The organism is Streptomyces sp. URMC 123 (genome assembly GCF_051386515.1).
In the GTDB taxonomy this organism is placed as follows: Bacteria; Actinomycetota; Actinomycetes; order Streptomycetales; family Streptomycetaceae; genus Streptomyces.
The window spans coordinates 1-42729 of record NZ_JBPQTV010000016.1; the positions used below are offsets into that span (position 1 = coordinate 1).

The window sequence follows — 42729 nt, forward strand, 5'->3', positions numbered from 1 at the left end:
CCCCCCCCCCCCCCCCCCCCCCCCCCCCCCGCTGTCGTTTCCGGCCGGGTACGCTGCCCGGCCCGCCGCCGGGCCGGCCCCGCTGTTCTTCGCCGCTCTTCGGCCGGGGCCGAGGCGGGTGCCGAGGCCGGCGGACCCGGCAGGCCCCGTCAGGAGAGCGCGGGCTCCTCGCGGGCGATGTCCTCCGCCAGCCGCTCCAGCAGCGGCCCCGCCTGCGCCACGCACCGCCGTACGTCCGGCTCCAGCGAGGTCAGCGCGTACACCCGGGCGAACCCGGCCGCCCGCAGCGCCTCCCGCGTCAGCGCGACCCTGCCGCACACCGCGACGACCTCCACCCCGCGGGCCCGCGCCGCCCGCGCCACGCCCGCCGGCGCCTTGCCCCGCAGGGTCTGCTCGTCCAGCGAGCCCTCCCCCGTGATCACCAGGGTGGCCCGGTCCAGCGCCGCCGCGAAGCCGAGCACCTCCAGGAGCACCTCGATGCCGGGCCGGAACGCGGCGCCCAGGGCGGCGAGGGCCGCGTAGCCGACGCCGCCGGCCGCTCCCGCGCCGGGTGCCCGGGCCGCCTCGCCCGCGGCCGGCCCGAGCGCCTTCTCCAGGGCGGTGGCCCAGTGGCCGAGCCCGGCGTCCAGCAGGGCCACGTCCCGCTCCGTGGCGCCCTTCTGCGGCCCGTACACCGCGGCGGCGCCGTCCGGCCCGGTGAGCGGATTGTCGACGTCGCAGGCGAGCACGATCCGGGTTTGCCCCAGCCGCGCGTCCAGCCCGGACAGGTCGGCCGTCCCGAGGGCGCGCAGCGCGCCGCCGCCGGGGCCGAGGGGGCGGCCCTCGCCGTCGAGCAGCCGGGCGCCAAGCGCGCTCAGCATGCCGGCGCCACCGTCCGTGGTGGCGCTGCCGCCGACGCCGAGGACGATCGTGTGCGCCCCCGCGTCCAGCGCGGCGCGCAGCAGCTCCCCGGTGCCGCGGGTGGTCGCCGTGAGCGGCGCGAGGGTGCCGGCGGGCAGCCGCTGGAGCCCGGATGCCTCGGCCATCTCGACGACGGCGGTGCCGGCGCGCAGCGCGTACGAGGCGTCCACGGGGTCGCCCAGCGGTCCCGCGACCCGTACGGTCCTCCGTTCGAAGCCGGCGGCGACCGCCGCGTCCACGGTGCCGTCGCCGCCGTCGGCGACCGGCAGCGCCTCGACCTCCAGCCCGGGCAGGGCGCGCCGCAGCCCCGCCGTCAGGTGCTCGGCGACCCGCACGGCCGTGAGGGAGCCCTTGAACTTGTCCGCGGCGATCAGCACCCGGGGCGCCGCGCCCGACCCCGTGCCTCGTATCGCTTCGTCCGCCACCAATGCCACCCCTTGTCGAAAGAACAAGCAGTCGCGCCGCTGCGACCCTATCCGGCGCCGGGCCGCCCTGCCCATGGCCGACCGGCGCCCGTCCCCCGCGTTCCCGGCGCGCCAGGCCCACATACCCCGCCATTTCGCTCCATAGTGGGGCGGCATGAGCACGGATGCGACTGCCGACGCCCCTCCGCCGGCCCCCGTGGGCCACGGCCCCGACGAGCCCCCCGACCGGGCCGTGGTCGCCATCGGCATGGCGGCGGTGCTCGGTGTCGTCGCCTGGGCGGCCTTGGCCAAGGATTCCTTCTCGGATATCTCGAAAAGCGCCCTGCGCTGGGTGCTGTCGAATTTCGGCTGGCTGTTCGTGGTGGCCGCCGACGCCTTTCTGGTGCTCTGCGTGGTCATCGCGCTGAGCCGGTTCGGGCGCATTCGACTGGGCCGGGACGACGCCGAACCCGAATTCGGAAATCTCGCCTGGATCGCCATGATGTTCAGCGCGGGCATGGGAATCGGGTTGATGTTCTACGGGGTCGGGGAGCCCCTGCAGCACTATCTCTCCCCGCCGCCCGCCTCCGGTGTCGAACCGCTCACCGGCGCGGCGGCCCGTACGGCGCTGGAGTACTCCTTCTTCCACTGGACGCTCCAGCCGTGGGCGATCTACGGCATGGCCGGGCTCGCCCTGGCCTACTCCGTCTTCCGCAAGGGGCGCGGCAATCGGCTCAGTTCGGTGTTCGTCCCGCTGCTGGGCGCCCGCCGGGCCGACGGCTGGCAGGGCCGCGGCATCGATCTGCTGTCCGTCTTCGCGACCGTGTTCGGCACGGCGACGAGCCTGGGGCTGGGCGCGCTGCAGGTGGCCGAGGGGCTCGACCTCACGGCCGGGGTCGAGAACACCCGCACGGTGCAGCTGATCGTGATCATCTCGCTCTCCGCCGCGTTCGTGGGCTCCGCGTTCTCCGGGCTGCACAAGGGGGTGAAGTGGCTCAGCACGCTCAACATCGTGCTGGCGGCCGTGCTCATGGTCTTCGTCTTCGTGGTGGGTCCGACCGTCCACGTCCTGGACACCATTCCGGCGAGCCTCGGCGGCTATCTGCACGATCTGCTGCCCATGGCGTCGCGCACGGGGGCCTTCACCGACCAGGCGTGGCTGGGCGCCTGGACGATCTTCTACTGGGCGTGGTGGCTGTCGTGGGCGCCCTTCGTCGGCACCTTCATCGCCCGGATCTCGCACGGCCGGACGATCCGGGAGTTCCTCGTCGGGGTGCTGCTGGTGCCCAGCGGCGCGACCATGCTCTGGTTCTGTGTGCTGGGCGGCAGCGCGCTGCGGCTGGACGCCACGGGCGCCGCAGACCTGGCGGAGACGGCCACGACCGGCGCGGAGGCCGCGCTGTTCGCGATGCTCGACGCGCTGCCGCTGTCCACGGTCACCAGCTGGGTGGCGATGCTGCTCGTGATGACGTACTTCGTGACGAGCGCGGACTCCGCCTCGCTGGTCATGGGGTCGCTCACCAGCCGGGGCGCGCTGCACCCGCGCACCTGGCTGGTCGTGCTGTGGGGCGTGCTGATGGCGGCGGTGGCGGCGGTGCTGCTGGTCGCCGGCGGGCTGAACTCCCTCCAGACGGCGACGATCCTGGTCGCGCTGCCGTTCGCGCTGGTGATGCTGGCCCTGTGCTGGTCGCTGCTGCGGGAGCTGAGCACCGACCCGGGCGCGGGGCCGGCCCGCCACCACGCCCTGCACGGGCTGCGGGACGCGGTGCGGACCATGGTCGGCGAGGCCATCACCGAGCAGGGGCCCGTCCGGCACCGGCGGCTGCGCCGGGCGGCCGAGACCCGTCTCGACCGCGACGACGACACGGGCGGGGGCGCGGGGCCCGGCGCCTGACCGCCCGGCGCGGCGCTACGCTGCCGCCCGTGAGCACCATGGACTACGCCGCGTACATCGCCGGGCTGCCGAGGATTCTCTCCGGGGCGGCCGCCCTCTTCCAGGACAGCGCAGGGCGGGTGCTCCTCGTGGAGCCCAACTACCGCGCGGACAAACGGTGGCTGCTGCCCGGCGGGACGGTCGAGTCGGCCGGGGGCGAGACCCCGCGCCAGGCCGCCCGCCGGGAGACGGCGGAGGAGATCGGCCTGGATGTCGCGATGGGCCCGCTGCTCGCGGTCGACTGGGTGCCGGGCACGCGCGAGCGCCCGCCGCAGGCGGCGTATCTGTACGACGGCGGGGTGCTGGCCGCCGAGCGGCTCGCCGAGATCCGGCTGCAGGACTCCGAGTTGCTCTCCTGGCGCATGGTGGCCCTGGAGGACGCGGCGGAGCTGCTGGTGCCGGGGGTGTTCCGGCGGGTGAGCCGGGCGCTGGCCGCCCGCGCGGCGGGCACGGGGCCGGTGGAGCTGGAGGACGGCCACCCGCCGGTGTGAGGCGCGCCGGTGGCCCGGGTGGGGCCGGTCGGAGCGGCGCGCCGGGGCTCCCGGTCGGTGAGACACGCCGGGGGCTTCCGGTCGGGGCGGCGCGCCCGGCGTCTCGCGTCAGAACAGTGCCTGCGCGGCGAAGCCGCCGCTCGGTGCCTTCTCGAAGTCCAGGAGCCGCCGCTTGCGGTCGAGCCCGCCGCCGTAGCCGGTGAGCCCGCCGCCCGCGCCGACGACCCGGTGGCAGGGGACGATGATGCCGATCGGGTTCCTGCCGTTGGCCAGGCCCACCGCCCGGGAGGCGCCGGGGCTGCCGAGGCGCTCGGCCAGCGCGCCGTACGAGACGGTCTCGCCGTACGGGATGTCGCACAGCGCGGCCCACACCCGGCGCTGGAAGTCCGTGCCGACGAGCCGCAGCGGCAGGTCGAACACGGTCAGCTCCCCGGCGAAGTAGGCCGTGAGCTGCCGGACGGCCTCGCGGAAGACGGGGTCGGCGTCGTCGCGCACGCCGAAGCTCTCCCGCGGCGGGCGGTGGCGCTGGTCGGTCATGTAGAGGCCGCGGAGGGCGGCGTCCTCGGCCACGAGGGTGAGGTCGCCGACGGGACTGGCCATGACGGTATGGGTTCTCATGGGCGGGGTGCCTTCGGTTCGATGGGGTGGAGGTCGGCGAGGAGGCGCGGGTGACCGTACGCGCGCCGGTCGTGCGCGTACCGGCTGTGCGCCCGCCCGCCGTGGACGCGCCCGTCGTACGCGACGCCGGTCGTACGCGTCGTACGCGCGCCGGTCGTGCGCCTCGGGGCGTCAGACCGGCAGCGCATTGATCGGGTGGTCGTCGGTCGCCCAGAGGTACTGGACCGCGTACGCGCGCCACGGGCGCCAGGCCGCGGCCCGCGCGGTGAGCGCGGCCGGTGCGGCGGGCAGCCCCAGCCCGGCCGCGGCGCGCCGCACCCCGAGGTCGGTGGGGAGGAACGCGTCCGGGTCGCCGAGCGCGCGCATCGCCGTCACCTCGACGGTCCACGGCCCGATGCCGGGCAGCGCCGCCAGCCGCTCCCGGGCCGCTCCCCAGTCGCTGCCCGCGTCCAGCGGGATCTCGCCCGCCGCCAGCGCCGCGACCAGGGTGGTCAGGGTGGCGCGGCGGGTGCGGGGCAGGGCGAGCCGCTCCGGGTCGAGGGCCGCCAGGGCGGCCGGCTCGGGGAAGAGGTGGGTGAGGCCGCCCTCCGGGTCGGCCACGCTCTCGCCGTGCGCGAGGACGAGCCGGCCGGCGTGGGTGCGGGCGGCGGCCGTGGAGACCTGCTGGCCGAGCACGGCCCGTACGGCGAACTCCGCCCCGTCGACCGTGCGCGGCACCCTGCGGCCGGGCGCGGCCGCCACCAGGGGCGCCAGCGCGGGGTCGCGGCCCAGCAGCTCGTCGACCGCGGCCGGGTCGGCGTCCAGGTCCAGCAGCCGCCGGCAGCGGCTGATGGCGATGGTCAGATCGCGTGGATCGGTGAGGGAGAGCCGGCAGGAGATGTGGTCGGGCCGCGGGCTCAGGGCCACCACGCCGTGGCCGTACGGCAGCCGCAGGGTCCGCCGGTACGCGCCGTCGCGCCACTCCTCCACGCCGGGCACGGCGGTGGCGGCGAGGTGCCCGAAGAGGTTGGACGGTTCGAGCGGGGCACGGAAGGGCAGCCGCAGCGTCAGGGCGCCGAGGGCCGCGGGGGCCGCCGCAGCCGGCTCGCCGGGGAGCGGTCCGGTGGAGCCGGACGGTCCGCCGGCGCCGGGCGCGGCGGCACGGGCGCGGGCCGCGCGGGCCCGCAGCTCGGTCGGGGAGAGCGCGAAGACCTCGCGCACGGTGTCGTTGAAGGTGCGGACGCTGGCGAAGCCGGCGGCGAAGGCGATGTCGGCCATGGGCAGCTCGCTGGTCTCGATCAGCAGCCGGGCGGTCTGGGCGCGCTGGGCGCGGGCGAGGGCGAGCGGGCCGGCACCGAGCTCGGCGTACAGCTGCCGCTCGACCTGGCGGCTGCTGTAGCCCAGCCGCCGGGCGAGGCCGGGCACGCCCTCGCGGTCGACGACGCCGTCGGCGATCAGCCGCATGGCGCGGGCGACCAGGTCCGCCCGCTCGTTCCACCGCGGGGAGCCGGGGACGGCGTCGGGGCGGCACCGCTTGCAGGCCCGGAAGCCGGCCTGCTGGGCGGCCGCGGCGCTCGGGTAGAACGACATGTTCCGGGGCTTCGGCGGCATCGCGGGACAGCTGGGCCGGCAGTAGATCCGGGTGGTCAGCACGGCGGTGAAGAACCAGCCGTCGAACCGGGCGTCCTTGGAGAGCACGGCCCGGACGCACCGTTCGGTGTCGGTATGCATGCGTCCAGCTTGGCGCGCGGCCCGGCGCGGGGCTGGCGGAAATCCGACATCACCCTCGCCCCACGTGGGCCGACGGATTTCACCGTTCACGGGCCGGGCCGGGAGGGGGCCTCAGCGACCGCCGGTCTCCCGGATGCGCCGCCAGGCCGCCCGGGCCGCGTGGTGGCCGGACATGCCGTGGACGCCGGGGCCCGGCGGGGTGGCCGAGGAGCAGAGGAAGACGGCAGGGTGCGCGGTGGCGTACGGGACCCGGGCGAGGCGGGGGCGGATCAGCGTCTGGAGCCCCGCGAACGCGCCGGTGCCGATGTCGCCGCCGACGTAGTTGGCGTTGCGGGCGGCGAGTTGGGGCGGGCCCGCGGCGGCGCGGGCGAGCACCACGTCCCGAAAGCCGGGCGCGAAGCGCTCGATCTGTCGTTCGATCGCCTCGGTGGCGTCGCCCTGCCAGCCGCTGGGCACATGGCCGTACACCCAGAAGGTGTGCTTGCCCTCGGGCGCCCGCGTCGGGTCGACGATGCTCGGCTGCGCGGTGATCAGGAACGGCACGGAGGGGTCGCGGCCGTCGACGGCGGCGTGCAGGGCCGCGTCGATCTCCCCGAGGGTGGGCCCGATATGGACCGTGCCGGCCCGGCGGGCGTCCGGCGAGGTCCAGGGGACGGGCTCGGAGAGCGCGTAGTCGAGCTTGAAGACGGAGGGGCCGTAGCGATAGTGGCGGTACGCCTCGCCGAGCCCCGCGATCCGGGCGAGCGCGGTGGGCGAGGTGTCGAAGACATAGGCGCGGGCCGGCGGCAGGTCGTCCAGGCGCTTGACCTCGACCCCTGTGTGGACGGTGCCGCCCAGCTCCCGCAGATGGGCGGCGAGCGCGTCGGAGATGGCCTGGGAGCCGCCGCGCGGCACCGGCCAGCCGCCGGCGTGCGCGGCCAGCGCGAAGATCAGGGCGATGCCGCCGGTGGCGAAGCCGCTCACGGGCGCGATGGCGTGCCCGGCGAGCCCGGCGAGCAGACCGCGGGCCTTCTCGCCGCGGAAGCGGCGGGCGAGCAGGGTGGCGGGCCGGGCGGCGAGCAGCCCGAACCGGGCGAAGGCGACCGGGTCGCGCGGCAGCCCGTCCCACTGGGTGCGCAGGAAGTCCCGGGCGATGGCGTCCCACTTGCCGTGGAAGGGGGCGACGAGCCTGCGGTACGCCCCCGCGTCCTCGGCGCCCAGCGACATCGCGGTCTCGCCGACCGAGCGGGACAGCAGCGCGGCCGTGCCGTCCGGGAAGGGGTGCGCCATCGGCAGCTCGGGGTGCACCCACTCCAGGCCGTGGCGGTCCAGCGGCAGGGCCTTGAAGGCGGGCGAGCCGAAGCCCAGCGGGTGCACGGCGGAGCAGGGGTCGTGCCGGAAGCCGGGCAGGGTGAGCTCCTCGGTGCTCGCGCCCCCGCCGACGGAGTCCCGGGCCTCGAACACGGCGACCGAGCAGCCGCGGCGGGCCAGTTCGACGGCGGCCGTCAGCCCGTTGGGGCCGGCTCCGACCACGACCGCATCGAGCATCGACGGCACGTTGGGCTCCTTCGTCGGCGGCGTCGCCGCGGGGGTGGGACCGCGGCGGCGGGGGCTGCGGCCAGGATATGCCCGGCCGCCGGGCGGGCCGGAGCGGGGTTTCACGCCCCGTGCGACAGCCTCGGCGCGCCGCCGTCGCCCATCGCGCCCACCGGGGGTGTGATGGCCTCGACGACATCGAGGCATCGACGGCCACCGTCCGGAGGAGGAGTGGAGCCATGTTCACCGACACCAAGGCATTCAGCGGGTTCTCCGTGAACGATCTGGAGAAGGCGAAGGAGTTCTACGGCGAGGTGCTCGGCCTGCGGGTGACGGAGGAGTACGGCATGCTGACGCTGCGGCTCGCCGGCGGCACGGACGTCCTCGTCTACCCCAAGGACGACCACACCCCGGCGTCGTTCACGATCCTCAACTTCCCCGTGGACGACATCGACCGGGCCGTCGACGCGCTGGTGGAGCGCGGGGTCGCCATGGAGCGGTACGAGGGGTTCCCGCAGGACGAGAAGGGCGTCTTCCGGGAGGAGGGCCCGTACATCGCCTGGTTCAAGGACCCGGCCGGCAACGTGCTCTCGGTGCTCCAGGAGCGCTAGTCGGTCCCGCGCGAGCCCCCGGAGGGCACCGGGCCGCCGCGGTGGTCAGGCGGCGGCCGTGTCGCCCTCCGGCCCGCGGAGCAGCTCCAGCAGTCGGCGGACGGTCTCCCCGTCGCGGGCCGCGGTGAACGGCAGGGCGTTGCCGCCCTGGACGCGGAACGGCTCGCCGGAGAGCGTGGCGCTCGCGCCGCCGGCCTCCGCGACGAGCAGCAGCCCGGCCGCGTGATCCCACGGGTTCTCCCAGCCGAAGGCGATGGCGTCGAGCTCCCCCTGCGCGACGTGCAGATACTCCAGGCCCGCCGAGCCGCACGGGCGGGGCGCGACGCCGTCGACGACCAGCCGGGCGAAGGCGCGGTCCTCCTCCGGCGAGGTGAAGTCGGGGTGCGAGGTGGCCACCCTGAGGTCCGCGCCCGGCACGGGGACGCCGCAGGTCAGCGGCCGTCCGCCGAGGGTGGCGCCGCGGCCCCGCACGGCGACCGCCATCCGGTCGGTGGCGGGGGCGTACGTCCAGGAGGCGAGCAGCTCGCCGTCGCGCGCCAGGGTGACGAGCGTGCAGAAGCCGTGGTCGCCGTGGACGAACTGACGGGTGCCGTCGACCGGGTCGACGATCCACACCGGCCGGTCGGAGCGCAGTGACATCAGCACGCGCGGATCGGCGTGCACCGCCTCCTCCCCCACCACCGCGGAGCCGGGCAGCAGCGCGGTGAGCGAGGCGGTCAGGTGCTCCTCGGCGAGCCGGTCGGCGACCGTCACCAGGTCCTGCGGCCCGGTCTTCTCGCTGATCTCATGCGCGGCGAGCGACCGGAAGCGGGGCATCACCTCGGCGGCGGCCGCCTGCCGCACGGCCTCGCCCACGGCTGCCGTGAGCTTGTCCCAGTCCTCCGCGCTCACCACTCCACAGTCCTCGATCATGTCTCCATCGAACCATGGGCCACCGACAGCCGGCCCCCGTACGGTGACGGGCCCGCGCCCTGGTCCGTACGACTCACCCACCGGGGACGGTGGTCATCCGGACGGCCGGGGGTCCTCGAGTTCCGGAATCACCCGCTCACCGTAGGCGTCGATGGTCCGCTCCTTCGCGTCGTGCATGGCGTACAGCGCGAACTGGTCGACGCCCAGGTCCCGCAGGGCCCTGAGCTTCTCCACATGCGCCTCGACCGGGCCGAGGAGGCAGAAGCGGTCGACGATCTCGTCGGGGACGAAGTCCGCCGAGGGGTTCCCGGCGCGGCCGTGGTGGCGGTAGTCGTAGCCCTCCCGGGCCTTGATGTACGAGGTGAGGGCCTCGGGCACCAGTCCGGAGTGCTCCCCGTAGCGGGAGACGAGATCGGCGACGTGGTTGCCGACCATGCCGCCGAACCAGCGGCACTGGTCGCGGGCGTGCGCCGGGTCGTCGCCGACGTACGCGGGCGCGGCCACGCAGATGGTCACCGAGGACGGGTCACGGCCCGCTTCCTCGGCCGCCTTCCGCACCGCCTTCACCATCCACTCGGTCAGGAACGGGTCGGCCAACTGCAGGATGAAGCCGTCGGCCCGCTCCCCGGTCAGGGCGAGCGCCTTCGGGCCGTACGCCGCCGTCCACACGGGCAGCCGGCCGTCGCGCACCCACGGGATGCGCAGGGTCCGGCCGTCGACCTCGGCCTCCCGGCCCTCGGCGAGGTCGCGGATGGCGGTGATGGCCTCGCCGAGCCGGGCGAGGGTGGTGGGTCTGCGGCCCGCCACCCGCTGGGCGGAGTCGCCGCGCCCGATGCCGCAGACGGTGCGGTTGCCGTACATGTCGTTGAGGGTGGCGAAGGTGGAGGCGGTGACCTCCCAGGTGCGGGTGGCGGCGTTGGTCACCATGGGGCCCACGATCAGCCGCTCGGTGTGGTCCAGGACGCGGCTGAGGATGACGAACGGCTCCTGCCAGAGCACGGCGGAGTCGAAGGTCCAGCCGTAGCGGAAGCCGGCGCCCTCCGCGCGGCGCATCAGGTCGACGACCCGGGAGGCGGGCGGGTCGGTCTGCAGGACGAGCCCGAAGTCCATGGCGGCTCCTAACGGTCGAGGTACTGGCAGGTGCCGCGCGGGGTGTACTGGCCGTGCCCGGCCCGGCCGGTGAACCGGCCGGCGTCGATGACGACGTCGCCGCGCGAGAGCACGGTCTCCACCCGGCCGGTGATCTCCTTGCCCTCGTAGGCCGAGTAGTCGACGTTCATGTGGTGCGTGGCGGCCGAGATCACCTGGCGCGCGTGCGGGTCGTAGATGACGACATCGGCGTCCGCGCCGGGCGCCAGGGTGCCCTTGCGGGGGTGGAGGCCGAACATCCGGGCCGGCGCGGCACAGGCGATCTCGATCCAGCGGCGGCGGGAGATGTGCCCGTCCACCACGGCCTGGTGCAGCAGGTCCATCCGGTGCTCCACCCCCGGCAGCCCATTGGGGATCTTGGAGAAGTCGCCCCGGCCGAGCTCCTTCTGGCCGGCGAAGCAGAACGGGCAGTGGTCGGTGGACACCACCTGGAGGTCGTCCGTGCGCAGCCCGCGCCACAGCGCCGCCTGGTGCTCGCGCGGGCGCAGCGGTGTGCTGCACACGTACTTGGCGCCCTCGAAGTCCGGCTCGGCGAGGTTGTCGGCGGACAGGAACAGATACTGCGGGCACGTCTCCCCGAACACCGGCAGGCCCTTGTCCCGGGCCGCCGCCAGTTCGGCGACCGCCTCCTCGGCGGAGACGTGCACCACGTACAGCGGCGCGCCCGCCACCCGGGCGAGCTGGATCGCCCGGTGCGTGGCCTCCGCCTCCAGCAGCACCTTGCGCACCTCGCCGTGGTGGCGGGGGTCGGTCCTGCCCTCGGCGAGGGCCTGTTCGACGAGGACGTCGATGGCGATGCCGTTCTCCGCGTGCATCATGATCAGCCCACCGTTGTCGGCGGCACGCTGCATGGCCCGCAGGATCTGCCCGTCGTCGCTGTAGAACACGCCGGGGTAGGCCATGAACAGCTTGAACGAGCTCACGCCCTCCTCCACGAGGCGGTCCATCTCCTTGAGGGAGTCCTCGTGGACATCGGAGAGGATCATGTGGAAGGCGTAGTCGACGGCGCACTTCCCGTCGGCCTTGGCGTACCAGGCGTCGAGCCCCTCGCGCAGCGAGCTGCCCTTGGTCTGGACCGCGAAGTCGACAATGGTGGTGGTGCCGCCCCAGGCGGCGGCGCGGGTGCCGGTCTCGAAGGTGTCGCTGGCGAAGGTGCCGCCGAAGGGGAGCTCCATATGGGTGTGGGCGTCGACCCCGCCCGGGATGACGTACTTGCCGGTGGCGTCGATGACGCGGTCGGCGGTCCAGCCCCGGGCGACGGTGCTGCCGTGCGCGGTGAGGGCCGCGATGCGGCCGTCCTCGATCAGGACGTCGGCGTGGGTCTCCTCGGCGTCGGTGATGACGAGTCCGCCGCGGATGAGGGTACGGGGGATGGTCATGGCCGGTCCTTCCGCTCGGGTCCGCCCGCGGCGAGGTCCTGCTGGGTCCGGCGCAGGGCCGCTTCCAGGGCGGCGGCGCCCTCCTCGGCCTCGGTGACGGCGAGCGACAGCGGCGGCGCGATGCGCAGGGTGTTGCCCGCGCGGCCGCCCTTGCCGATGAGCAGCCCCTGCTCCCGGGCGTGTTCGAGGGTGAGGGCGGCGGCCCGCGGCGAGGGGGCGCCGTCGGCGTCCACCAGCTCGATGCCGATCATCAGCCCCCGGCCGCGCACCTCGTGGACGATCGGCAGCCCGGCGGCGGCCGCCCGCAGCCGCTCGATGAGCAGCCCGCCGACCCGCCGCGCGTTGCCCTGGAGGTCGTGTTCGAGGAGGTACGTGAGGTTGGCGAGGCCGGCGGCCATGGTGACGGGGCTGCCGCCGAAGGTGGAGATGGAGTTGGCGCCGAGGCTGTTCATCACCTCGGCCCGGGCGACCACACCGCCGATGGACATGCCGTTGCCGATGCCCTTGGCGAAGGTGAGCACATCGGGCGGGCCGGCCGCGGCATGGGCCTGCCAGCCCCAGAAGTGCTCGCCCGTGCGGCCCCAGCCGGTCTGCACCTCGTCGCTGATCCAGAGGATGCCGTGCCGGTCGAGCACCTCGCGGAAGGCGGCGAACAGCCCGTCGGGGGGCGAGGTGAACCCGCCGACGCCCTGGACCGGTTCGGCGATCAGCGCGGCCACGGTGCCCTGGGCCTGGCCGAGCACGTCCTCCAGGTCGGCGACGCAGGCGGCGATGAACCCGGCGTCGGACAGCGCCGCGTACGGGCCGTGGCCGCGGACGCCGCCGTGCACATAGAGGGTCTGGAACGGCGAGAGGCTGGTGGGCGACCAGGCGGTGTTGCCGGTGACGGCGACGGTGGAGAAGGACCGGCCGTGGTAGCTGTTGCGCAGCGCGAGGATCTGGTTGCTGCGGCGGTGGGCGGTCGCCAGCAGCAGGGCCGCGTCATTGGCCTCGGTGCCGGAGGTGGTGAAGAAGACCCGGGCGTCGGGGATGCCGGAGAGGGTCGCGATCCGCTCGGCGAGCTCCACCATCGGGCGGGAGAGGTAGAGGGTCGAGGTGTGCACGATCCGCCCGGCCTGCTCGGCGACGGCCTTGGTCACCTCGGGCAGGGCGTGGGCGGTCATGGTGGTGAGGATGCCGCCGAAGAAGTCGAGGTAGCGGTTGCCCTCGGCGTCCCACACATGGCGGCCCTCGCCGTGGGTGAGCTCGATGGGCTCGTCGTAGGAGAGGGACAGCCAGTCGGGCATCACGGCCCGGTGCCGGGCGTGCAGGGCGCGGTGCCGGTCGGTCATGGGCGCACCAGCCCCTCGTACGCGTCGGGCCTGCGGTCGCGGTAGAAGGCCCACTGCTGCCGGACCTCCTCGATCAGGTCGAAGTCCAGGTCGCGTACGACGAGTTCCTCCTCCTTGTCACTGGCGACCTCGCCCACGAACTGCCCCCGGGGGTCGACGAAGTAGCTGGTGCCGTAGAAGTCGTTGTCGCCCAGCTCCTCGCGGCCGACCCGGTTGATCGCGGCGACGAAGTACTCGTTGGCGACGGCAGCGGCCGGCTGTTCGAGCTGCCAGAGGTGGGCGGACAGGCCGCGGGAGGTGGCGGAGGGGTTGTAGACGAGCTGGGCCCCGGCCAGGCCGAGGGCCCGCCAGCCCTCGGGGAAGTGGCGGTCGTAGCAGATGTACACGCCGACCCGGCCCACGGCGGTGTCGAAGACGGGCCAGCCGAGGTTGCCGGGCCGGAAGTAGTACTTCTCCCAGAACCCCTTGACCTGGGGGATGTGGTGCTTGCGGTACTTGCCCAGGACGGTGCCGTCGGCGTCGATGACGGCGGCGGTGTTGTAGTAGAAGCCGGAGCCGTCGATCTCGAACACCGGGACGACGATCACCATGCCGGTCTCCCGGGCGAGGTCGCGCATGCGGCGCACGGTCGGCCCGTCCGGCACGGGTTCGGCCCAGCGGTAGTGCTCCGGCTCCTGGACCTGGCAGAAGTAGGGGGCGTTGAAGACTTCCTGGAAGCCGATGATCCGCGCCCCCTGGGCCGCCGCCGCGCGGGCGTGCTCCTCGTGCTTGGCGATCATCGATTCGGTGTCGCCGGTCCAACCGGCCTGGACGAGCGCGGCACGGACGACCTGGGCCATGTGCTGCTCCTTTACTGCGTTGCACGGGAGAATCACTCCCGCTCCCCCGCTGATGTCAGAGAGCCACCGCGCTCCGCGGCCACGCCGTGCCTCTACGCACGTAGACGCGGAACGTAGATGGAGAACGTAAGCCGCGCTCCGGGCCGTGGCAAGACCGTCGCGCCGTCGCTCAGGGGCGGCCGTGGGGGTGGACCACCATCGCCGCGCCGCCGCCGCGCCGCGTCTTCTCCGCCGCCGCCAGCCAGCGCCCGTCCGGCAGCAGCTGAATCCCCGTCGCGGCGCCGATCTCGGGGTTCTCCTTGAAGACGTGGCCCAGCGCCTCCAGCCGGTCGCGCACCGGGCTCGCCCACAGCCCCGGCTCCAGGTCCGTGACGGCCGTGTTGCGCTGGCTGGCCCGCGGCGCGGCGATCGCCTCGACCAGTGGCAGCCCCCGGTCCAGATGGCCGACGAGGGTCTGGAGCACGGTGGTGATGATCGTGGAGCCGCCGGGCGAGCCGAGCGCCACCACCGGGCGGCCGCCGTCGAGCACGATGGTCGGCGACATCGAGGAGCGCGGCCGCTTCCCCGGCCCCGGCAGGTTGGGGTCGTGGACGGCCGGGTTCGCGGGCGCGAAGGAGAAGTCGGTCAGCTCGTTGTTGAGGAGGAAGCCCCGGCCGGGCACGGTGATGCCGCTGCCGCCGGTCTGTTCGATGGTGAGGGTGTAGGCGACGACGTTGCCCCACCGGTCCGCGGTGGTCAGATGGGTGGTGTTCTCGCCCTCGTACGGGGTGGGGGCGGCCGTGCCGCCGCTCCGGCAGCCGTCGGGCCGGCGCGGGTCACCGGCCGGCACGGGGCTGGTCAGCACCGCGTCGTCGCTGATCAGGCAGGCGCGGCTGTCGGCGAACCGCTGGGAGAGCAGCCCCTTGGTCGGCACGTCCTCGAAGGCGGGGTCGCCGACCCAGCGCCCCCGGTCGGCGAAGGCGACCCGGCTCGCCTCGATCAGCCGGTGGAGATAGCGGGCCTGGCCCAGCTTCCCCACGTCGGTGCGCTCCAGGATGTTCAGGGCCTCGGCCACGGTGGTGCCGCCCCCGGAGGACGGCGCCATGCCGTAGACATCGAGCCCGCGGTACGAGCTCTTGGTGGGGGCCTGCCGCACGGGCGCGTAAGACCGCAGGTCGGCGGTGGTCAGATCGCCGGGCCTGACCACCCGCTGGGACTTGGGGTCCACCGGCGGCCGGCGCACGGTGCGGACGATGTCCTCGGCCAGCCGCCCCCGGTAGAAGGCGCCGACGCCCTTCTCGGCGAGCTCCGCGTAGGTTCGCGCCAGATCGGGGTTGGTGAAGGTGGAGCCGACCCGGGGCGGCGCGCCGCCGGGCAGGAAGAGCCGGGCGCTGGCGGGGAAGTCGGCGAACCGCGCCTGGTTGTCGGCGGTCTGCTTGCGGAAGGTCTCGTCGACGGTGAAGCCCTCGCGGGCGAGCCGCTCGGCGGGGCGCAGCGCCTGGCGCAGGGAGACGGTGCCCCAGGTGTCGAGGGCCGTGGCCCAGGTGGCGGGCGTGCCGGGGGTGCCGACGCCGAGGCCGCTGGTGACGGCCTGGTCGAACGGGATCGGCCTGCCGTTCTCCAGGAAGAGGTCCTCGCCGGCGCTGCGCGGGGCCTTCTCGCGCCCGTCGAGGGTGCGCACGGTGCGGGTGCGGGCGTCGTAGTACACGAGATAGCCGCCCCCGCCGACGCCGGCGGAGTACGGCTCGGTCACCCCGAGCGCGGCGGCGGTCGCCACGGCCGCGTCCACGGCGTTGCCGCCGCGCCGGAGGATCTCGATCCCGGCCGCCGAGGCGTCGGGGTCCACGCTGGCGACGGCGCCGCCGTACCCCACGGCCACCGGCGACTTGGGCGGCAGGGGGGCGTCGGCGGACGCCGGGGCGGCGGCCGGCGCTCTCGTCGCCGCGTCCGCCGCGGCGCCCCCCGGCCCCGGTGGCGCGGCGGCCAGGGACATCACGGCGGCGCCGGCGACCGCGATCAGCAGGGACGGCTTCCGGACGGCGGAACGGCGCATGCGTACCTCCACTCGACGGCGGTGGCGGCAGCCTAATGGCGCGTCAGCGGCGAGCGCAGTCCCCCGGCACCAGCGCGCCGCGGCCGTGGGAGGGGCACGACGATCCGACCGTCCGTCAAGATTGTTACCTACGCGTAACGCGTCCGACCATTACCGAGGGTAAGACGCAGAGGTTACCGTCGGGTCACTTCGCATCCATCGGCCGTGCCGCCCCCCGTTTCCGCTTCGCCGGCACCGACCCCCGAGGAGCCGACCCATGGCCAACCCCCGAATACCCCTGCGCACTTGTACCCTGGGCGCCGTCTCGGCGGCGCTGGTCGCCGGCGTCTGTCTGGGCGCCGCACCGGCCGCGCAGGCGGCGCCCCTCGCCCCACCGGCCCCGGCCACCGCCCCGTACAGCTCCGCCACCCCGTACACCACGGCCGGCGCCACCGCCGGCGTGACCGAGCGCTTTGTCGACATCGCGGGCGAGGGCGGCACGGTGCTCAAGGCCCATGTGGCCGTCCCCGCCGGCGACGGCTCCCGGCGCCACCCCGTGATCGTGCTCCCGACCAGCTGGGGCATGCCCCGGATCGAGTACGTCGCCCAGGCGAAGCGGCTCGCCGCCGACGGCTATGTGGTGGTGGGCTACAACGCCCGCGGCTTCTGGGAGTCCGGCGGCACCATCGAGGTCGCCGGGCCCAGCGACATCGCCGACGCCTCCAAGGTCATCGACTGGGCGCTGGCCAACACCCCGGCGGACCCGGAGCGGATCGGCATGGCCGGGGTGTCCTACGGCGCCGGGATCAGCCTGATCGCCTCCGCCTTCGACCCGCGCGTCAAGGCGGTGGCGGCGCTGAGCGGCTGGGCGGACCTGGTGGGCTCCATCTACAGCGGCCGCACCCAGCACCTCCAGGCCGCCGGGATGCTCAGCGGCCTCGGCAAGGTCACCGGACGCCCCAGCGAGGAGTTCCGGACCGTCATGGACGCCTTCCTCTCCGGCGATGTCTCGCACGAGAAGGAGCTGGTCGCCTGGGGCAAGAAGCGCTCCCCCGCCACCTATGTCGACCGCATCAACGCCCATGGCACGGCCGTCATGCTCGGCAACGCCTGGGGCGACAGCGTCTTCCCGCCCAACTCGTACGCGGACTTCTACGAGAAGCTGACCGGCCCCAAGCGGCTGGAGCTGCGCCCCGGCGACCACGCCACCGCCGAGGGGCTCGGGCTGCTGGGGCTGCCCAACGACACCTGGACCAGCGCCCACCGCTGGTTCGACCGCCATCTGCGGGGCCGGGACAACGGCGTCGACCGCGAGCGCCCGGTCCAGCTCATGCCCCGCACCGGCGGCTCGTACGAGGGCTATCCGAGCTGGGCCGCCGTGCCCGCCGAGACCCGCGGCATCCCCCTGCGGGAGGAGCGGACGATCCGGGCGAACCACGACTCCGGCGCCAACGGCGGCACGGTCATGCTCTCCAACACCCTCGAACAGTTCCTGCGCATTCCGCCGCTCGCCTCGATCCCGCTGCTGCCCCGCGCGTACGCGGCCGTGTGGCAGACCGAGCGCTACGAGCAGGCGCAGTCGATCCGCGGCACCGTGAAGCTGCACACCACCGTCACCCCCACCGCCTCCAGCGGCACCGCGGTCGCCTACCTCTACGACGTGGGCGCCCTCGGCGTCGGCAAGCTGATCACCACCGCGCCCCTCACCTTCCACGACGCCACCCCGGGCCGGCCGTTCCCCGTCGACCTGGACCTGTACTCCACCGCGTACGACGTCCCGGCCGGGCACCGGCTGGCGCTGGTCGTCGACACCGTGGACCCGCTGTACGCCGAGCACAACCCGGACGGCGCGCGGCTGACGTTCTCCTCCCCCGCGCACGACCCGTCCCGGCTCGACGTGCCGCTACGGGGCGCCGGTTCCCGGTCCTGAGGCCCCCGGGCCCGTATCCGCGCCCGGCCCGGCGCCGTGCCCCGGCCCCGTACCCGGTCCCAGCCCCGGGCCGGGTCCGGGGCCCGGGCCGTGGCCGGGCAGCACGGTGGCCGCGTTCGCGTCCGCCACCTCGACCGCCTCCGTCTTGAGGCTGCGCCGCTGCCGCTTGGCCACCCAGAACGCGAACCACGACAGCAACATGCACATCCCGATGTAGATCGGTGAGATCACCATGACCACCGGGATGAAGGGGAGGTCGTAGTCGAGGTTGGTGGCGATCAGCTTGCCGGCGTGCAGGAACTCCTCATAGGTGATCAGAAAGCCCAGGGAGGTGTCCTTCAGCGCCACCACCAGCTGGCTGATGATCGCCGGCAGCATCGCCCGCACGCCCTGCGGCACCAGCACGTACGACATCACCTGCGTCTTGCGCATGCCGAGGGAGTACGCGGCCTCCCGCTGGCCGCGCTCCACCGAGTTCACCCCGGTGCGGAACACCTCGGCCAGCACCGAGCCGTTGTACAGCGTCAGCCCGGTGACCAGCGCCGGCAGCGGCTGCACCTTCAGCGCCACGAAGACGAAGAAGATCATCACCAGCACCGGCATGGCCCGGAAGAACTCCACGAAGAGGGTGGCCACCCAGCGCACGGGCCGGTGGTCGGAGAGCCGGCCGCAGGCCAGGACGGCGCCCAGGACGAGCGAGAGCACCGAGGCGTAGGCGAACGCCTTGAGGGTGTTGCCGAGCCCCTTGAGCAGCAGCTCCTGGATGCCCTGGTACGCGAACGGCCGCCACTTCTCCGCGGCGAACTGCCCCGTGTCGACCAGCAGGTACACCACCCAGCCGAGCAGGGCCGCGATGGCGGCCGTGGCGGCGAGGCCGTAGAGCCGGTGCCGGGCCCGGGTGTGCGGCCCGGGGACGTCGTAGAGCGCGGTGGTGGTCATCGGACGATCCCCCAGCGGCGCTCCAGCACATTGAAGACGAGGCTGATGGTCAGGGTCACGATGAGATAGCCGACGGCGATCCAGACGAACGACCACACGATGCTGTACCCCAGCTCATTGAGGGTCTTGTAGGTGCCCAGCAGCTCCACGACGCTGAAGGAGCCGGCGATGGCGGAGTTCTTGGCGAGGGCGATCAGCGTCGAGCCGATCGGCGGGATCACGGAGCGGAACGCCTGCGGCAGCACCACGTCCCCCAGCGACTGGCCGAAGGTCATGCCGAGGCTGCGGGCGGCCTCCCCCTGGCCGACCGGCACCGTGTTGATGCCGGCCCGGACCGCCTCGCAGATGAAGGCCGAGGTGTAGCAGCCGAGGGCCAGGATCGCGAAGGTCTGGAACGGCAGCACCAGGCCGAAGCGGGGCAGGCCCAGCAGCACCGCGAAGAACAGCAGGGTCAGCGGGGTGTTGCGGAGCACGGTGACCCACACCGTGCCGAACGCCCGCAGCGAGGCGACCGGCGCGACCCGGAAGGCCGCCATGATCACGCCCAGGACGAGGGCGAGCAGCGAGGCCAACAGGGTGAGCTGCACGGTCCCCCACAGGCCCTCGCCGTAGAGCGACCAGTTGTCGAGAAGAACGTCCACGGGCTGTCTTCCTCGGCTACGCGGCGGGGTAGCGGTCGATCGCGGGCGGGCGGGGGGCGGGCACTCCGGAGAGCCCGAGGGTGGCGTCGTACGCCTTGGTCCAGTCGCCGTTGCGCTGATGGGCCTCGAGGGCGTCGTCGAGGGCGAGGCGCAGGGCGTTGTCGGAGCGCGGCACGCCGATGCCGTAGGGCTCCTGGGAGAACGGGGTGCCGACGACCTTGAGCTCCTCGGGCACCTTGGCCGCGTAGCCCATCAGGATCGTGTCGTCGGTGGTGACGGCATCCACCTGGTAGGCGAGCAGGTTGTCGACGCAGACGGAGTAGCTGTCATAGGCGACCGCGCGGGCCCGCGGGTACTCCCGCTGGATGCGCTGCAGCGGGGTGGAGCCGGCCGCCGAGCAGACCTTCCTGCCGTCCAGGTCCCGGGGGCCGTTGATGTCCTTCTCGTCGGCGCGGACCAGCAGCGACTGGCCGGCCATGTAGTACGGGCCGGCGAAGCCGACGAGCCGCTTGCGCATGTCGTTGATGGTGTAGGTGCCGACGTAGTAGTCGATCTGGCCGTTCTGGAGGGCGGTCTCGCGGTTGGCGGAGGCGATGGTCCGGAACTCGATGCCGGCCGGGTCGAAGCCGAGGGAGGCCGCGAGCATCCGGGCGATCTCGATGTCGAAGCCGGAGTAGGCGCCGGAGGCCGGGTCCTTCTCGCCCAGATAGGGCTGGTCCTCCTTGGCGCCGACCACGAGGCGGCCACGGGCCGTGGCCTTGCGCCAGGTGGGCGAGTCGGGCAGCCGGAAGTCCCGCGCCACCTCGTACCTGGGGAGCCGGTCGGGCTGCGGGCCCTTCACCGGCGGGCTGCCGGGCCTGCCGCAGGCCGCGGCGGCGCACAGGCCCAGGGCGAGCACGGCGAGCCACAGGGCGAGGAGCGGGCGGGGGGCGGGACGCGTCATCGGCTCACCCCTCAGTGCTTGAGGATCTTGGACAGGAAGTCCTTGGCACGGTCGCTCTCCGGCGCGGTGAAGAACTGCTCGGGCGCGCGGTCCTCCACGATCCGGCCGTCGGCCATGAAGACCACCCGGTTGGCGGCGGAGCGGGCGAACCCCATCTCATGGGTGACGACCACCATGGTCATGCCGTCCCGGGCGAGCTGTTGCATGACGTCCAGCACCTCGCTGATCATCTCGGGGTCGAGGGCGGAGGTCGGCTCGTCGAAGAGCATCAGCTTCGGGTCCATGGCCAGCGCGCGGGCGATGGCCACCCGCTGCTGCTGGCCGCCGGAGAGCTGGGCCGGGTACTTCTCGGCGTGCGCGGCGAGGCCGACCCGCTCCAGCAGCTCCCGCGAGCGCCGGTCGGCGTCCTCCCGCTTCCGCCCGCGCACCTTCACCTGCGCCAGCGACACATTGGCGAGCACGGTCTTGTGCGCGAAGAGGTTGAACGACTGGAAGACCATGCCGACCTCGGCCCGGAGCTTGGCGAGCGCCCGCCCCTCGGCCGGCAGCGGCCGGCCGTCGAGGAGGATCGTGCCGCTCTCGATCGGCTCCAGCCGGTTGATGGTCCGGCAGAGGGTCGACTTCCCGGAGCCGGAGGGGCCGATCACGACCACCACCTCCCCGCGGCCGATGGTCAGGTCGATGTCCTGGAGGACATGCAGCTTTCCGTAGTGCTTGTTGACACCGCGCAGCTCGACCAAGGAATCGGCTGCGGGGACGGTGTCGGTGACGGCTCCGTCAACGGCCATGCCAGCTCTGCCCACTCTCAGGTATGTGGCGGTCGGAGCAAACTATCCCCGCGAACCGCCGCAAACCTCCCGACACGCACCCACTCGGCAATAACCGTATTGTGCGCCGATCGGCGCTTCGACCCCTGCGCCGATTGGGGCGGTCGTGCCGCAGGTAGACCTAGGTACGCAGAGTCGGCCTGCGTACCTAGCCTGTTGGGCGAGTTGTCAGAAAGGAGACCGATATGGGCGATGCCATGCCGGTGTACCAGCGAATCGCTGACGATCTACGGCGGCAGATCGACGAGGGGGCCCTCGCGGTCGGCGAGCGCATCCCCTCCCGCTCCGAGCTCAAGCTCGCCTACGAGGCGAGCGACCAGACCGTGGACCGCGCGGTGCGGGTGCTCAAGGCCGCCGGGTACGCCGAAGGGCAGTTCGGGCGGGGCGTCTTCGTCGCGGACCGGGCGCCGCTGGGCACCCTGCTGCGCTCCACCGGCGCCGTCGACTCCCCCTTCGCCGCCCGCATCACCGCCGACGGCACCGCGCTGACCTGGGAGGCGACCTCCACCACGACCACGGCCACGCGCCGGGTCGCCGAACGGCTCGGCATCGACCCCGGCGACCGGGTGATGTGCACGCACTACGAGTACCTGGCCAACCGTCAGCCGGTGCAGCTCGCCACCAGCTGGGAGCCGCTCGCGATCACGGAGGGCACGGATGTCGCCTTCCCCGAGCGCGGACCGTACGCCCGCCGGGGGGTGCGCGGCCGGTTCGCCGCCATCGGCATCCGCGTGGTGCGCGCCGACGAGCTGGTCGGCTCGCGGCCGGCCACCAGCCCCGAGGCGGAGACGCTGGGCTGCTCGCCCGGCCAGTGCGTGACGGTGGTCGAACGCACGCACTACGACGCGGAGGACCGGGCGGTGGAGACGTCGGAGGTCGTGGTGCGGGCGGACCGCTGGCGGCTGGAGTACGGGCTGACGTTCACCTCATGAGGGGCGATCGGCTCTCGCTCGTCGGGGCTCGGGCTCAGGCTCGGGCACGGCGGCCGCGGTCGGCCCCGGCTCATCGGGGCTCAGGCCTCGCTCGCCTCGGCGTGGACGTGGGAGAGCTGGGGCGCGCCGCCGACCGCCCAGTCCAGGCCGGCCGCCACCACATCGATCTCCCGGCCGGAGGGGAGCGTGACCACCGGCTGCCCGTTGGGCCACAGGCACCAGCTCGCCCCCGGCACGGTGCGGACGATGACGGTGCCCAGATACAGCCCGGCGTCGTTCCCCAGCCAGGGCAGCTCTTCCGGGTCCTCGTCCCGCCACCGGGGCAGCAGCTGGTCCAGCGCGGCCAGCGACTCCGGGGAGTCGTCCAGCCGCAGGCCGGCGCGCGCCGCCTGGACCCGGAGCAGCTCGCACTCCGCGAGCAGCTCGGCGATCCCCTCCGGGTCGCTCGGGCCGGCGGTCATCACCGCGACGCCACGCGCCATCTGATGCCGCTTGCGCCAGTCACCCAGGAAAGGGATGTTCATACCGCACAGCGTCGCATCCCCCGGGGCGTCCGCACCACCGGGCGCATGGCGCGCGACGGGGGCTCGGGGCCTTTCCCCTGGCCCTCGGGGAGGACTGGCCCTCGGGCGCGACGTCGAGATCAGCTCTCGGACGCGACGTCGAGGTCGACGACCACCGGGGCGTGGTCCGAGGCGCCCTTGCCCTTGCGCTCCTCGCGGTCGACATAGGCGTCCGAGACCGCCTTGGCGAACGGCTGATTGCCGTACACCAGGTCGATCCGCATGCCGTTGTTCTTGGGGAAGGCCAGCTGGCGGTAGTCCCAGTAGGTGTACGGCCGGTCGTACTTCAGCGGGCGGGGCACCACGTCGGACAGCCCGCGCTCGCGCAGCGCGCCCAGGGCGGCCCGCTCGGCGGGGGTGACGTGGGTGCTGCCCTCGAAGAGGGAGGGGTCCCAGACGTCCTCGTCGGTGGGCGCCACGTTGTAGTCCCCCAGGACGGCGAAGGGGCGCTGCCCCGCGGCGTCCTCCCCTACGGCGGTGGCCAGCGCCTCGAACCAGCGCAGCTTGTAGTCGTAGTGGTCGTGGCCGACCTCGCGGCCGTTCGGCACGTACACCGACCAGACCCGGGCCGGGCCGCAGGTGGCGGCGATCGCCCGCGGCTCCTGGACGCCGTCGAAGTCCGGGCCGCCGGGCAGCCCCACCGTCACGTCCGCGATCCCCACCCTGGACAGGACCGCGACGCCGTTCCACCGGCCGGTGCAGTTCACGACCGCCTCGTAACCGAGCGCCTGGAGCGCCTCGAACGGGAACTGCTCCTCGGTGCACTTGGTCTCCTGGACGCAGAGCACGTCCGTGCCGCTGCTCTCCAGCCAGGCCAGCAGCCTCGGGAGGCGGGCGGTGATCGAATTGACGTTCCAGGTGGCGATGCGCATGGGTCCGAATGTACCGCCCGCCACTGACAGCCCGGCGGCCGTCGGCCGGGACGGGCCCGCACCCCCCGGCCCGCGCCCCCGGGCCGCCTCCCGCGGCACGCAGTGGACCGGCAGCAGGCTCAGTCCCCATCCCCCCGCCGCGACTGCCGCCTCCAGGGGGCCCGTACGGTCCGGCACGGTCGCGAGCCGCAGTGCGGCCCATCCCCATATCGCCCCCAGCAACAGGGCTGTCACGCCCCCGACCACCCGCCCCGCGGATATCCCCCGGCGTGCTCCGGCGCGTATGCCGCGGGGCGTCCGTCTTGATCTCCGAACGTCGCGCCATGCCATGGCTGCCTCCTCCGGCCGACGCTAGTCGGCGGGGATCGGTCGGTACGAGGGGCGCACGGGGGCGGGCGGCCGCGCTCCGGGAGCGGGCGGGGCGGTACGGGAACACACACGGCGCGCGTCCTCACCGCCGCGCTCTCCCGGCCGCCCATGCGCCCCGCTCCCCGGGGTTCCCACCCCGGATGTCGCCGGCCTCATCCGGTCCCGCCCGCAGGCGGCGCCGGCCTCAGGCGTTCTCGGCCTGGAACATCCAGTGGTGCTTCTCGAGGTCCGCCGTGAGTCCGATGATGATGTCCTGGCTGACCGGGTCCGGCTTCTCGGTGGCCTCGATGCGCTCGCGCATCCGGCCGATCACCGAAGCCAGCGCCGTGACCATCGCCTGCACCGCGTCCGAGTCCTTGATCCAGCCGTCCGTCACGGTGTCGACGCCGCTGGTCTTGGCCACCGTCGCGGAGCGGCCGTCCGGCGAGACACCCAGGGCGGAGGCCCGCTCCGCCACGGTGTCGGCATGCTGCCGGGCGCTCGCCACGACGTCGTCGAGCTGGAGGTGCACGGAGCGGAAGCGCGGGCCCACGACGTTCCAGTGGACCTGCTTGGCCACCAGGGAGAGGTCGACCAGATCCACCAGCGCACCCTGGAGGGCATCGCCCACGATCTTGATGTCCTGGTCGGAAAGCGGGCTCTTGACGACAGACATCCGATTCCTCCTGATTTGTCGTACCGGTCCTGTCAACGATCGCATACCCACCCCGAACAGGTCATGCGCAGCGTTCTGACATAGCAGGACCTGCGCGAAAGCCCCGGCCGGAGATTCCGGCCGGGGCTTCGTCGACAGCCGCCCCGCCCGGGGGCGGTGCGGCTCTTCGAGGGCTTGGCTGAGGCGCGTGATGCGTGAAGGGTCAGGCGGCCACGACGTCGACCGCCTCCGCGGGGGCCTTGATCGTGACCCGCTCCTCCGGCACGCCCGTCACGGACGTCACCGAGACCGAGTTCAGCATCGGCCTCATGGGAGCGGGCACCGGCTCGTCGGCCGCGGCCGAACGGGCCAGCTCGGCGAGCGACAGCTCGTCGCTCACCTCACGCATGACCTCGGACATCCGGACGTCCAGCGCGTCGCAGATCGCCGAGAGCAGCTCGGAGGAGGCCTCCTTCTGCCCTCTTTCGACCTCCGAGAGATAGCCGAGGGAGACCCGCGCCGACGAGGAGACTTCGCGCAGGGTTCGGCCCTGGCGCTGGCGCTGCCGACGCAGCACGTCACCCAGCAGGCGACGGAGCAGAATCATCGGTGGCTCCCTCCTCGGACCTCGGGATCGCATCCTTCTCGCCCCACCGTACCGCCTCGGGCTGCACCCGTGCGGGGAGCGATGTCGTGTTCACTCAGGGCTGCAAACATCAAATCCCCCCGCTCCGTTCCGTATCCTTTGCCCTCGCATTTTCGACCAGTTCCCCCAGAAGAAGCCTCGACGCTTCCTTGACACTCTCCCTACGGATCGACCCCCGGTCCCCGTTCAAACGGAGCGCCGCCCCCCGGCCGGCTCCCCCGGGGCCCGCCACGGCCACATGGACCGTGCCCACGGGCTTGCCGTCCTGCGGTTCGGGCCCGGCCACCCCGGTGGTCGCCAGGCCCCAGTCGGCGCCCAGCAGCCGCCGTACGCCCTCGGCCATCCGCGCCGCGACCTCTGCGTCGACGGCGCCGCGCTCGGCCAGCAGGGGCCCCGGCACCCCCAGCACGCTCTCCTTCACCTCGGTCGCGTACGCCGTCACCGAGCCGCGGAAGGCTCGGGAGGCGCCGGGCACGGCGCTCAGCTCGGCGGCCACCAGGCCGCCGGTGAGGGACTCGGCGACGGCGAGCGTCTCCCCGCGCGCCACCAGCAGCCGAAGGACCCGCGCGGCCACAGCTTCGGAACCCGCGTCCCGCGCCGCCAGGACATCAGGACCCGAGTCCCGCCCCGGCTCACCGCCGGCGCCCGGCTCGGCGGCCGTCACCGTGCGCGGTCCCCGGCCCGGCGCCGCAGCACGACGGCCTGCTTGACGTAGTCGAGGCCGGTCGCCACGGTCAGCACGACGGCCACCGCCATCACCCAGAAGCGCAAGGTCGCGAGCGGCCCGGTGAGCGCCAGGATGTACATGCCGACCCCGATGCCCTGGGTGAGGGTCTTCAGCTTGCCGCCCCGGCTGGCCGGGATCACCCCGATCCTGATCACCCAGAACCGCATCAGGGTGATGCCGATCTCGCGGGCGAGGATCACGCCCGTGACCCACCACGGCAGGTCGTCGAGGATCGAGAGACAGATCAGCGCCGCGCCCATGATCGCCTTGTCGGCGATCGGGTCGGCGATCTTCCCGAAGTCCGTGACCAGGTTGTAGCGGCGGGCCAGCTCCCCGTCGAACAGATCGGTGATCATGGCGACCGCGAACGCCGCCCAGGCGACGGAGCGCCAGGCCGGGTCGTAGCCGCCGTTATGGAGCATCAACAGGACGAACCCGGGCACCAGCAGGAGGCGCACCATGGTGAGGATGTTGGCGATGTTCCACAGTCCGGCCGTCGAGGGCGGGGTGTGCCCCTGGGGAACGGCCGGCTTGCCCAGCGGGCCGCCGCGGGCCGCCGCGCGGCCCGTGCCGCCCGCCGCGGACGCCGAGGCTCCGGTCATCTGGCCGCCTCCTCACCCAGACATTCCGCGCCCGCCGCACCGCCGGCCAGTGGCTCCGCGACGAGATCGACGCCCTCCGTCGCCACCACCTTCGCCAGGACCATGCGTCCGGGGACCAGCCCCTGGGCGCCGGTGAGAACGGTCTGGCCGTCCGTCTCCGGGGCCTGGTGGGCACCCCGGCCGACCGCGCCGTCCTCCTCGTCGACCGACTCGACGAGTACTTCCAGGGTCTCTCCCAGCCGCTCCTCCGCACGCTGGGCGGTGAGCTCCTCGGCGAGCCGGGAGATGTGGGCCAGGCGCTCGTCGATCACATCGGCGGGCAGCTTGTCGCCGTAGGTGGCGGCCTCGGTGCCGTCCTCGTCGGAGTAGCCGAAGACGCCGATCGCGTCCAGCCGGGCGCCGGTGAGGAAGCGCTCCAGCTCCGCCAGGTCACTCTCGCTCTCGCCGGGGAAGCCGACGATGAAGTTGGACCGGACACCGGCCTCCGGCGCCTTGGCGCGGATGCGGTCGAGCAGTTCCAGGAAGCGGTCGGTGTCGCCGAAGCGGCGCATCGAGCGCAGCACGCCGGGGGCGGAGTGCTGGAAGGAGAGGTCGAAGTAGGGGGCGACCTTGGGGGTGGAGGTCAGCACGTCGATCAGCCCGGGCCGCATCTCGGCGGGCTGGAGGTAGCTGACCCTGATCCGCTCCAGGCCGTCGACCGCGGCGAGCTCCGGCAGGAGGGTCTCCAGCAGCCGGATGTCCCCGAGGTCCTTGCCGTACGAGGTGTTGTTCTCGGAGACCAGCATGATCTCCTTGACGCCCTGCTCGGCCAGCCAGCGGGTTTCGTTGAGCACGTCGGAGGGCCGGCGGGAGACGAAGGACCCGCGGAAGGAGGGGATGGCGCAGAACGAGCAGCGCCGGTCGCAGCCGGAGGCGAGCTTGACCGAGGCCACGGGGCTGGAGTCCAGCCGGCGGCGCAGCGGGGCGCGCGGCCCGGAGGCGGGGGCGAGCCCTTCGGGCAGGTCCTCGGGCGCCTCCGTGGCGCCCAGCTCGGGCATGGCGGTCGCGGCGGTCGCGGACCGGTCCCCGTGGCCGGGCAGCGCCACCGAGGCGCTCTGCCGCTCGGCCGGGGTGATCGGCAGCAGCTTGCGGCGGTCGCGGGGGGTGTGGGAGGCGTGGATGCCGCCGGAGAGGATCGTCCGCAGGCGGTCGGAGATGTCGGCGTAGTCGTCGAAGCCGAGGACCCCGTCCGCCTCGGGGAGCGCCTCGGCGAGCTCCTTGCCGTACCGCTCGGCCATGCAGCCGACGGCGACCACGGCCTGGGTGCGGGCCCCGCCCTCGGCCGCGGCGGCCTTGAGGTCGTTGGCCTCGAGGAGGGCGTCGACGGAGTCCTTCTTGGCGGCTTCGACGAAGCCGCAGGTGTTGACGACGGCCACATCGGCGTCGGAGGCGTCCTGGACGAGCTCCCAGCCGTCCGCTGCCAGGCGGCCTGCGAGCTCCTCCGAGTCCACCTCGTTACGGGCGCAGCCAAGAGTGACAAGAGCGACGGTACGGCGTTCGGGCATGGGCTCAGCCTACTTTGTCCCGGCCGCCTCGCTGGTGCCGAGGGTTCCGGGACCTGCCGGGGCGCCGTCCGGCCCGCCCGGGGTCCGGCCTCGGCCCCGTGCCGCCGCCCGCCCGGCTCAGCCCGCCTGGGGGTCTCCCTTGGTGTAGCTCAGCCGCTGCACCTGGCCGACCTCGCCCCGGTCGTTGATCTCCTTGCCGTTGACGAACAGCTTGACGGCCCCGGCGTTGCCCAGCACCACATCGATGCGCTGCTTGTCGGTGAAGGTCTTGGAGTCGCCCTCCTTCAGCACCCCCTCGTGCAGCAGCTGCCCGTTGTGGTCCTTGGCGGAGATCCAGCTCGATCCGTTCTCGGCGGTCATCTTGACCGTGACCTTGTCGGCGGGGGCCGCGGCGATGGCGCTGTCGGACGGCTCCGGCTTGGGGTCGGCGGGCTTGCTCGGGGCGGTGCTCGGGGACGGCTTGACGGGCGCGGTGTCGCGGGCGACCGGCTGCTTGGCGGCTTCCTTGCCGTCGCCGCTGAAGAGGGTGAAGCCCACGAAGCCGACGACCGCGACGATGGCGGCGACCATGGCCGCGGTCCAGTTCGGGCGGCGCGGCTCCGGGCGGATGCGCTCGGCCTCGAACAGGGGTGCGGCGGAGGTGGGCTCGGGGCGCCCGCCGTGTTCGGCGTCGTACCGCTCGACGAGCTCGGCGGGGTCCAGCCCCACCGCGCGGGCCAGCGCGCGGATGTGGCCGCGGGCATAGACATCCCCGCCGCAGCGCGTGAAGTCGTCCTGCTCGATCGCGTGAACGATGGGGATGCGCACCCGTGTCGTCGTACTGACCTCGTCGACGGTCAGTCCGGCGTCGATACGGGCCTGCTGGAGGGCTCGGCCGATGGTGGGCCGGTCGTCTGCGGGTGAGTTGCCGATGGACACGGGGGCGCCTTTCGAGCGTGTAGCCACCTGCTGGATGTTCAGTCTAGGGGTGGTACGAAAGGGTGGGGCAACCGGGAGGGCGGTCTCTGTCCGCCATCAGGATGGCCGCCTGCCCCGATGATGCGGCATGCAACCACCCACTCCCTCAACTTGACGTGCCGCCAGGGGAAACGGTTGCCACGATCGCCCTTACGGGTGAGTCTCCCCTCGGATCACTGCCAGGACTCCGTCCAATTCGTCCGGTTTTATCAGAACGTCCCGGGCTTTGGAACCCTCACTCGGGCCGACTACCCCGCGCGACTCCATCAGATCCATCAAACGCCCGGCCTTGGCGAAGCCGACGCGCAGTTTCCGCTGGAGCATCGAGGTGGAGCCGAACTGGGTCGAGACCACCAGCTCCGCCGCCTGGCACAGCAGGTCGAGGTCGTCGCCGATCTCCTCGTCGATCTCCTTCTTCTTCGCGGAGCCGACGGTCACGTCCTCCCGGAAGACCGGCGCCATCTGCTGCTTGCAGTGCCGGACCACCGCCGCGACCTCGTCCTCGGTCACGAACGCGCCCTGCATGCGGATCGGCTTGTTCGCGCCCATCGGGAGGAAGAGGCCGTCGCCCTTGCCGATCAGCTTCTCGGCGCCCGGCTGGTCGAGGATGACCCGGCTGTCGGCGAGCGAGGAGGTGGCGAAGGCGAGCCGGGAGGGCACGTTCGCCTTGATGAGGCCGGTGACCACGTCCACGCTCGGCCGCTGGGTGGCGAGCACCAGGTGGATGCCGGCGGCGCGGGCCAGCTGGGTGATCCGGACGATCGCGTCCTCGACATCCCGGGGGGCGACCATCATCAGGTCGGCCAGCTCGTCGACGATGACCAGCAGATAGGGGTACGGCGCCAGTTCGCGCTCGCTGCCCGCCGGCGGGGTGACCTTGCCGGCCCGCACCGCCGCGTTGAAGTCGTCGATGTGCCGATAGCCGTACGCCGCGAGGTCGTCGTAGCGCAGGTCCATCTCCCGCACCACCCACTGGAGCGCCTCGGCCGCGCGCTTGGGGTTGGTGATGATCGGGGTGATCAGGTGCGGGATGCCCTCGTACGCCGTGAGCTCCACCCGCTTGGGGTCGACCAGCACCATCCGGACGTCCTCGGGGGTCGCCCTTATCATCACCGAGGTGATCAGGCAGTTGATGCAGGAGGACTTGCCGGACCCCGTGGCGCCGGCCACCAGCACATGCGGCATCTTCGCCAGGTTGGCCATCACATAGCCGCCCTCGACGTCCTTGCCGAGCGCCACCAGCATCGGGTGCTCGTCGCCGGCGGCGTCGGCCAGCCGCAGCACGTCCCCGAGGTTGACCATCTCCCGGTCGGTGTTGGGGATCTCGATGCCGACGGCGGACTTGCCGGGGATCGGCGAGATGATCCGCACGTCCGGGCTGGCCACGGCGTACGCGATGTTCTTGGTGAGCGCCGTGATCCGCTCGACCTTGACGGCCGGGCCGAGCTCCACCTCGTAGCGGGTGACGGTCGGGCCCCGGGTGAAGCCGGTGACGGCCGCGTCGACCTTGAACTCGGCGAACACGGTGGTCAGCGAGGCGACGATCGCGTCGTTGGCCGCGCTGCGCGTCTTGCCGGGGCCACCGCGCTCCAGCAGGTCCAGCGAGGGCAGCGCGTAGGTGATGTCACCGGAGAGCTGGAGCTGCTCGGCCCGCGGCGGCAGCGGCTCCGTGGCCTGCGGGGCGGGCTTGGTCAGATCCGGTACGGCGCCGGTGCGGCCGGCCCGGGAACGGGCGCCGGGCGCCTCACCGGCGGCGGAGCCCGGCGCCTCGGCCGGGGGCAGGAGCGCCGTGCCCTCCGCGGAACGGTCGCCGGACCGCTCCCCGGAGACGCCCTGGCTGAGGTCGGCCACGAGCGGGGACGGCTGGACGCCGTGGAGCACCGCGCCGTCCAGCGCCGCGGCCGCGGCGGCGGCCAGGTTCACCGCCTCCGGGCCGTCGCCGCCGGCTCCGCGGCGCGATCCGCGCCGCCGGGCGAGCGCCGTCTCCTCGGCGTGCCCGGCGTCGTCGCCCAGCGCCCCGGCCCCGGCGCGGGCGGCCCCTCGCCGGGTACGGCGGGCGGCGGGCCGGTCGTCCTCGGCGTACGCGGCGGGGTCCTCCTCCGGGGCCTCCAGCAGGCCGAGGCGCACCCCGAGCAGCCGCAGCCGCTGCGGAATGGCGTTCACCGGGGTGGCGGTGACCACCAGCAGGCCGAAGACGGTGAGCAGCACCAGCAGGGGCACGGCGAGCACCTCGCCGACCGTGAAGATCAGCGGCTTGGAAGCGGCCCAGCCGATCAGCCCGCCGGCGTCCTGGAGGACTTCGGCGCCGGCCGCCCGGCCCGGGGAGCCACAGGCGATGTGGACCTGGCCGAGGACGCCGAGGACCAGGGCGGACAGTCCGATGACGATCCGGCCGTTGGCCTCCGGCCGCTCCGGGTGCCGGATCAGCCGGACGGCGATGACGGTGAGCAGTATCGGCACCAGCAGGTCGAGCCGGCCGAAGGCGCCGGTCACCAGCATCCGGACCAGCTCGCCGACCGGCCCGCGCAGATTCGACCAGGTGCCGGCCGCGACGATCAGCGCCAGGCCGAGCAGCAGCAGGGCCAGGCCGTCCTTGCGGTGTGCGGGGTCGAGGTTCTTGGCGCCGCGGCCTATGCCCCGCAGCAGGGCGCCGACGGCATGGGCGAGGCCCAGCCACAGCGCCTTGATCAGCCGGAAGAGGCCGCTGGTCGCGGACGGTGCCTTGGCGCCGCCCCGCGCCCGGCCGCCCTTGGCCGGGGGGCGCCGCGCCGCCGCCTTCTTGGCGGGCCGCTTGGGCGCCGCCGCCCTTTTGGCGGGAGCGGCCTTGGCGCCGGGCGCGGCGGCGCGCTTGGCGGCGGCCTTCCGCGCCGCGCCGGACCCGGCGCCGGAGTTACGGCCCCCCGCGCGCGGTGTCGAGGTGCCCGCCGTGCTCTGGGAACCCTTGCCGGACGTACGTGAGGCCATGGTGGTGAGATTACCTGCGCCGGGCGCGGGGGACACCCGTGCCCAACCGTTGGCCCGTTCGTGTCGTGGGGGCGGCGGGGCGCCGGTGACGCTCCGTCAAGCGGGACTAACCGCCGGCCGATGTCCCCGGTTCGAGGGCGTCCAGGGCCCTGCGCAGCCCGGTGAGTTTGCGCTCCAGGTGCGCGGCGGTGGCCACCGCCGCCGCGTCCGCCAGCTCGTCGAGCTGTTTGGAGAGGGCCTCGGCCTGCTCCTCGACGGCCGCGAGCCGCGCGGACAGCTCGGCCAGCAGCCCGCCGGAGGGCTCCTTCGCCGCGCCGGGGCCGGCCTGGCTGCCCTCCAACTGGAGCCGCAGCAGCGCCGCCTGCTCCCGGAGCTGGCAGTTCTTCATGTACAGCTCGACGAAGACGGAGACCTTGGCGCGCAGCACCCAGGGGTCGAAGGGCTTGGAGATGTAGTCCACCGCGCCCGCGGCGTAGCCGCGGAAGGTGTGGTGCGGGCCGTGGTTGATGGCCGTGAGGAAGATGATCGGGATGTCCCGGGTGCGCTCGCGCCGCTTGATGTGCGCGGCCGTCTCGAAACCGTCCATCCCCGGCATCTGGACGTCCAGCAGGATGACCGCGAAGTCGTCCGTCAGCAGCGCCTTGAGCGCTTCCTCCCCTGACGATGCCCGGACCAGCGTCTGATCGAGCGCGGAGAGAATGGCCTCCAGCGCCAGCAGATTCTCCGGCCGGTCATCGACCAGGAGGATCTTGGCCTTCTGCACCATGGCCCGTCCTCCTCGCCCCGGCAGTGCACCGGGCGCCGCCCCAGGGGACGACTCCCTAGCGCCGCCCGTCCTTGTGCCGGTCATGGTAGCCGCACCCCGCTGTTCGCCACACCCTGTCACCGCGATGTCACTGTGCACGTAGCAGAAACGCGGTGGGGGACCAGAAGGTTCCCTGAATCCCGCGTTCCCACACGTGTTCGGCCACAGTCAGTCAACGTCTCCGGAGGCATATGGGCCCCCGAGCGCCAGGGCGTACGGCGGCGGGCGCTCGCGCGCGGCGCACACCACGCGCCCGTAAGCCCCGCCGTCCGACCGTCACTCCGCCCGCATCCACTGCCGCATGACCGAGAGCAGATGATCCGTGTCCACCGGCTTCGTCACATAGTCCGAGGCGCCCGACTCGATGCTCTTCTCCCGGTCGCCCTTCATCGCCTTGGCGGTGAGCGCGATGATCGGCAGCCCGGCGAACTGCGGCATCCGCCGGATCGCGGCCGTGGTCGCGTAGCCGTCCATCTCCGGCATCATGATGTCCATCAGCACCACGGCCACGTCGTCGTGCTGCTCCAGGACCTCGATGCCCTCCCGGCCGTTCTCGGCGTAGAGCACCGAGAGGCCGTGCTGCTCCAGCACGCTGGTCAGGGCGAACACATTGCGGATGTCGTCGTCGACGATCAGCACCTTCTCGCCGTGGAACGTGCCCGTGAAGCGCGGCTCGGCCGGCTCCTGGACGCCCTCCTCCGGCCCGTGCTCCCGCTGGCCGCCGCGCGCCGCGTCGTGCCGGCCCGAGGGCAGGGACCGCGCGGAGCGCCGCCGCAGCCGACCGGGGCCGGTGGGCGGTGCGTGCCGGAACGCGGGGCCGCCCGCCCCGGGCGCCTCCCCCGGGTGCTCGACGGCGCCCGGCAGCCCCGGGTGGCCCCCGTCGGCCGGGCCGAGGTCGGCCTCGCCCGGGGCCAGGGCCGCCGGCTGTACGGGCTCGGACTCCTCCGCGAGCTGCGGGAACGCCTGGGGCAGCTCGGCGGGGTTGAGCGGCAGGTAGAGGGTGAAGGTGGAGCCCCGGCCGGGCTCGCTGGCCGCGTGGATCTCGCCGCCCAGCAGCCGGGCGATCTCCCGGCTGATCGACAGGCCCAGGCCCGTACCGCCGTACTTGCGGCTCGTGGTGCCGTCCGCCTGCTTGAACGCCTCGAAGATGACCCGCATCTTGCTGGCGGCGATGCCGATCCCGGTGTCGGTGACCGAGAAGGCGATCATCTCCGCCTCCGGTCCGCGCAGCGAGCCGCTCTCCAGCAGCTGCTCGCGAATGGCCTGGGGCACGTCCGTGCCCGCCGGCCGGATGACCAGTTCCACGGCGCCGCTGTCGGTGAACTTCACCGCGTTGGACAGCAGGTTGCGCAGCACCTGGAGGAGCCGCTGCTCGTCGGTGTGCAGGGTGGCGGGCAGCTCCGGCGAGACCCGTACGGAGAAGTCGAGCCCCTTCTCCGCGGTGAGCGGCCGGAACGTGGCCTCCACGTAGTCGACGAGCTGGACGAGCGCGATCCGGGTCGGGCTGACGTCCATCTTGCCCGCCTCGACCTTCGACAGGTCGAGGATGTCGTTGATCAGCTGGAGCAGGTCGGAGCCGGCGCCGTGGATGGTCTCGGCGAACTCCACCTGCTTCGGCGAGAGATTGCCGTCGGCGTTGTCCGCGAGCAGCTTGGCCAGGATGAGCAGCGAGTTGAGCGGGGTGCGCAGCTCGTGCGACATGTTGGCGAGGAACTCGGACTTGTAGCGCATGGAGACCGCCAGCTGTTCGGCGCGCTCCTCCAGCACCTGCCGGGCCTCCTCGATCTCGGTGTTCTTCACCTCGATGTCGCGGTTCTGGCGGGCCAGCAGCTCGGCCTTCTCCTCCAGTTCCGCGTTGGAGTCCTGGAGCGCCTTCTGCCGGCTCTCCAGCTCCGCGGAGCGGATGCGCAGCTGCTCCGTGAGCTCCTGCGACTGCTTCAGCAGCATCTCCGTCTTGGTGTTGACGCTGATGGTGTTGACGCTGGTCGCGATCATCTCGGCGATCTGGTTGAGGAAGTCCTTCTGGATCTGGGCGAAGGGCTGGAACGAGGCCAGCTCGATCACCCCGAGGACCTTGCCCTCGAAGAGCACCGGCAGCACGATCACATGGGCCGGGGGCGCCTCGCCGAGCCCGGAGGCGATCTTGAGGTAGCCCGGTGGCACGTTCTCCACCAGGATGGGCCGCTTCTCCTGGGCCGCGGTGCCGATGAGCGACTCACCGGGGCGGAAGCAGGTGGGCATGGTGCCCCGGGAGTACCCGTAGCCGCCGATCATGCGCAGCTCGTAGTCCTCCCCGTCCACCGCGCCCACCTCGGAGGTGTCGCCGGCGTCGGTGGGGACGGCGACGAAGAAGGCGCCGTGCTGCGCGGAGACCACCGGGGTCAGCTCGGTCATGATCAGACCCGCGACGTCCTCGAGGTCGCGGCGGCCCTGCATCAGGCCGGAGATCCGCGCGAGGTTGCCCTTGAGCCAGTCCTGCTCCTTGTTGGCCAGGGTGGTGTCGCGCAGGTTGGTGATCATCGTGTTGATGTTGTCCTGGAGCTTCAGGATCTCGCCGGCCGCGTCCACCTCGATCTTGAGGTTGAGGTCGCCGCGGGTCACCGCGGTGGCGACGGCGGCGATCGCCCGCACCTGGCGGGTCAGATTGCCCGCCATCTCGTTCACGGACTCGGTGAGGTCGCGCCAGGTGCCGTCCACGTCGCGCACCCGCGCCTGGCCGCCGAGCTGTCCCTCGGTGCCCACTTCCCGGGCGACCCGGGTGACCTCCTCGGCGAACGAGGAGAGCTGGTCGACCATGGTGTTGATGGTGGTCTTCAGCTCCAGGATCTCGCCCCGGGCATCGATGTCGATCTTCTTGGTGAGGTCGCCCTTGGCGATGGCCGTGGTCACCATGGCGATGTTGCGCACCTGGCCGGTGAGGTTGGACGCCATCGAGTTCACCGACTCGGTGAGGTCCTTCCAGGTCCCCGCCACGCCCGGCACCCGGGCCTGGCCGCCCAGCCGGCCGTCCGTGCCCACCTCGCGGGCCACCCGGGTGACCTCGTCGGCGAACGACGACAGCGTCGTCACCATCGTGTTGACCGTCTCGGCGAGCTGGGCCACCTCGCCGCGCGCCTCCACGGTGACCTTCTTGGTCAGATCACCGTTGGCCACCGCGGCCGCCACCTGGGAGATGTTCCGCACCTGGATCGTCAGGTTGTTCGCCATCAGGTTGACGTTGTCGCTGAGGTCCTTCCAGATGCCGGTGACACCCCGCACCCGGGCCTGGCCGCCGAGGATGCCCTCGGTGCCCACCTCGCGCGCCACCCGCGTCACCTGCTCGGCGAACGACGACAGCTGGTCCACCATCGTGTTCACGGTGGTGACGAGCTCCAGGATCTCGCCCTTGGCATCGACGGTGATCTTCTTCGACAGGTCGCCCTTGGCGACCGCCGTGGTCACCTCGGCGATGTTGCGGACCTGCGAGGTCAGGTTGTTCGCCATGAAGTTGACGGACTGGGTGAGGTCCTTCCAGGTGCCGGAGACGCCCTGGACCTCCGCCTGGCCGCCGAGGATGCCCTCGGTGCCCACCTCCCGCGCCACCCGCGTCACCTGGTCCGCGAACGACGACAGCTGGTCCACCATCGTGTTGAGGGTGTTCTTCAGCTCCAGAATCTCGCCGCGGGCGTCCACATCGATCTTCTGCGAGAGGTCACCCCGCGCCACCGCCGTCGCGACCTGCGCGATGTTGCGGACCTGGGCGGTCAGATTGCCCGCCATGCTGTTCACCGAGTCGGTGAGGTCCCGCCAGACCCCGGCCACGCCCGGCACCTGCGCCTGGCCGCCCAGCCGGCCCTCCGTACCCACCTCGCGGGCCACCCGGGTGACCTGATCGGCGAAGGACGAGAGCTGGTCGACCATCGTGTTGATCGTGTTCTTCAGCTCCAGGATCTCGCCCCGCGCGTCGACCTCGATCTTCTGCGAGAGGTCACCCCGCGCGACCGCCGTCGTCACCTGCGCGATCTGGCGCACCTGCGAGGTCAGATTGCCGGCCATGAAGTTCACGGAGTCGGTCAGGTCCTTCCAGGTGCCGGAGACTCCCGGCACCCGCGCCTGACCGCCCAGCCGGCCCTCGCTGCCCACGTCCCGCGCCATGCGCGTCACCTGGTCCGCGAACGAGGAGAGCTGGTCCACCATCGTGTTCACGGTGTTCTTCAGCTTGAGCATCTCGCCGGAGACGTCCACGGTGACCTTCTGCGACAGATCGCCGTTGGCCACCGCCGTCGTCACCTGCGCGATGTTGCGCACCTGACCCGTGAGGTTGCGGAACGCGGTGTTCACCGAGTCGGTGAGGTCCTTCCAGGTGCCCGCGGCCCCCGGCACCTGCGCCTGGCCGCCGAGCTCGCCCTCCACCCCGATCTCGCGCGCGACCCGGGTGACCTCGGCACTGAAGGCCGAGAGCTGGTCGACCATCGAATTGACGGTGTTCTTCAGCTCCAGCATCTCGCCGTAGACATCGACGGTGACCTTCTGCGACAGATCGCCGTTCGCGACCGCCGTCGTCACCTGCGCGATGTCCCTGACCTGGCCCGTCAGGTTCCGGAACGCGGCGTTCACCGCGTCCGTGAGGTCCTTCCAGGTCCCGGCCGCGCCGGGCACCTGCGCCTGGCCGCCGAGCCGGCCCTCGGCACCGACCTCGCTCGCCACCCGCGTGACCTCGTCGGCGAAGGTCCGCAGGGTCTCGGTCATGGTGTTGATGGTGTCGGCCAGCTGGGCCACCTCGCCCCGCGCGCTCACCGTCACCTTCTGCGACAGATCACCATTGGCCACGGCCGTGGTGACCTGCGCGATCCCCCGCACCTGGGCCGTGAGGTTCCCGGCCATGAGGTTCACCGAGTCGGTGAGGTCCTTCCAGACCCCGGCCACGCCCGGCACCTGCGCCTGGCCGCCGAGCTCGCCCTCGGTGCCCACCTCCCGCGCGACCCGCGTCACCTCGGACGAGAAGGACGAGAGCTGGTCCACCATCGTATTGACGGTGTTCTTCAGCTCCAGCATCTCCCCGGCCACGTGGACGGTGACCTTGCGCGACAGATCGCCCTTGGCCACCGCCGTCGTGACCAGCGCGATGTCCCGCACCTGCGCCGTGAGCCGGTACGCCATGGTGTTGACCGAGTCCGTGAGGTCCTTCCACGACCCGGACATCCCGCGGACCTTCGCCTGGCCGCCCAGCTTGCCCTCGGTGCCCACCTCGCTGGCCACCCGGGTGACCTCGTCGGTGAACGCCGACAGCTGGTCCACCAGCCCATTGACCGTGCGGCCGACCTTGAGGAACTCACCGCGCAGCGGGTGCGCCGCGCCGTCCGCGCCCACCGCCCGCAGATCCATCCGCTGTTCCAGGTCGCCCTCGGACACCGCGGACAGCACCCGGCCCACCTCGGACACCGGCCGTACGAGATCGTCCACCAGCGCGTTGGAGGCGTCGATGGCCGCCGCCCAGGACCCCTCGCAGGCGCCCGTCTCCAGCCGCTCGGTCAGCTTTCCCTCGCGCCCGACGACCCGCCGTACCCGGGACAGCTCGCCCGTCAGATGGAGATTGCGATCGGCGACCTCGTTGAAGACCGCCGCGATCTCCGCCATCACGCCCTCGCCGGAGACCGTGAGCCGTTTACGGAAATTGCCGTCGCGCATCGAGACGAGTGCGGAGAGCAACCGGTTCAGCGCCGCCGTGTCCACCTCGGTCGTACCGTTGACACGCGACCGTCCGCCCTTCGCACGCGCGCTCGTGCCCCGCGCCGCTGCGCCAGACTCCACCGTGTCCCTCCCACAGCTCGACCGTTCCACCCGGGCTTTTTCCAGGAAGCCTGCCCAGTGTTTCACCCTGGCCCAGCCAGGCCATAACAGTTCGGCAGCATCGCACACCGCCTACCGCACTCTCTGGGCGGAAACACTTCTGACCGGCATCCGCGCGGCCGCGGAAGGTAAGTAACCTGGCATCCGGCTGCCCATCCCCCGCCATGTGGGGGACGCCGGCAGTCGTACGTACGACAGGACCCGCCGGAGGCAGCGCGACGGGGCCGTCCGGCCGTAGGGAGCGGGGATGACAGAGCGGGGCGATCGCCCGGCGGGAGAGGACGTCACGATCGGTGACGTTCGCCACGATCCCGACGGGCAGCCGGACGCCTCGCCGGCCGAGGGCCCGCCGGCCCCGGCCGCGCGCGTGCCCTGGGCACCCCTGGGCGGGTCGGCCGACACAGCCACGAGGAGACCTGTGATCACCGCGCGGGCCGCCGCCACCTTCGAGCCGGTCGGACGCTCCGTCGCCACGGCCCGCGCCTTCGTCCGCGACACCCTCCAGGGCTGGGGCTTCGCGGACATCGTCGACGACGCCGTGGTCCTCACCAGCGAGCTGGTCACCAACGCCGTCGTGCACGCCGGCACCGCCGCCGACGTACTGTGCCTGCGCAACGAGGCGGGCGTCCGGGTCGAGGTCGCCGACCGCTACCCCGAGCGCGAGCTGCCGCTCCAGACCGCCGGCCGCCGGGTCGGCAGCCTCGACCGCGAGGGCGGCCGCGGCCTGATGCTCTGCGGCGCGCTCGCCAGCGTCTGGGGTGTGGAGTACACCACCACCCACAAGCGCGTCTGGTTCCAGCTCGACCTCCATGAGCGCCCCGCCGGCACCCGCTGCGCCGGCCCCGCGCTGCCCACGGACGCGCTGCCCGTCACCGATGCCCGGGTGCGGGTCGCCGTCGTCCAGATCGACCGCGCCGGCGCGATCATCTCCTGGAACGAGGACGCCCAGGACCTCTTCGGCCACGCCCCCGACCAGGTCACCGGCAAGCCGCTGACCGACCTCGCCGCCTGGCCGCACACCCCCGGCACCGGCACCGGAGTGGCCGAGGCGCTCCAGCTCTCCCGCTGGGAGGGCTCGTACGGCATACGGGGCACCGACGGCCGGGTGATCCCCGTGTACGCCTCCCACCTGCGGGTACGGGACTCCGAGGGCGAGCCCTCCACCGTCTGCCTGCTGGTGCGCGACCACGAGCGGGCGGTGCTCCAGAGCCCGTCCCGCGCCCCCGTCGGCGACGGCGGGGGCCAGCGCGGCGAGAGCCACGGCACGGCCACCGACCCCTTCGAGGTCTTCATCGGCTCCCCGGCCCCCGACGACCTCGACGGGCTGCTCCAGCGCACCGTCGAGCGCGCCCGCGACATGCTCGACGGCGACGCCGCCTATCTGCTGCTGGCCACCGACGACGAGACCGAGCTGGAGGTGCGCGCCTCCACCGGGCTGCCCTCGGCCCGCCAGCGCTTCGCCCGCGTCCCCGTCGAGGCCGGCACCGGCCGCTACGGCTCCGCACGGATGCCCGCCGTCCACGAGGACCTCACCGTGGTGCCCGGCGCCGTCCCCCTGCTCACCGGCACCGGCATGCGCTCCGTCGTCACCGTGCCGCTCAAGGTCGAGGGCCGGCTGACCGGCTCGCTCGGCGTGGCCGCGGAGGCCCCCGGCCGCTATACGAACGAGGAGGCGCTGCGGCTGCAGTTCGCCGCCGACCGCATCGCGCTGGCCGTGGAGCGCGCCCGGCTCACCGAGCTGGAACGGCTGCGCCGGGGCTCCCTCTCCTTCCTCGTCGAGGCCTCCGACCTGCTGGCCGGCACCCTCGACCGGGACCAGACGCTGGCCCTGATGGCCCAGATGACCGTGCCCACGCTGGCCACCTGGTGCGCGGTCTACACCGTCGCCGACCAGTCCTCCGAGCCGGAGCTCTCCTACGTCCTGCACGAGGACGAGGACCGCATCGACGGCCTGAAGACCCTGCTGGCGAAGGTCCCGCCGCCGGACCCGGTGCCCACCCCCGGGGCGCGGGTGTGGACGGCCCCGTCCGACGCCGCCCACTCCGCGGCGCTGCGCTCCTCGCTGCGGACGGTCGGCCTCGGCGAGCCCTCGGGCCTGTCGGCCCCGGGGCCCTCCCTCGCGACGGCGGCCGCCGTCGGCGGCGAGACGGTGGTGCTGCCGCTGGTCGCCCGCAACCGGGTGATCGGCATGCTGACCCTCGGCAAGCCCACCGACGAGCACTTCCGCCAGGAGATCCTGGAACTGGCCGAGGACCTGTCCCGGCGGGCCGCGCTGGCCCTGGACAACGCCCGGCTGTACTCCGAGCGCACCGCGATCAGCCAGTCGCTCCAGCGCAGTCTGCTCCCGCCGGAGCTGCCCGAGGTCCCGGGCGTCGAGGTGGACGTCATCTACCGCGCGGCGGGCGAGGGCAACGAGGTCGGCGGCGACTTCTACGATCTGTTCCCCATCCGGGACGGCGCCTACGGCTTCGCGATCGGTGATGTCTGCGGCACCGGCCCGGAGGCCGCCGCGGTCACGGGACTGGCCCGGCACGCGCTGCGGCTGCTGGCCCGCGAGGGCTTCGGCGGCCCCGCCGTCCTGGAGCGGCTCAACGCCGCGATCCTCGACGAGGGCGCCCGCAGCCGCTTCCTCACCCTGCTCTACGGCGAGTTGTGGCCGCAGGAGGACGGCAGCGCGCTGCTCAAGGTCGTCTGCGCGGGCCATCCGCTGCCGCTGCGGCTGCGCCAGGACGGCACCGTGGAGGCCGCGGCGGAGCCTCAGCCGCTGCTCGGGGTGATGGAGGACCTCGATCTGTACGAGCAGACGGTCACCCTCGCCCCCGGGGATGTGCTGCTGTGCGTCACGGACGGGGTGACCGAGCGCCGCGAGGGCAGCCGGATGCTCGGGGACGACGGCCTCGCCGATGTGCTGGCGAACTGTACGGGGCTGACGGCCGGCGCGGTGGCCGCGCGGGTGCTGCGCGCGGTGGAGCGGTTCGCCGCGGACCCGCCCTCCGACGACATGGCGATTCTGACGATGCGGGTGCCGGAGCCGCCGACGGACTGAGCCGACGGACCGAAGGAGTTGGACCGCGGGGGCCGCACGGCCCTCGCGGCCCTTCCGGGAAACGCAAAGAAGCCCCCGCCCGAATGGGCGGGGGCTTCTTTTCTCTGAGCCCCAAAACGGAATCGAACCGTTGACCTTCTCCTTACCATGGAGACGCTCTGCCGACTGAGCTATTGGGGCGCGTCGACGAGATAAATCATACCCGAACTCGGAGCGGGTGATGACCACCTGACGCGGTGCCCGTTCCGCGGTGTGCGGCGCCGCGCGGACGGCGGGTTTCACAGGGCCGGCTGCAGCAGCCCGCCGAGGGCGTTGCAGGTCGAGGCGACACGCTGCAACTCCCGTCGTGACAGCGCAGGGTCCACCGGCAGTGCCAGGCATTCGTCGGCGGCCCGCTCGGTTTGAGGCAGTCGTCCATCCCACCGAAAGGCCGGCAGCCGGTGCGCGGGCGTCGATACGGGCACCTGGCAGGGCACTCCTTTCGCCCGCAGGGTCCGGGCGAAGGCGTCCCGGTCGGGCCGGCCGTTTCCCGGCACCCGCACCACATAGCGGGCGAAGGTGTGCAGGGCCCCCGGCCGGACCCGTGGCGTGCCGAGGTGGGCCAACCGCTGGGTCAGATACGCCGCGTTGTCCTGGCGGAGGGCGGTCTCGAACTCCGGCTGGGGCGACTCCTCGTACGGTACGAGGAGGAGGCCCTTGCCGGCGGTCAGCTCTCCGATGTCCTGGTGAGCGGCGCGGTTGCCGAACTGGTGGGCCAGGACGACGGCGGCGGTGCGGGAGGTCACGGCGGCGGCGACGGCGGCCGGATCGAGGCAGTAGGTGTCGGCGGCGATATCGGCGAAGACGGGGCGGGCGCCGATGAGCCGCACCGACGCGGGCACTTCGAGCGGCCCGTACGACGGCACGATCACTTCGTCGCCGGCGCCCAGTCCCGACGTTCTCAGCGTGTGCAACAGCCCATCAACGGGGTTACCCATGACACCGCATGGTGGTGTGTCAACGTGAACGCGGGATGACCCGGACACAACGCGAAAAAGCCCTGTTGGGGACTTCCGTCCCCAACAGGGCTTTCTCAAATGATTGTTCGGCGGCGTCCTACTCTCCCACAGGGTCCCCCCTGCAGTACCATCGGCGCTGAAAGGCTTAGCTTCCGGGT

The 42729-nt window shown here is 73.0% G+C and carries 32 protein-coding genes, 1 tRNA gene and 1 rRNA gene; 6 read left to right on the forward strand and 28 right to left on the reverse strand.

The genetic code is table 11. The annotated features are described in order from the left end of the window. Positions 1–149: 149 nt before the first annotated feature. Positions 150–1325 (reverse strand): glycerate kinase, encoded by a 1176-nt coding sequence (locus tag ACSNOD_RS04220; RefSeq protein WP_436765346.1) that lies wholly within the window; start codon positions 1323–1325, stop codon positions 150–152. 154 nt (positions 1326–1479) lie between these two features. On the opposite strand from ACSNOD_RS04220, the gene ACSNOD_RS04225 reads away from it, so the two are divergent. Then, entirely contained in the window at positions 1480–3198 is a 1719-nt protein-coding gene (locus ACSNOD_RS04225; RefSeq protein WP_436765347.1) for a BCCT family transporter, read from the forward strand. 38 nt (positions 3199–3236) lie between these two features. Next, a complete protein-coding gene (locus ACSNOD_RS04230; protein WP_436765376.1) occupies positions 3237–3728 on the forward strand; it encodes an NUDIX domain-containing protein in 492 nt (163 codons plus the stop codon). Positions 3729–3836: 108 nt separating this feature from the next. Here the strand turns inward: ACSNOD_RS04230 and ACSNOD_RS04235 are convergent, their stop codons facing one another. From ACSNOD_RS04235 to ACSNOD_RS04245, 3 genes are all read right to left on the reverse strand, one after another. Continuing rightward, a complete protein-coding gene (locus ACSNOD_RS04235; RefSeq protein ID WP_436765348.1) occupies positions 3837–4346 on the reverse strand; it encodes a methylated-DNA--[protein]-cysteine S-methyltransferase in 510 nt (169 codons plus the stop codon). Positions 4347–4517: 171 nt separating this feature from the next. Beyond that, positions 4518–6056, reverse strand: coding sequence for an AlkA N-terminal domain-containing protein (locus ACSNOD_RS04240; protein ID WP_436765349.1), 1539 nt, complete (start codon positions 6054–6056; stop codon positions 4518–4520). A 111-nt stretch (positions 6057–6167) separates the two neighbouring features. Next, a complete protein-coding gene (locus tag ACSNOD_RS04245) occupies positions 6168–7592 on the reverse strand; it encodes a phytoene desaturase family protein (RefSeq protein ID WP_436765350.1) in 1425 nt (474 codons plus the stop codon). 218 nt (positions 7593–7810) lie between these two features. Here ACSNOD_RS04245 and ACSNOD_RS04250 point away from each other — a divergent pair, with 218 nt between their 5' ends. After that, the gene (locus tag ACSNOD_RS04250; RefSeq protein ID WP_436765351.1) at positions 7811–8182 is read left to right on the forward strand and encodes a VOC family protein; all 372 of its coding nucleotides are present in this window, start codon (positions 7811–7813) and stop codon (positions 8180–8182) included. Positions 8183–8227: 45 nt separating this feature from the next. Here the strand turns inward: ACSNOD_RS04250 and ACSNOD_RS04255 are convergent, their stop codons facing one another. The 6 genes from ACSNOD_RS04255 to ggt all read right to left on the reverse strand — a co-directional run bounded on the left by ACSNOD_RS04255 (position 8228) and on the right by ggt (position 15824). After that, the gene (locus ACSNOD_RS04255) at positions 8228–9094 is read right to left on the reverse strand and encodes an inositol monophosphatase family protein (RefSeq protein WP_436765352.1); all 867 of its coding nucleotides are present in this window, start codon (positions 9092–9094) and stop codon (positions 8228–8230) included. 93 nt (positions 9095–9187) lie between these two features. Then, positions 9188–10204 (reverse strand): TIGR03842 family LLM class F420-dependent oxidoreductase, encoded by a 1017-nt coding sequence (locus ACSNOD_RS04260; protein ID WP_436765353.1) that lies wholly within the window; start codon positions 10202–10204, stop codon positions 9188–9190. An 8-nt stretch (positions 10205–10212) separates the two neighbouring features. Further along, positions 10213–11622, reverse strand: coding sequence for a dihydropyrimidinase (gene hydA / locus ACSNOD_RS04265; protein ID WP_436765354.1), 1410 nt, complete (start codon positions 11620–11622; stop codon positions 10213–10215). Further along, positions 11619–12953, reverse strand: a complete 1335-nt coding sequence (locus ACSNOD_RS04270; RefSeq protein ID WP_436765355.1) for an aspartate aminotransferase family protein — start codon at positions 12951–12953, stop codon at positions 11619–11621. The genes hydA and ACSNOD_RS04270 overlap by 4 nt, the downstream gene beginning before the upstream one ends. After that, positions 12950–13792: a nitrilase-related carbon-nitrogen hydrolase gene (locus ACSNOD_RS04275; protein WP_436765356.1), complete on the reverse strand. Its 843-nt coding sequence runs from the start codon at positions 13790–13792 to the stop codon at positions 12950–12952. The genes ACSNOD_RS04270 and ACSNOD_RS04275 overlap by 4 nt, the downstream gene beginning before the upstream one ends. Positions 13793–13961: 169 nt before the next feature. Continuing rightward, positions 13962–15824 (reverse strand): gamma-glutamyltransferase, encoded by a 1863-nt coding sequence (gene ggt, locus ACSNOD_RS04280; protein WP_436765357.1) that lies wholly within the window; start codon positions 15822–15824, stop codon positions 13962–13964. A gap of 256 nt (positions 15825–16080) precedes the next feature. Here ggt and ACSNOD_RS04285 point away from each other — a divergent pair, with 256 nt between their 5' ends. Next, positions 16081–17733, forward strand: coding sequence for a CocE/NonD family hydrolase (locus ACSNOD_RS04285; protein ID WP_436765358.1), 1653 nt, complete (start codon positions 16081–16083; stop codon positions 17731–17733). On the opposite strand, the gene ACSNOD_RS04290 is transcribed toward ACSNOD_RS04285, so the two are convergent. From ACSNOD_RS04290 to ACSNOD_RS04305, 4 genes are read right to left on the reverse strand one after another with little or no spacing between them, the layout of a single operon-like run. Further along, on the reverse strand, positions 17707–18672 hold the full coding sequence (locus ACSNOD_RS04290; protein ID WP_436765359.1) for an amino acid ABC transporter permease: 966 nt from the start codon (positions 18670–18672) through the stop codon (positions 17707–17709). The two genes, ACSNOD_RS04285 and ACSNOD_RS04290, sit on opposite strands and share 27 nt — an antisense overlap. Beyond that, a complete protein-coding gene (locus tag ACSNOD_RS04295; protein WP_436765360.1) occupies positions 18669–19313 on the reverse strand; it encodes an amino acid ABC transporter permease in 645 nt (214 codons plus the stop codon). The genes ACSNOD_RS04290 and ACSNOD_RS04295 overlap by 4 nt, the downstream gene beginning before the upstream one ends. Before the next feature lie 16 nt (positions 19314–19329). Then, positions 19330–20256: a glutamate ABC transporter substrate-binding protein gene (locus ACSNOD_RS04300; protein ID WP_436765361.1), complete on the reverse strand. Its 927-nt coding sequence runs from the start codon at positions 20254–20256 to the stop codon at positions 19330–19332. A gap of 11 nt (positions 20257–20267) precedes the next feature. Beyond that, complete coding sequence (locus tag ACSNOD_RS04305) at positions 20268–21044, reverse strand: amino acid ABC transporter ATP-binding protein (RefSeq protein ID WP_436765362.1); 777 nt, start codon at positions 21042–21044, stop codon at positions 20268–20270. Between the two features lie 224 nt (positions 21045–21268). On the opposite strand from ACSNOD_RS04305, the gene ACSNOD_RS04310 reads away from it, so the two are divergent. Continuing rightward, the gene (locus ACSNOD_RS04310; protein ID WP_436765363.1) at positions 21269–22015 is read left to right on the forward strand and encodes a GntR family transcriptional regulator; all 747 of its coding nucleotides are present in this window, start codon (positions 21269–21271) and stop codon (positions 22013–22015) included. Positions 22016–22095: 80 nt separating this feature from the next. Here ACSNOD_RS04310 and ACSNOD_RS04315 read toward each other — a convergent pair whose 3' ends face one another. The 11 genes from ACSNOD_RS04315 to ACSNOD_RS04365 all read right to left on the reverse strand — a co-directional run bounded on the left by ACSNOD_RS04315 (position 22096) and on the right by ACSNOD_RS04365 (position 38488). Continuing rightward, entirely contained in the window at positions 22096–22539 is a 444-nt protein-coding gene (locus tag ACSNOD_RS04315; RefSeq protein WP_436765364.1) for a DUF6278 family protein, read from the reverse strand. A 119-nt stretch (positions 22540–22658) separates the two neighbouring features. Continuing rightward, positions 22659–23450, reverse strand: coding sequence for an exodeoxyribonuclease III (locus ACSNOD_RS04320; RefSeq protein ID WP_436765365.1), 792 nt, complete (start codon positions 23448–23450; stop codon positions 22659–22661). 553 nt (positions 23451–24003) lie between these two features. After that, positions 24004–24474, reverse strand: a complete 471-nt coding sequence (locus ACSNOD_RS04325; protein WP_436765366.1) for a Dps family protein — start codon at positions 24472–24474, stop codon at positions 24004–24006. 202 nt (positions 24475–24676) lie between these two features. Next, positions 24677–25060, reverse strand: coding sequence for a helix-turn-helix domain-containing protein (locus tag ACSNOD_RS04330; RefSeq protein WP_436765367.1), 384 nt, complete (start codon positions 25058–25060; stop codon positions 24677–24679). 109 nt (positions 25061–25169) lie between these two features. Then, positions 25170–25703 (reverse strand): CinA family protein, encoded by a 534-nt coding sequence (locus ACSNOD_RS04335; protein ID WP_436765377.1) that lies wholly within the window; start codon positions 25701–25703, stop codon positions 25170–25172. Between the two features lie 56 nt (positions 25704–25759). Continuing rightward, on the reverse strand, positions 25760–26428 hold the full coding sequence (gene pgsA / locus ACSNOD_RS04340; RefSeq protein WP_436765368.1) for a CDP-diacylglycerol--glycerol-3-phosphate 3-phosphatidyltransferase: 669 nt from the start codon (positions 26426–26428) through the stop codon (positions 25760–25762). Beyond that, on the reverse strand, positions 26425–27972 hold the full coding sequence (gene rimO, locus ACSNOD_RS04345; protein ID WP_436765369.1) for a 30S ribosomal protein S12 methylthiotransferase RimO: 1548 nt from the start codon (positions 27970–27972) through the stop codon (positions 26425–26427). The genes pgsA and rimO overlap by 4 nt, the downstream gene beginning before the upstream one ends. Positions 27973–28089: 117 nt before the next feature. Continuing rightward, complete coding sequence (locus ACSNOD_RS04350) at positions 28090–28890, reverse strand: helix-turn-helix domain-containing protein (protein ID WP_436765370.1); 801 nt, start codon at positions 28888–28890, stop codon at positions 28090–28092. Positions 28891–29079: 189 nt separating this feature from the next. Then, positions 29080–31893: a DNA translocase FtsK gene (locus ACSNOD_RS04355; RefSeq protein WP_436765371.1), complete on the reverse strand. Its 2814-nt coding sequence runs from the start codon at positions 31891–31893 to the stop codon at positions 29080–29082. A 106-nt stretch (positions 31894–31999) separates the two neighbouring features. Continuing rightward, positions 32000–32659 (reverse strand): response regulator, encoded by a 660-nt coding sequence (locus tag ACSNOD_RS04360; RefSeq protein WP_436765372.1) that lies wholly within the window; start codon positions 32657–32659, stop codon positions 32000–32002. 315 nt (positions 32660–32974) lie between these two features. Next, the gene (locus tag ACSNOD_RS04365) at positions 32975–38488 is read right to left on the reverse strand and encodes a HAMP domain-containing protein (RefSeq protein WP_436765373.1); all 5514 of its coding nucleotides are present in this window, start codon (positions 38486–38488) and stop codon (positions 32975–32977) included. A 457-nt stretch (positions 38489–38945) separates the two neighbouring features. Between ACSNOD_RS04365 and ACSNOD_RS04370 the strand changes: the two genes are divergently transcribed. Beyond that, positions 38946–41573 (forward strand): SpoIIE family protein phosphatase, encoded by a 2628-nt coding sequence (locus ACSNOD_RS04370; protein WP_436765374.1) that lies wholly within the window; start codon positions 38946–38948, stop codon positions 41571–41573. A gap of 107 nt (positions 41574–41680) precedes the next feature. Here ACSNOD_RS04370 and ACSNOD_RS04375 read toward each other — a convergent pair. The 3 genes from ACSNOD_RS04375 to rrf form a co-directional block, all read right to left on the reverse strand. After that, positions 41681–41753 (reverse strand) — tRNA-Thr (locus tag ACSNOD_RS04375). Positions 41754–41851: 98 nt separating this feature from the next. Beyond that, entirely contained in the window at positions 41852–42550 is a 699-nt protein-coding gene (locus ACSNOD_RS04380) for a DegT/DnrJ/EryC1/StrS family aminotransferase (protein WP_436765375.1), read from the reverse strand. A 105-nt stretch (positions 42551–42655) separates the two neighbouring features. After that, positions 42656–42729 (reverse strand): 5S ribosomal RNA (rrf, locus tag ACSNOD_RS04385); the annotation flags it as partial.

Coding starts and splice junctions, on each gene's coding strand:
- ACSNOD_RS04225 (WP_436765347.1), top strand. CDS start 1,480: ATGAGCACGGATGCGACTGCCGACGCCCCTCCGCCGGCCCCCGTGGGC.
- ACSNOD_RS04230 (WP_436765376.1), top strand. CDS start 3,237: ATGGACTACGCCGCGTACATCGCCGGGCTGCCGAGGATTCTCTCCGGG.
- ACSNOD_RS04235 (WP_436765348.1), bottom strand. CDS start 4,346: ATGAGAACCCATACCGTCATGGCCAGTCCCGTCGGCGACCTCACCCTC.
- ACSNOD_RS04240 (WP_436765349.1), bottom strand. CDS start 6,056: ATGCATACCGACACCGAACGGTGCGTCCGGGCCGTGCTCTCCAAGGAC.
- ACSNOD_RS04250 (WP_436765351.1), top strand. CDS start 7,811: ATGTTCACCGACACCAAGGCATTCAGCGGGTTCTCCGTGAACGATCTG.
- ACSNOD_RS04255 (WP_436765352.1), bottom strand. CDS start 9,094: ATGATCGAGGACTGTGGAGTGGTGAGCGCGGAGGACTGGGACAAGCTC.
- ACSNOD_RS04260 (WP_436765353.1), bottom strand. CDS start 10,204: ATGGACTTCGGGCTCGTCCTGCAGACCGACCCGCCCGCCTCCCGGGTC.
- hydA (WP_436765354.1), bottom strand. CDS start 11,622: ATGACCATCCCCCGTACCCTCATCCGCGGCGGACTCGTCATCACCGAC.
- ACSNOD_RS04270 (WP_436765355.1), bottom strand. CDS start 12,953: ATGACCGACCGGCACCGCGCCCTGCACGCCCGGCACCGGGCCGTGATG.
- ACSNOD_RS04275 (WP_436765356.1), bottom strand. CDS start 13,792: ATGGCCCAGGTCGTCCGTGCCGCGCTCGTCCAGGCCGGTTGGACCGGC.
- ggt (WP_436765357.1), bottom strand. CDS start 15,824: ATGCGCCGTTCCGCCGTCCGGAAGCCGTCCCTGCTGATCGCGGTCGCC.
- ACSNOD_RS04285 (WP_436765358.1), top strand. CDS start 16,081: ATGGCCAACCCCCGAATACCCCTGCGCACTTGTACCCTGGGCGCCGTC.
- ACSNOD_RS04290 (WP_436765359.1), bottom strand. CDS start 18,672: ATGACCACCACCGCGCTCTACGACGTCCCCGGGCCGCACACCCGGGCC.
- ACSNOD_RS04300 (WP_436765361.1), bottom strand. CDS start 20,256: ATGACGCGTCCCGCCCCCCGCCCGCTCCTCGCCCTGTGGCTCGCCGTG.
- ACSNOD_RS04305 (WP_436765362.1), bottom strand. CDS start 21,044: ATGGCCGTTGACGGAGCCGTCACCGACACCGTCCCCGCAGCCGATTCC.
- ACSNOD_RS04310 (WP_436765363.1), top strand. CDS start 21,269: ATGGGCGATGCCATGCCGGTGTACCAGCGAATCGCTGACGATCTACGG.
- ACSNOD_RS04315 (WP_436765364.1), bottom strand. CDS start 22,539: ATGAACATCCCTTTCCTGGGTGACTGGCGCAAGCGGCATCAGATGGCG.
- ACSNOD_RS04320 (WP_436765365.1), bottom strand. CDS start 23,450: ATGCGCATCGCCACCTGGAACGTCAATTCGATCACCGCCCGCCTCCCG.
- ACSNOD_RS04325 (WP_436765366.1), bottom strand. CDS start 24,474: ATGTCTGTCGTCAAGAGCCCGCTTTCCGACCAGGACATCAAGATCGTG.
- ACSNOD_RS04330 (WP_436765367.1), bottom strand. CDS start 25,060: ATGATTCTGCTCCGTCGCCTGCTGGGTGACGTGCTGCGTCGGCAGCGC.
- pgsA (WP_436765368.1), bottom strand. CDS start 26,428: ATGACCGGAGCCTCGGCGTCCGCGGCGGGCGGCACGGGCCGCGCGGCG.
- rimO (WP_436765369.1), bottom strand. CDS start 27,972: ATGCCCGAACGCCGTACCGTCGCTCTTGTCACTCTTGGCTGCGCCCGT.
- ACSNOD_RS04355 (WP_436765371.1), bottom strand. CDS start 31,893: ATGGCCTCACGTACGTCCGGCAAGGGTTCCCAGAGCACGGCGGGCACC.
- ACSNOD_RS04360 (WP_436765372.1), bottom strand. CDS start 32,659: ATGGTGCAGAAGGCCAAGATCCTCCTGGTCGATGACCGGCCGGAGAAT.
- ACSNOD_RS04380 (WP_436765375.1), bottom strand. CDS start 42,550: ATGGGTAACCCCGTTGATGGGCTGTTGCACACGCTGAGAACGTCGGGA.